Source organism: Mesorhizobium sp. 43Arga (genome assembly GCF_053714255.1).
Map to the genome: position 1 here is coordinate 1 of NZ_JBSKBO010000018.1, position 56,420 is coordinate 56,420.

Genomic DNA, 56,420 nt, shown 5'->3' on the forward strand with positions numbered 1-56,420 from the left:
CATGCCGGCATTGCGGCAGGCCTCCAGCATGTTGGTGAAAGCGACGATGTTGCTTTCGACATAGGCGCGCGGATTTTCCAGGCTGTAGCGCACCCCGGCCTGAGCGGCGAGGTGGATCACCCGGTCGAAGGCGTGGTCGGCAAAGCACGACCCGACGGCGGCGCGATCAGCCAGGTTGGCGCGGATGAAATGGAAGCCGCAATTGGTTGTCTTGTTGAATTCCTGGAGGAGGCTCAGGCGCCCTTCCTTGATCGCTGGATCGTAATAGGCGTTGACACTATCGAAACCAATGACCTCATCGCCGCGCGTTAGCAGTCGCTTCGCGACATGATAGCCGATGAAGCCGGCCGCGCCGGTGACCAGAACCTTCATCAGAAACGCCCATCCGTATGTTCCCTAGGGAAGATGCCCTTTATATCGTAAATGACTCCGGGATCCCTGCACAGCGCCTTCAGCCCGGCAACGCCAAGCGTCTTGAATTCTCTGTGCCCGACCGCGACGACGATACCGTCATAGCCGCCCTCAGGAAGGCTTCTAGTGCTGGAAAGGCCGAGTTCATGCGCGCATTCCGCAGGCGAAACCCAAGGGTCCCAGATATCTATGGCGGCATTGTATTCCCGGAGGCGGCTAACGATATCCGCGACTTTGGAATTTCGCAGATCCGGGCAGTTTTCCTTGAACGCCGCGCCCATAATCAAAATCCTGCTGCCGACGACCGAAATGCCCTTACGCATCATCAGGCGCGCTGCCTGGTCAGCCGCATGCTGACCCATGCCATCATTGATGCGGCGGCCAGCCAGTATGACCTCCGGATGGTAGCCAAGTTCTTGCGCCTTGTGAGTGAGATAGTAGGGGTCGACGCCTATGCAATGGCCCCCAACTAACCCGGGCGTGAAGCGCAGGAAATTCCATTTGGTGCCTGCAGCAGCCAACACCTCGGATGTGTCGATTCCCAGTCTGTCAAAGATCAGCGAAAGCTCATTCATTAGGGCGATGTTGAGATCGCGCTGCGTGTTTTCAATGACCTTGGCGGCTTCCGCAACCGCGATCCTGCCGACCAGATGCGTCCCGGCGGACACAATCGAAGCGTATAGCGCGTCTATTGCATTGGCTGCTTCCGGCGTCGAGCCACTGGTCACCTTCACGATTGTCTGCAGGCGGTGCTCGCGGTCACCTGGATTGACGCGTTCAGGACTGTATCCCAAAAAGAAATCTTTGTTGAAACATAAGCCTGAGGCTTTCTCGATTAGCGGAGCGCAGATCTCCTCTGTACAGCCCGGATAGACTGTCGATTCAAAGATAACGACAGCGCCCGGCGAAATGGCTTCGCCCACTGTCTTCGATGCCGCGACCAAGGGGCCCAGATCGGGGCGGTTGGCCTTGTCTATCGGTGTGGGCACGGTGACGATGAAGATGCCGCAGGATTTGAGTTCAGCCCTGTCGGAGGTGAAAAACAAGCCTGTGGCAGCGCACATCTCAGCATGGTCAGTCTCGAGCGTGGAATCTTCGCCGCGCCGCAAGGCGGCAACCCTCGCCTCGTTTATGTCGAAGCCTACAACATCTCGCCTTGCGCCGAAGGCGACGGCGAGTGGAAGCCCGACGTATCCGAGTCCGATAACCGCAATTTTTTTGTCATCCAGATTCAATTTTCCGCTCCGACTCTTCGACCATTCGTGGCCCATCTAACGTAGCCAAATCACGGCTACCGCACTTCCGGGTGGACCCTGGAAGTTAGTCCCGAACTCGCGGGCCTGGATTTGACAGGATAGCAGATAAAACAGATACAAAGACATGTATTATGCCTATCGTTCTGCTATGGATTCCTGACAAAGCTTGCAAAGGACTGCAGTTGCCCTGTGACAATTGTATAACGAGGCGGGTGAAACTTACATTTTACTTTATCAGCACCCCAGGGAGGTGGTGACGGCCTTATTGAAAGGGCTGGGGACCTATCGGAACCATCCCATGGACGGTACGGCAGATCCGCAATGGATCGTTCATACCCCCTTCCAGCACTCGCGCTGCCATTGGAGCGGAGCCACTCGGCAACGCGAAGAGATTTGCATCGTATCAGGGGCGACCCGGGCACACTTCGGCGCTCCACGCTACCGCACTCCGGGTGCGCTGAAACGGCCGGCCATTAGACCGAGCGGCCGCGCAGGAAGCGCAGCCTTCCTTCTGCTTTGCCTACGCCGGCAACAAGTTTAGTGTCGTCGTCCGCACAGGTACGCGCCCACCTAGAAATTCCAAAAGCACGGTCACCCGGCCTTTGTCGTCGAGGTCAGCGAGAGCGCCTATCTGCCTGGCAAACGGCCCGCCAACCAATTCAACGCGATCTCCGGGCTGAAGGCCGGCGTCGAGATCGATTACATCGCCAGCTCCAGCCCTAGCCTTGAGTGCATCGATGAAGCCTCGCTCCACCATCGCGGGTGCTTCGCCGTTCGTGAGGATTTTGACGGCGCCGTATGTTCCGTTAACAGACCGCCATCGAGCCCCTTCGGCGTGCCTCAGAAACAGGTAGCCTGGAAACAACGGGATCGTACGAACGGATGTTTTGCGAGCGTGACATACGGTCCGCCGCATCCTCGGAAGGAACACGCTGAACCCCTGATTATCCAGGTTGAGCGCCGCGACAGCTTCTTTCCGCGCTTTCGTGGCAACTACGAACCACGCTGACGGAGTCCCAAGATCACACAGATTTTTCATGGTAATAGATGGTCCCGACTGCCGCTTCAGATATCGCCTCGCCGCTTATTTCCGAACATTCTGAAGTGAGTAGTCATCGATCGCGCCTCCCGCATGTGGAACCCTGCCTGACAGGCAACGAGCCTCAAATGTCGCCCTCGTCGGCAACGCTTGGTCTCGTAGGCGAGGTTTACGGCTTCCGTCGTCATCCAAAAGGATGACACGACGTGATACTCGGCGATGCTTTTGAAAAACTGCGAACAACATGTGCGACCCGACGAAAGTTGCCCTTTATATTAGCTCTCCATAACATAAACTGGCGACCTGTCTGCCGGGCCACCGGCATTCCCCGGACTTCGCCATCTAGGCTGCCTTGGTCTCCTGTGCTGTTCTGCAAGCGCGGTTGGAGGTATGCTAACCGTGCGCTTGGCTCTCTCTTCATCGTGCGACACGCCTCCGTCAGAGGCTGTCCCCGGCGAATCCTACAGAGATCGTTATCGTCGGCGTCCGAAGGGATGACCTGGCCCATGCCGGACCCTGTCGTCCGGCTCTGATCGGTGCCTTTGGCTGGGAGGGACGAGGCGCTGTACCACGGCCATAAGTTCGGCGTGACGTGCGACTCCCATCTTCGCGAATATGCGCGAGCGATGGGTTTTTGCAGTGGTGATGCTGATGCCGAGGCTGTCTGCCGCGTTGGGCAGGCTTTCGCCGGCGGATAGATGTTCGAGCATGCGCGTTTCGGCAGGAGTCAACCTGAACATCCGCGCGACGGTTCCCATCTCGGCTCGCGATGGCGCATCGGTCGCAACGATGAAGACGGCGGCCGTGGCCTCGGCAACGAGCCGGGTGCGCGCGCCTCTCGCAAGCGGCAGTACATGCGCCGTCGCCACCGTACTGCCGTCATGGACAAGCGGCACGCCTATGCCCTTGCGGCCGATGCCTATCTCGTTGCCGTGAGATAGTTCGATCGCGCGGAGCAACTCGATGGTTGCGTCCGGATGTCGAGCGCCGATTTTACCTGCCTGCGAAATGATCGGCAACCGTGACGCCAGCATAGCCCGAGCCGGCTCGTTGGTGTGCAGAATGCGACCGGTGGGCCCGACGATGACGACCCCCGCGGCGACATTGTCCAAAGTTTCGCCGAACGCCGCGTTTTCCAGATTTTTCATGTCGATCAAGTCACTGATCGTTATGGCCCGGCGTAGATGCGGGGCAAGCACATGAAGGATATGACGGTCCCTATCCGCGATCACCCCCCCGCTCTCCTGCCGATAGAGATCAAAAACGGCGAACCGATCAGCTTGGCGGATCAACACCAGGTGCATTGAGTCGACATATCCGCGCGACGGCAATATTTCCTGAAACCAACGCGTGCTGCCAAAGACGTTCGCAGCGTCCTGCATGGGTGAAAGTGGCATGTCCAGGTCACGCACCCAGAAATCCGGCAGGCTGATCCAAGCGCCTACGGTATCGATGCCGTACTCGGAGAATCCGTTGAGAACCTCCGGCTCGAACTTCCACGACTCAAGGACGCGAACTGCCGGCGGATCGATACTGTTCGCGGTGATCATGCCCGCACAGCATCTCGTCGCCGCTCCGATCATGGCAATAGTCTGAAGCCAGTGGGAAGGCTCTATCGTACAGTCATAAATGGCCCCTACCAACTCCGAGAGCAACATCGGATCGATCGCCGAAACATCGGCTTCTTGCCCAGTGCGCGCCACCGCACACCCCCCCTACAAAAGAAATTGATTGCTTAGCTTCAGCGGGCAAGATCACCCGAACGCCGACCATTTGATCGCTTGGTTCAGGTCCGACTGCCCATTTGGCCCGGACCTGCGTCACCACACGCAAGGCTGCCTAGGGTTTGAACTACCTGTTTCCTGCAACAGACAGTTCAAAAACAGCCTACGTCACCTTTTTTTGCAGTATCCCGGTGAACTGTCATGGATTGGCCTGAGCGTTAACTCCAGTCCAGCCACCCCCTATGGACAAAAACACAGCTACCGCACTCCCAGGTGAAGCCTGGAAGGTCTTACATGCTTATAAGCACCTTGCTAAACGCCGCACGCGAAAACATCCGGCGGCAGTGCTTTGGGATTTATGTGGAAGCTAAAAGGATCTCAAGAAATAATTTTCTTTTGAATCGCTGTAAGCGGATAACATTTCTGGATGCTATCTGAAACTCAAGTACTTCAGCGATGAACGACACATTTGCACTCGGTCGTAGATCGCCATCTAATCTCTGAAGGGAGATATGCGCTTCTTGGCCAGTCGACGTCGGGTTAGGCAAGTGACTTCCGCGTCCTCCGACGGAATGCCGAGTTGAAAACCGACAACTCACTCGGAAGTTGTACACGCTATACAACCCGCAAAGCGAGCGAGCGGAGTCCGCCGCTGAGCATTCGGAGCGATACGATGCCGAAGTAGTGAAGGCAAGCACTGGTTGCGACTTGCCAGTCGCTACAATCGATTAAATGACGAGAGCGAAAGGTGGTGTCTAGAGAAAAACTTCGAGGCAGAGCGAGCGGCAGGGCACGGCAGCCTCCTAACGATGATCTGAGGGCTGTCTCTTCGTCAGTCCGTATTTCGTTCGTGCGAGATGATCCGAAACTCCCAAATTGCCCACGCCCCGCCGCCGGGCACCAGCAACTCTGGACATCAGTTTCTGATGCAGTTGAGCCTTCCGAACCCGATCTTGGATCCCATTGCCCGCTCAAAGGCCCCGCCGCACCAGTAGCGGGTAGAAGTCATGGAAACCCGAACCACGAAGCATCGCTGCGGTGCTGTCCGGATGAGCAGTTCCTCGCGCGCCTGAGGAGCGGCCACCGAGAGGTGGCCGACGGAGCACACGCCTCCGTCGGCCATCGACGCCTTACCTCGATCGTCGGATCAACTGCGGTCGCGCCGATCCTCTGTCCCTGTAAAGTCATCGCCTCCCCCGCGTGCCGCCCCATAAATCCTTACGGCACGGCACGCATCACCCATTTGGGTGGGGTTGGCATTTACCCCTGCGAAAAGGGGAAACGAGGTCGTATGCCGGCGAGCGAATGTCCCGGTATTCGCCATGACGCTCTTCAACTGGGGCGGACGGTCTCCGGTCTGCAGCCGCTATCCACGTCTCCGACCTCGTCGCCTCTCCGAGCACGATTGCGGAGGAGGCCATACTTTCGGAAAGACTTGATCAAAAAGGCGCATTGAGATGAAAAGGAAAATGCTTGTTCAAGGCATCGGCGATCCAGCTGGCATCAACATCGCGAAACGGAGGTTCTGACCGCGGCTTGCGAAGTGCGCGGTGCACCCTACCCGGCATCTTCGTCGTCGATGTCAGCTTTCATGCCGGGGTCGGCCGGAACGAACTCTTCGCACGCAGTTCTTGCAAAATGTGCTTTAGGGTTGCGCTCGGTAACTCGCACGACCCGCGTTAAGGGGCTGTGCGCGCCAAGCAAGCGATTTTCCGCTATTGTGTGCCCTTGCAGGGCAAGGAGCGGGCGTTTTTGCGGCATGCCTTGGCCAGCCGGTTTCACTTTTCCTTGCTCTAAATGAATCCTGTTGGGAAAACATTTCCCGAACTGATCCCGGTCGAGTATCCATGGATACGCCCTAGCCCTGCATCGTGCGAGGCTCTGAAAACCGGCTCTGCACTTGAGATGACCGCTTATCGGTCAGAGGCATCGCGAGATCACGCATGTCCGGTTCATTGGCATCCGCGCCTGCGGTTAGATCGGACGAGTTGTCGGGGGCGGCCTTGGCTAATTCTTCAGAGATTTTGCCTGACTCCACATCGCCGTCAGTTCACAAAGGCCCCAACGCGAGGTTCCCCAAAACCGTGCCCGCGAAGGCATATTTTTTTCCGCGCGGCCGCCGTTTCGCAACAACCGAGGCTATTCCGGATGTATTTCTACAAATAAAGTAGACATTAGTCACGTAGCCAGTCGGATGTTTCGAAACCCCCGACTGATTAAGGAAGGTGATCCAGTATGACGCTTCGCAAACTGGTTGGATTCACCGGCAGCTTCAACCGCCCGTCCCGCTCGCGCGCCCTTGTCGAGCTGGTGGCTACTTTTGCCGCCGAGCAATATGACGTGGCGGCGAGCATCTACGACATTACCGATCTCGGAGCCTCGCTTGGCAATGCGCGCCGGTTTGCGGACCTTGATCCGAGTGCGCAAGCCATCCTGCGCGTAACCATAGAAGCCGACGTTCTGGTCGTCGGCACGCCGACCTACAAGGGCAGCTACACCGGACTGTTCAAGCATGCGATCGACCTGATCGATCCCGGCGCCTTGTTGGGCACGCCGGTGATCCTCACCGCCACCGGCGGCGGTGATCGCCATGCGTTGATCGTCGAGCATCAGCTTCGGCCGCTGTTCAGTTTTTTTCAGGCGCACGCTTTGCCGACGGCAGTCTACGCGGCCGATCGAAACTTCGCTGACTACCGTCTCACGGCCGAACCGATCCGACAGCGTGCGCGACAGGCAGTCGCGGAGTTGGCTCCCTTTGTCGGCGCGGCAAGAGCGCCGGCCGCGATCGCAGCCGAGTAGCCGTCCACGAGTGCCTCGCAATGACGATAACGCCTTTGCGAGCAAGGCTGGACAGCGGCCCGACAGGTCCCTGCTGCCAAACCCCAAAAAGGAAACAACGATGAAATTCACGAACACTTTGAAGGCTGCGCTGTTCAGTCTGCTTGCGCTCGGCGCGGTCAGCGGCACGGCGATTGCCCAGGCAGACGCTCCTCTTCTTTCGAAAGTGCCGCCAGGAACCGTCCTGACGATCGGTGATCCAGAGACACAAAAAGCGCTAGAGTTGTCGGGGCTCGACAAGGAACTGACCTTCGAGGTCAATTGGGCCAATATCAGTGGCGGCCCTCAGACTTCGGAGGCATTCCGCGCGCCAAGGCACTTGATGTGGGAGCGGTCGCGGAAATCCCGTCGATCTTCGCAAACTGGAATAACCTGCCCGTTCGCAATATCGCATACAGCGAACGCCGAGATCCGATTGCCCACCCCATTTATCGATTTGGCATCGCCCCAGGTGTCAATGCCAAATCCCTAGCGGACTTCCGCGGCAAACGCATCGCCTTCAGCCCAGGCCAGGCTCAGGGAACACTGGTCTTGCGGGCGCTTCAAGCCGCCGAGCTCAAAACAAGCGATGTCACCCTGGTCGAGCTGCCGAGCACCGGCGACGTCTACCCGAAGGCGCTGGCAAGCAGGCAGGTCGATATCGCGCCGCTCGGCGGCGTCAATATTCGCCGTTACATCAATCAGTATGGATCGGACGGGGCAACCCTGGTCGAGCACGGCTTGCGTGACGACCCGGCCCATCTCTATGCGCCCCAATGGGTTCTTGACGATCCGGCGAAGGCTGCAGCACTTGCGGAGTATGTCGGCCTGTGGGCCCGAGCCATCGAATGGGTCAACCAGAACCCGGAAATCTGGATCAAGGAATATTACGTCGGCCAGCAGGGTCTCAGCCGCGAAGACGGAGAGTACCTCGTTAATCTGGCAGGCGAGGAAATCGTACCCGCCTATTGGAGCGAGGTGAAGAAGCGTCATCAGGAGACGATCGACCTCCTGGCGCAGCAGCTAGGACACCAGCCTTACAACGTAGAACAGATCTTCGACAACCGCTTCGAAAAGCTAGGCGCCGCGGCTCTGGCCAAGAAAGGATATTGACCATGGCAACGACCTGGGATTTGGATCTAGGGAAGTCGGCCCGAAACTCCAGGCGCAATATCGCTGCTTATGCGAGCGCGGGCAGGATAACCGCGAGCAGCCGGCCACGTATCCGCCGCAGATTGGGGCCAGGCCCCGCAATACCCTTCGCACTGCATCTCGGACCAGCAATACTTGTGCTGGTGTGGGTCATCGGCTCGGCGCTCGGATGGATCGATCCGCGCATCCTCTCCGCGCCTTGGACGGTCATCGAGGCGTTCGGAAGACTGATCGAGCAGGGTCGCCTGCAGGACAACTTCGCGACATCGGCGATGCGTGCTCTCGTCGGGCTCAGCATTGGCCTCGTCATCGGCACGGTCCTGGCCGTCATCGCGGGCCTTTCCCGCATCGGCGAAGCTTTGATCGACGGCCCGGTTCAGATCAAGCGCGCTATTCCGACCTTGGCCGTGATCCCGCTGCTGATCCTGTGGTTCGGCATCGGGGAAGGCATGAAGGTCACGACGATCGTGCTTGCAGTCATCGTTCCGGTTTACATCCACACCCACAATGCGCTTCGCGGCATCGACAGCCGCTATGTCGAACTGGCCGAAACCCTGCGCATGTCGCGGAAAGATTTCATCGTCGAGGTCATCCTGCCCGGCGCGCTGCCCGGTTTTCTCCTGGGCCTGCGGTTTGCTGTGACGCTGTGCTGGGTTTCGCTTGTCGTGGTCGAACAAATCAACGCCACAAGCGGGCTTGGTTACATGATCGACCTCGCCCGCACCTACGGGCAGACCGATGTCATCCTGGTCGGTCTGGTGGTCTATGTGCTGCTGGGCCTGGTTTCTGACGGTCTTGTGCGACTGCTCGAACGGAAGGTTCTGTCATGGCGCCGCACCCTGGCCAACTGAAGCCTGGAATCCAGGCGGTCCGTGTACGCGACCTGGCGCGCCGGTTTGGGACGAAGACGATCCTGGACGGCGTCGATCTCGATGTCGAAAAGGGCGAGTTCGTCGCTCTGCTTGGTAAGAGTGGCTCCGGCAAGAGCACTTTCCTCAGAGCTCTTGCCGGTCTCGACCGCGAAGTCGAGGGAACCGGAATCCTCGACATACCGGAGAACCTGTCGGTCGTTTTCCAGGACGCGCGCCTGTTGCCTTGGCGTACCGTCATTCAGAACGTCACGCTCGGCCTGCCGGGCACGCCCGCTCAGGACAGGGGAAAACAGGCCCTGGCGGAAGTCGGGCTCCAAGGGCGGGAGAATGCCTGGCCGAACGAGCTTTCGGGCGGGGAACAGCAGAGAGTGGCGCTCGCTCGTTCGCTGGTGCGCGAACCGGCCTTGCTTCTCGCCGACGAACCGTTCGGGGCGCTCGATGCGCTTACCCGCCTGAAGATGCACGACCTGTTGCGAGAACTCTGCGCAAGGCACCGCCCCGCGGTGCTGCTCGTCACCCACGATGTCGACGAAGCAATTTCGCTGGCGGACCGGATACTGGTTCTCGAAGACGGCCGCTTCATCGAGGATCTTCGGATCGATCTTTCGAAACGGCGCGAGCATGGCGACCCGCGCTTTGCACAATATCGGACCCGCCTGCTGAGCAGGCTCGGAGTTGACATACCGGGCCGCAAGCTCCTGAAGGCCATGGAGGCAAGCCAATGAGCAGACAGAAGCGGCAAATGCGGCTCGGAGCGTTCATCATGGCGACAGGCCATCATGCCGCCGCCTGGCGCCATCCGGACGCACAGGCCGATGCCGGCCTGAACATCGACCACTACCGGGAGCTTGCCCAGACCGCCGAACGCGGCAAATTCGATCTGGTTTTTGTGGCCGACAGTCCCGCCGTGTGGGAGCGCGCCAAGGATCCAGAAGCGTTCCGCCGCACGGCTCAACACGCGCATTTCGAGCCGATAACCCTGTGGGCGGCGCTGTCGCAGGTCACGAGCCGCATCGGCTTCGTCGCGACCGCCTCCACGACCTACGAGGATCCCTACCTTCTCGCCCGCAAGTTCGCCTCCCTTGACTATATTTCGAAGGGACGCGCGGCCTGGAACGTCGTCACCACCGGAGCAGATGTTTCGGCAAACTTCTCAATCCCCGGCCATCCCGCGCACGCGGACCGTTATGCGCGTGCCGAGGAATTCGTCGATCTAGTCAAGGGATTGTGGGATTCCTACGAGGACGATGCCTTCATTCGCGACAAGGAAAGCGGCGTCTATCTCGATCTCGAGAAGGTGCATCCCGTCAATCACAAGGGGCAGTTCTTTTCGGTAGCCGGCCCTCTCAACGTCGGCCGGCCCGTTCAGGGCTACCCTGTCATCGTGCAGGCCGGCGCGTCGGCGCCCGGGCGTGAGCTCGCGGCCCGAACGGCCGAGATGATCTTTACCGCCAGCCAGACGCTCGAGGACGCGCAGGAATTTTATTCGGACGTCAAGGGTCGGCTCGCGCGCTATGGCCGCAAGCCGGAAGAGCTGCTGATCAGTCCCGGCATATTCCCTGTTCTTGGGGGAACCGAAGCGGAGGCCAGGGCGAATTACGACTACATCCAGTCGCTCGTCCATCCTTCAATCGCCTGGAATATCCTCGCCCGCCACTACGAGGGCGTCGATCTCTCTGACTATTCCCTTGATGATCCGGCCCCGCCCCTGCCGCAGGATACCGAGCTCAACAAAAGCCGCCTGAAGCTCGTCTCCGATCTGGTGTCGCGCAACAATTTGACGCTGCGCGAGTTCTATCTCGCGATCGCCACCGCGCGCGGGGCACCGCACGGTGGTGGGCACGCCCGAACAGATCGCCGACGCGATGCAGGATTGGTTCGAGAACGGCGCGGCAGATGCCTTCAACATCATGCCGCCCATACTGCCGACGGGCTTGACCGACTTTGTCGATCAGGTCGTTCCGATTCTGCGCAAACGCGGTCTGTTCCAGCACGAATACGAAGGCAACACGCTCAGGGAGAATCTGGGCCTGCCGCGTCCGCCCAACAGCTTTGCGCTTCAGCCTCACCGTGTGCCTGAAGCGCAAGTAGTGGGATGACGGAGTCACCGCGGCCCGTCACCATTGCCGCATCCGGGAAATGCGCCTGACCGCCTTTAGATGCTCCTGAGCTGACGTCAAACCTTGCGAGATAGCCGTCCCCTTTTCCATCAGATTCCTGGTTCCAACGTTCAACAATCGAATTGCAGATCAAATCGCATGAGTAGCAAATCCGAGTTTCTTTGGTACATCCCCAACGAGGTCAGATCCGGCCATCGGGGCGATTGCGTCGTCGAAAATCACAATAGCCTGCAGACATTGGCGAGCCATGCGAAGGCGCTGGAGGATAATGGCTGGAAGGGTGCCTTGATCGGAACGGGCTGGGGCCGTCCCGACACGTTCACGCTTGCGGCTGCCCTTGCGGCGCAGACGACCTCGTTCGAACCGCTCATCGCCATCCGGCCGGGGTACTGGCGGCCGGCGAACCTCGCGTCTGCCGCCGCCACCCTTGACCATCTGACGGGCGGGCGCGTGCGGCTCAATATCGTATCAGGACTGGACAACCTTGCGGCATACGGGGACAGCGAGGGCGACCAGCCGCATCGTTACGCCCGAACCAAGGAATTCTTGCGGCTCGTCCGCAAACTTTGGACCGAAGAGAACGTCACCTATAACGGCGTGCATTTCAAGGTAAGCGAATCCACCGTGGTGCCACGCATCGAAGTCCGCGGTGAGCGTCGGCATCCCAAACTCTATTTCGGTGGGGCTTCGGACGCGGCCGAGCGGGTATCGGCCACCGAAGCGGATGTCCAGCTCTTCTGGGGTGAACCGCTCGCTGGCATTGCAGAGCGGATCGAGCGCCTCAAGCTGCTCAGCCAGACATTGGATCGCGACCTTCCTCCGCTGGAATTCGGGTTGCGCATCACCACGCTGGTTCGCGATACACTAAGCAGGCTTGGGCCGACGCCGAGGCAAAGGTTGCGGAAATGGCAAACGGCAAGGGCGCCTCGTGGAGCGATTTGCGGCGGGCTGCTGCGGTTGGCCAACAGCGGCTGCTCGATCTGCATGAGCGTGGCGATGTGCTCGACGACAATCTTTACACGGCTCCGGGCAAGTTCGGCGGCGGCGGCGCCGGCACCACCTGGTTGGTCGGTTCGGCAGCGGACGTTGCCAATTCGCTGCGCAAGTACCGGGATCTCGGCATAAGGCATTTCGTGCTCTCCGACACCCCGTATCTCCCGGAGATCAAGCGGCAGGGGACACAGCTCCTCCCCCTGCTCATATAAGGGGTGCGAATTCAGGTCATCGGATCATTCGCGGCGTCAGGCGCGTAGCTCATCGCGCTGGCTCGGGTGGCATGACAGCCTCGTCTCACGTAGGAGTCCTGCAATCTGAAGTCGGGCGTCAATCGCGTAGCTCAGCGGGGATGGCCTTCCGCAACTCTGCATCCGAACTGGAGGGATCCCAGAGACGTTGGTTCCGACGTAGGTTACTCTGACGTCGCGCGCTGTCGCCGATGCCTGCTTGACAGCCGCGCCAGTTCTCGAGACTTACTTGTCGAGTAAAGTTGCAAAACGTAGCGCTGACTCGTCAGCCGTCGAATAGTTCTTTGTAGCCCGTGGTGATGATCCAGTTCGCCCGATCGAGGTGGCTTCGGACCGTTTTTCGGGCACGTTCCGGCTCGCGTTGCGGATCGATGCCCAGGATCAGATGTGCCATCAACGCTTCGCTGGCATCATCGGCAGCTGCGTCCAGAAGCCTCATGTAGATCGTCAGATGCTCTTTGTCGTAAGCCGTGAGGCTGTCTGACCAGGGGACTTGTTCTTTGGTTTCCGAGTTCATGACCAACTCATGTCTTTGCGAGATAGCGATATAGCGTGTGGTGCGCGACAGCCTGATGCCGCGATTACCGAGGATACGGTTTTGATTGTGACTGGCAACGGGCTATTCAACCCGTGATGGTAGCCGCGACAATCTGCGGTGTGTTGTTGATAGTCTCGTTCGCCGGGCGCACAGCCATTGGTGATGCGACCTATGCAGGGATTTAGCATCAGTTCAGGGCCACGGGCGTGCTATAGTTCCTTGATGGCTATTGGTTCGATGTCGCGCAGGCGCTGGCTGCCGGAAAAGAGCTTTCCATGCTATGCGTATCTACCGGGCAGGCAACCCCATCCCGTGCGCGATCCAGCTGGGCATAGCCACCACAGCGAAGCCAGGCCGCTCGCCACCGAGGCGTCGCTTGGTTCAGACACATTCCTCTGGGGTCTCGACCTCTTCAATCACGGTTATTACTGGGAAGCCCATGAGGCTTGGGAAGGTCTTTGGCAGGTTGCAGACCGAGGCGGTCCACTGCGGATACTCTTTAAGGGACTTATCCTGCTATCGGCGACGGGCGTGAAGATTCGCGAGGGCAAGCAGGTGGCGGCGATGCGTCATGCTGGGCGCGCGGCTGGACTCCTTATCCGGCTGACGAACATGGTGGAGCATCCCGTCGAGCGTGCGCTCGGCATGCCGCTCACCACGCTCGCCAAACACGCAGAAGCCGCGGCAAGGAACCCCGTAGCCTTGCAGGCGACGGCGGCAGGTCAGCCCCAATCCGTCTTTGACTTCATTCTCGGGCCAACTCCGGCGGAAGGCTGATCAGGCGGCGGGGGCGTTTGCCACAATTTTGTGCGGTTGCGAAGAGCCAAATGGCTGCGGTGGGTACCCGCGGCCGAAGGACTGACCATAAGGTCACTGTCATCCGGCTACATTCTTCCGAAATTTCTCGATGACGAACCGCTTGCTCTCGAGCACGCTGTCTTCGAGCGACCTCCCATCCGCCAGATGCGCGGCGATCGCGCTGGCCAGCATGCAGCCCGTCCCGCGCATTGATCCAGCAAGACGGGGCGTGTCGAAGCGAATGGGTTCCCGATCGGGACGCAACAGAATATCCGTTGAGCGCGGTCCCGTTGCATGGCCCCCCTTGAGCAACAGTGCCTGCGGCCCGGTCGCAAGTAATTTTGTTCCCTGCCGGAGCGTGTCATCATCGTCCGTTGCCAGTTCCGAGCCGACGAGCGCCGCCAGTTCGATCAGGTTTGGCGTCACAAGACAACAGAGCGGCATGAGATCCCGTTTCATGGCGCCGATCGCGCCCGCCTCCATAAGCGGCCTGCCTGACGAGGAGGCCAGCACCGGGTCGAGTATTGCCGGTATCCCCGGATTTTCGCGCAGCACGGCGGCAACAGCGACGATGATCTCGGCCGTTGCGAGCATACCGATCTTGATGGCCGACACCTTGTTGGCCGACAGTGCCGCGCGCATCTGATCGGCGACCAGGCCAGGTTGCAGATGATGGATTGCGATGACAGCATCGTGCGTCTGTACCGTCACCGCGCTCAACGCAAGGCATGTGCGCACGCCAACGGAAGCAATCGTCTCGAGGTCACGTGCAATTCCGGCACCCCCACTGGAGTCCGATCCGCCGACGACAAGCACATGCGGTTCTTGCCTTAGCGCCATCCGTCTGTCTTTTCGATCCATTCTCGCGTCCGCGCTTCGGGATCGGCATTCAACATAATGTCAGTGACCACCGCGGCGCTGTCCGCACCAGCTTCGAAAACACCGTCGATGCGGGCTGGGTTGAGGCCGCCGATGGCGACGAGTGGAATCTGCGCGACCTGGCGCTTCCACTTGGCGATCCGTTCGAGCCCTTGCGGCGCCCATTTCATCTTCTTCAGGATAGTGAAATAGATGGGACCGAGCGCGATATAGTCGGGCTCGGCGGCCAAGGCCGTTTCCAGTTCGACATGATCATGCGTACTAAGCCCAAGCCTGACGCCGGCTGCTCGTATCGCCATGAGGTCGGCGGTTTGCAAATCCTCCTGGCCAAGGTGGACGAAGTCGCAGCCTTCCTCGATTGCCAGAAGCCAATGGTCGTTCACGATGAGCTGGCAGTGGTGCTGTCCGCACAAAGCCTTCGCCCTGCGGATGTCCGCGCGCAAGCGTGCCTCATCCATGTCCTTGATGCGAAGCTGCACCAGCCTGACGCCGAGCGGCACCAGCCGTTCGATCCATCCGGCGCTGTCGACGATCAGGTAGAAGGGATCGAGCTTCATGAAAACACCGCCCTGCCGAATGTCGGTGTCGACGGCACGGCGACGTCGCGCGGTTCGAGCATTCCCGAGCAGAAAGCCTCTCGGCCGGCATCGACCGCCTTGCCGAAGGCACGCGCCATGCCGACCGGATCGCCCGCCTTGGCGACGGCCGTATTCAGGAGCACGGCATCAAAGCCGAGTTCCATGACCGTCGTCGCATGTGACGGCCGCCCGAGCCCCGCATCCACAATCAGCGGAACGCCGGGGAAATGACCGCGCATCGAGCGCAGCGCCGTGATGTTGATCGGTCCAAGCGCCGAACCAATCGGCGCGCACCAAGGCATCAGGACCTTGCAGCCTGCCTCGAGCAGCCGCTCGGCAACGACGAGATCGTCGGTGGTGTAGGGAAAAACAGAAAAACCGTCTTCGCTGAGAATTCGGGCGGCTTCGACCAGGCCGAACACGTCCGGCTGCAACGTATCATGGTTGCCGATCACTTCGAGCTTGATCCAGTCCGTGCCGAAGACTTCGCGCGCCATCTTCGCGGTCGTGACCGCCTCCTTGACGGAGTGGCAGCCAGCGGTGTTGGGCAGAATTTTTGTGCCGAGCGAACTGATTAGAAACCAGAATTTTTCGCCGGCCCTGCCGCCTGCCATCTCACGCCGCAACGAGACGGTGACCACCGACGTTCCCGACGCCTGGACCGCGTCGGCAAGGATGGCCGGCGAAGGATACTGGGCGGTGCCGAGAAGCAGGCGCGAAGCAAGCTGCGTTCCAAGAAGATCGAACATAGATGCTAGCCTCCTTGCATGGGCGAGAGGATTTCGATGCGGTCGCCATCGCTTAACCGGAACTCCGCCCGGTTGGCCTTGTGCACGAGGTCGCTGTTAACGGCGGTTGCCAGCCAATCGCCCTCATAGTCGAGCGCGGCAAGCAGTTCGGCCAGCGTGATGGCGGCAACCTCATGCGCTTCGCCATTGACGGTCAGTTTCATGAGCAAGCTCCCTGGTTGTATCTTGACTGAAAACCATGTCGACAGCCTGGCGCGCCATGGCGGGCGCAAGAAGAAACCCATGGCGATAAAGCCCATTGATCGCGACGGTGCTTCCAGACGCTTCGACACGCGGCAGATTGTCGGAAAAGGCCGGGCGAACACCGACGCCGGTCTCGACGATGCCGGCCTCGCCGAAGGCCGGATGGAGCGCGCAGGCTGCGCTCAGAAGCTCCATCATCGAACGGACCGTGACCGGTCCGGCGTCATCGCTCTCGATCATCGTGGCGCCGGCCATGAATCGGTGATCGGCGCGCGGCACTAGATAGAGTGGAAATCGGGGATGCAGTAGCCGGACCGGTCGCGACAGCGAGACATCCGGTGCGCGCAGGATCAGCATCTCGCCGCGAACACCACGCAACTGATCGTCGCCCGCTGCGATTCCCATGCAGTCGATCTCGTGGTCGAATCCGGAAAGCTGCCGGGCGTCCGTGGCAAAGCGGAAGTCGACGCCCATGGCAACCAGCTTCTCATGAAGTGCTGCCATCGCGGTGCGCGGGTCGAGATGCGCCTCGCCGGCGAAGAATAGCCCGCGGCGAAAACGTCCGGCTAGGTCGGGCTCTAGCCGCGCGATTTCCTCGTCATCGATCCAGCGATGGCTCGAGGTGTGGCTGGCGAAGCGGTCAAGTTCGCCCGCGTCCCGCGGCGCCGCCAGAACCAGCGTTCCGGCCCGCGTAACCTGACCGGGCAGCACCGCATCCCACCAGTCGGCGGCGCCGCGTCCGAGGTCCAGGACCGGCTGTTCGGCGCTTTCGCGCTCGCACCATGGCGCCAGCATGCCGCCGGCGAACCACGACGCGTTGCCGCCGAGGCCATGCCTTTTCTCCGCAACAGTCACCGCCGCGCCGCGGGTGGCGAGCTCGAAGGCGGCGGTGAGGCCGGCGACGCCGGCCCCTTGCACCAGCACCCTCATGACGGCTCGGCCGCATCGGCGTCGCGCACAGGCATGTAGAGATCGCCACCGGCGCGATATTTCGCCGCCATCGCCGCCATGCCCTCCTTCTGCGCCTCGGCGCGGATGTCGTGGGAGATGCGCATCGAACAGAATTTCGGGCCGCACATGGAGCAGAAATGCGCCAGCTTGTGCGCTTCCTTCGGCAAGGTCTCGTCATGGAACGAGCGCGCCGTTTCGGGGTCGAGCGACAGGTAGAACTGATCTTCCCAGCGAAACTCGAACCGAGCCCGTGACAGCGCGTCATCGCGGATCTTTGCTGCGGGATGGCCCTTGGCAAGATCCGCTGCATGCGCGGCTATCTTGTAGGTGATCACGCCGGTCTTGACGTCGTCGCGGTCAGGCAGCCCGAGATGCTCCTTCGGCGTGACGTAGCAGAGCATTGCCGTCCCGAACCAGCCGATCATCGCCGCGCCGATCCCCGATGTAATATGGTCGTAGCCGGGCGCGATGTCCGTGGTGAGCGGCCCAAGCGTGTAGAACGGCGCCTCGCCACAGACCGCGAGCTGCTTGTCCATGTTCTGCTTGATCTTGTGCATGGGAACGTGGCCGGGGCCTTCGATCATCACCTGGCAGTCCTTGGCCCAGGCGATCTTGGTCAGCTCTCCAAGCGTTTCCAGCTCGGCGAATTGCGCGGCGTCGTTGGCGTCTGCGATCGAACCCGGACGAAGTCCGTCGCCCAGCGAGAACGAGACATCGTAGGCGCGGCAGATGTCGCAAATCTCCTCGAAATGCTCGTAGAGGAAGCTCTCCCTGTGATGGTGCAGGCACCATTTCGCCATGATCGAGCCTCCGCGGGAAACAATGCCGGTAACCCGCTCGACCGTGAGCGGGATGTAAGGCAGCCGGACGCCGGCATGGATGGTAAAATAGTCCACGCCCTGCTCGGCCTGCTCGATCAACGTGTCGCGATAGACCTCCCAGCTCAGATCCTCGGCGACGCCACCCACCTTCTCCAGCGCTTGATAGAGTGGGACTGTGCCGATCGGCACCGGCGAGTTGCGTACGATCCATTCCCTGATATTGTGGATGTTGCGACCGGTCGACAAATCCATCACCGTGTCGGCACCCCAGCGGATCGCCCAGACCATTTTTTCGACTTCCTCGGCCATGGAAGAGGTGACGGCGGAATTGCCGATATTGGCGTTGATCTTGACCAGGAAATTGCGGCCGATGATCATCGGCTCGCTTTCGGGATGGTTGATGTTGGCGGGGATAATGGCGCGCCCGCGCGCTACCTCGTCACGCACGAATTCCGGCGTGACGAAGTCTGGGATCGCGGCGCCGAAGGCCTCTCCGTCGCGTTGCAGCTTACCATGCAGGATCTCGCGGCCGAGGTTCTCACGAATGGCGACGAATTCCATTTCGGGCGTGATGATGCCGGCGCGGGCATAGGCGAGCTGGGTCACAGCCTTGCCCTGCTTGGCCTTGAGCGGCCGATTGCGAATGGGAAATTCCGGCGTCAGGCGCTCACCAGTCGCGAAGCCGTTGTCTTCCGGCCGGACATGGCGGCCGTCATAGGTCTCGACATCGCCGCGCGCCAAAATCCATTCGCGCCGAAGTCGTGCGAGTCCCTTCTCGATGCTCGTTTCGATCGCTTGGTCGGTGTAGGGCCCGGACGGATCGTAGACCGTCACGGGCGGTTCGCCCGCTGTCGGATGGACGGAGATTTCGCGCATCGGCACCCTGATTTGCGGATGGAGGATGCCGGATTTGTGGATCTTTCGTGAGGCGGGCAGCGGTCCCGTCGAAACCGCCGGGGTCGAGGCATTCATTTGAGGCTCCTTTGCTCATTTGCATTGGAGACCCAGTTCTGTGCCGGAAGGATGAAAAGACGCTTTTTGTCGACCTGCTCGAGACGGGTCTTCGGGCACGAACTCCCGCAAAGCGCTTGCACCGTCCCTACGCCAGTATGAACTGGATCAGGTTCAACGGGTCACTGCGCCGCGAAAGCCAGCAGTATCTCAGCCCCTTGCCGGGACTCCCCTGGTGAATGCCTCGAATTGAATGGTCCTCCGGCACTTTGTCAAGCGCATTCGACCTGGGCGGACCGGCGGTGGCTCCGGCAGGTCTCAGAGCGACATCATCATCTCGACCGACGAGAAGCCTGATCGAGTTCACTGCAGACGTGTGCCTCGTCCGCACCCTGCTGCCTCGGCGATGGATGCGCCTACGTTTGCGAAGTTTGATCGCTCAGGAGGGAGGTTTTTCAGCATCGCGCCAAGTTTCGAAATATTGTTCCTCTCTAATTCTATAAAATCAGTGGACTTTTGATCCTGGCCCGCCGAACAGCGCTGGCAATTGAGGCTGTGCCCTCCGTTCAAAAGGATCTGATCCCATGCGACATCTGATTTCTACAGCGCTCATCGGCCTTGCCCTGGCGGCCACCTCAATCGCAGCGCACGCCGACGACAAGAAGGTCGTGATCGCTTATCAGACCGGCGCAAACCCTTATAACCTCGGTATCGCCAACGGTGATATTGCCAAGAAGACCGGCTGGAACATCGAGTTCCGCCGCTTCAATTCCGGCGCCGATATTTTTGCGGCCATTGCATCCGGCGACGTTCAGATTGGCGATGTTAGATCGAGCCCCTTCGCTGCAGCCGTCAGCAAAGGCATCGATGTGAAGGCATTCTATATTTCCTCGGTCTCGCGCGACGGAGAGGCCCTTGTCGTGAGGCCGGAAATCAAATCACCGACCGACTTGCGGGGAAAGAAGCTTGCCGCCGCGCCGGTCTCGACGGACCACTATCAGCTGCTCGCCGTGCTCAAGCAGGAAGGCATTTCCGAGAAGGAGACCCAGGTCATCGCCATTCCGCAGCCGGAAATCGTCGCGGCGTGGAAGCGCGGTGACATTGATGGCGCTTTTGTCTGGGACCCGGCGCTTTCCGAACTGAAGAAGAATGGCAAAGTCTTGCTCACGGCCGGTCAGGTCGCGGACCGTGGTGCGCCGACATTCAGCGCGCTGGTGGTGACCGGGGAATTCGCCAAGGCAAATCCTGACTTCCTTGGGCAGTATGTCCGCCTGATTGACGGCTACACCACCGACTATCTCAGCAACTCGGCGTCTTGGGGACCAGGGTCGGAGAATGCCAAGCTGATCGCCGGCCTGCAGGGCGCCACTGCGGCTGAGAATTCCGAGCAGTTGAAGACCACAGTCGTGCCTCCGCTGGACGAGCAGGTTTCCGAGAAATGGCTGGGCGGTGGTGAAAAGAGCGCCGTGGCGAAGATTCTCAAGGACACCGCTGGCTTCCTGAAGGATCAGCGCAAAATCACCACGATCAAGGAAAGCTACGCTGCCTTCGCCGATCCGCAATACGCGGACGCCGCCAAGGCTTCGAACTGAACCAGTGTGAAGAAGTTCGGCCTTGCTGTCCGGGGAACCCAACAGCAAGGCCCCTGGAGGCTTTCATGCTTCGAATACACGATGCCAGCGTCACCTTCCCTGGCTCCGACGGCCAGGACGTACACGCGCTTGACCGGATCTCGCTCGACATTGCTCCGGCGTCCATCGTCGTCGCGGTCGGTGCATCAGGGTGCGGAAAGTCGACACTGCTCAATGCGATCGCCGGGTTCCTTCCCCTTAGCGAGGGCACGATCACGCTTGACGGACGCCAGATCGATAAACCGGGTGGTGACCGTGGCGTCGTATTTCAAAAAGATACCTTGCTGCCGTGGGCCAGCGTCCTGGACAACGTCGCCCTCGGGTTGAAATATCACGGCATGCAGCGCGGCGAGCGGCGCGAGCGATCAAGGCGGCTGCTGGAGCTTGTCGGTCTTGCCGATTTTGCTGAAAAGCCGCCCTACGAACTGTCCGGCGGTATGCGCCGGCGCGTCGGCATTGCACGGGCGCTGGCCACCGATCCCAAGATCCTCTTGATGGACGAGCCATTCGGTGCACTGGACAGCCTGACCCGTGAGACCATGCAGCAGCTTCTTGCGTCGCTTTGGGCCAAGACCGGCAAGCAGATCCTGTTCATCACCCACTCCATCGAGGAAGCTCTAACCGTCGGCACGACCATTGTGGTGATGTCGCCCCGGCCGGGCCGGATCGTCGGCCGGTTCGAGGCCGACTTCGTGCGCGAATTCGCCAGGACGGGCGACATCGGCCCGATCCAGTCCCACCCCCGTTTCATCGAATTGCGACAAGAAATCCGGTCGCTCATTCACAGGCCGGATGGAACCGCAAAAGGAACCTTGCAATGACGCTCGCCGCCAGTTCCCGAAATCCCTTCCCGGCCGCAAACTCTCCGGTTGAACCGGTCCGGGCGTCGCGTCGGATCGCATCGACAAGTACCGTCGGGATCAGCTCCGTTACGCTCGCTTCGCTGATCGCACTATGGTTTTTCGCCGCACGCTTCGGCTGGGCCTCACCGCTCTTCCTGCCGTCACCGGCTGACGTGCTGACCCAGTTCAGCGCTGTCGCGTCAGACGGCTATGCGAATGGGACGCTGCTTGAGCACACGCTGGCCAGTGTTGGCCGCATCGCGACGGCTCTGGGTGTCGGAATCGCGTTGGGAATTCCACTCGGCCTGTTGATGGGCCTCAACCGCTGGGTCAAAGGCATATTCAGCGTGCCGATCGATCTCTATTGGGGCCTTCCGCCGCTGGCCTACCTGCCGCTCCTGATCATCTGGCTCGGCATCGGCGAGACATCCAAGATCGTGTTGTTGTCGCTGTCGACGTTCGCCCCGATCTGTTTTGCCGCGCAGGCCGGTGTCCGCTCCGTGCCAGCCGAGCGCATCAATGCCGCACTGTCGCTTGGCGCCAATCGGCTGCAGCTGTTCACCACCATCATCCTGCCTTCCGCACTGCCTGAAATCATGACGGGGCTGCGGATCGCGATTGGCGCCGGTCTGTCCACGCTCGTTGCTGCCGAGCTGATCGCGGCTCAATCCGGTCTTGGCTACATGATCATGTCGGCCGCCAATTTCCTTGCAACCGACGTTGTGTTCGTCGGCCTCATTGTCATTGCCGTTCTTGCTTTCGCTATCACCAGCGCAATGCGCTGGCTCGAGCACCGGCTCGTCCCCTGGAAGGGCAAGCTCTGAGGTCAGCCGTCTTACGATCATTTCACAAAGCAGGAACGAATCCTATGTCCGACAACGATCGTCCACTCGACGTGTACTGGTACCTTCCGACCCATGGCGACGGTCCATATCTCGGCACCGAAAAGCGACATCGAACCGCCAGCTTCGGCTATCTGAAGGAGATTGCCCAGGCGGCCGACCGTCTTGGGTTCAAGGGCGTGCTGTTGCCCACGGGAACGCGCTGTGAGGACGCCTGGATCATCGCCGCCGGCTTGATCCCGCTCACCGAGCGACTGAAGTTCCTCGTTGCACTGCGACCGGGCAGCGGAACGCCTGCTCTGTTTGCGCGTCATGCGGCTACGCTGGAGCGCATCTCCGGCGGCCGTGTACTGCTCAACGTTGTCACCGGAGCGGATCCGGCCGATCTCGCCGGCGACGGCAACAAGCTGAACCATGACGAGCGCTATGCGCAGACCGACGAATTCTTGACCATCTGGCGGCGGATCTTGTCGGGTGAACCTGCCGATTTCGAGGGCAAGTATCTATCCGCGCACGGCACAGACATTTCCTTTCCGCCAGTCCAGCAGCCTCATCCGCCACTTTGGTTTGGAGGATCGTCCGACGCCGGCATCGCGATCGCCGCCAAGCACGTCGACACCTACCTGAGCTGGGGCGAGCCAGTCGACCAGCGTGCGGAAAAAATCGAGAGGGTGAAGAAGGCGACGGCCGAACAAGGCCGGCGCTCCATGCGCTTCGGTCTTCGCATTCACCTGATCGTGCGCGAAACGGAGGACGAGGCCTGGGCTGCAGCCGATCGGCTGATTAGCCACGTCACCGACGACCTCATCGCTGAGGCCCAGAACGGATTTACCAACATCTCGGAATCCGTCGGGCAAAGGCGCATGTCGGCGCTGCACCAGGGCCGACGCGACCGCCTGGTCGTAGGGCCAAATCTGTGGGCCGGGCCTGGACTGGTGCGCGGCGGCGCGGGCACGGCCCTCGTCGGCAATCCAGACAACGTCGCCGCGCGTATTCGCGAGTATCAGGAGATCGGGATCGAGACCGTGATCGCCTCAGCCTACCCGCACCTCGAGGAGGCATTCAACGTCGCCGAACTGCTTTTTCCCAAACTCGGACTGGGTCGCGAAGCAGCACCCGCCGAGCGCAGTTGGGACGTCGAATTCGGGGGCGGCATCCAGCCCAACCTGGCAGCGTCCGCCGGCTAACGCCCCGTCAAATCCATCACAAAGGAGGATCTGTTACAATCAGCCATCGCGGCGTTTGCCGCGCGGTTTCCGTTTATGGCTCCCGTCCCGGCAGCGGGTTTTTTCGGGATGACTGATGGGTTGCGAGGCTTGCTTTCGCATCCTCCTCAAGGGGAGCCACGCACCTGCCAGCCTGCGCCGCCGCCTCAAGTGCATCTCTCATTTGTGGGATACATAAGTCATCGGGAAATAAGACTTGCGCGCTGCGCCGGCAGGGCGCTCGACCAGGATGTTTGTTCGCGGCGGGTTTGTCATTGCACTGAGCTTCAGCAGTGCGTCGTCCAGTTCCCTGTCGGCCTCCGTAAGCCTGTGGTGGAGACGATGATAGTCTGTCCAGGTTGGAGTACGATATGTTTCGACCCATCGTGATGGCTGCTGAACGTCGCGCGTGAGTGTCCATTGCCGGGCGCCAACGCGGCTTTGGACGTACCGGCGCTTCTGCATGATTTCGAGGAATTGGTCGACGTCTTGCTCAAGGATTGCATATTCCGTTGTGACAAGGATGGGGCCGCTCCGGGGCTTCAGATCAAGGGCAATCGCCGGTGCGCAGAAGCCTCCAGACGGTTCGAGCTCCGATTCAGAACGATTGCTGATCGGCCATTTGTATCCGAGCGCCGCGACCGCCAGCGTCGCGACGCAGGACCAGGCCATGGCCGAGGGGAGCGAGTAAGTTTGGACGATGACGCCCCAAAACCAGCTGCCGGCGGCGATGCCGCCATAGGTGAATGCGCTGTAGATTGAGATCGTGCGTCCAACGATCCAGCGCGGGCTTGCCAGTTGCACGTTGACGCCAAGTCCGGACCATGCCGTTACCCAGCCTGCGCCGCCAAGGGCAAGGCAGACCGTCGTGATGGCAAGCGAAGACGTGAGCGCAAGGGAGATCTCACATAGAGCGCATGCAATGCAGGCGAGGACCACCAGCCGTTCCTGGGTGAGCGCCCGCCTGAGGGTCGGGTTCATGAGCCCGGCGGCAAGTGCGCCAGCGCCGAAGCCGCCCATCATGATACCGTAGCCGACTGGGCCGCCCTTCAGGATGTCGCGGGCAACCAGCGGCAGCAGCGCCAGTGTGGAGGTGCTTGCAACCCCAAACAGGGTCCCGCGGACGATCGTTGACTTGATTTCCGAGGATATGGCCGTGAAGCGCAGGCCATCATAGATGGCCGTCATCAGAGCTTCACGCGGCAGAGATGAGCTCTGGACCTTCCAGTTATTGCGCCACAAGGCGGTGAGAGGCGCAACGAAGCCAAGGGTGGTCAGCGCGATTGTGACGAGAGGCCCGAAGGCAGCAACGATGATGCCGCCAAGCGCGGGACCGACACTGCGCACAGTGTTGAATCCGACATTGAGCAGCGTGATGGCCGCCGGCAGATGGCGTCGCTCCAGTATGTCGCCGATCGAGGCTCGCCAGGCCGGATCGCTGAGCGCGATGCCGCAACCATCGAGAAAGCTGAAGGCAAGAATTATCCATGGATCGTGAATGCCAAAGGCCATGAGGATCGTCAGCATCGCGGAGGCCGCCATCATGAGGCTTCTACCGACGATCATCACCATGCGGCGACTATAGTTGTCGGCAATGGCTCCCACGAACACCGCGAGAAAGAACGCCGGCAAGGTCGATGAAGCCTGGACCAGCGCAACCAAAACGTCCGAGCTGGAAACCGTGGCCATGAGCCAGCCGAGCGCCACGGTCTGCATCAGCCAGCCGAGGCTTGAGAGCTGAGACGCCAGAAAAATTGAACGGAAGGTCGGATTGTTCAGCGGCGCCAGCAACCCCGTGGATGCGTTTCCCTCGGTCGAAAGCATGGCGATCAATCTCTTCTCGACAAGGAGCTCAAGCTCGTTGTCGCGGGTAGCATCCGATTCGGAGTAATGTGCTGGGGTGCTTCAGGCTTGCGTTTCATAACGTCACTTGCCTGCGGTCGAAAGGGTTTTGTATTGAACGGCGGAGTCATGTGTGAACGGCCGGCGGCGCCGGCTTCCTGATCGTCTCAATTTTGATGAGCCGCTTCCCCAGATGCGGATGCGTATAGCATAGCCGAAGAGCGGTAGGGTGGGTCAGGTCTCTTTCATGTTCGGGCCAGTTGACGAAATCGACACCGTCCGCACGGCTCGCAATCTTTTCTACGATTTAGGTAGCGTCATGAAAATGCGACTGCTGAAATCCTCCGCGTTCGATCGGTTTGTCCAACCTGCTTTACCCTCAAGTTGCGCGGGTGCCCATCGCGGAACGGTTTGGGCGGATGGAGCCCCCATCGAGGCGGCTGCTGCAATAGTTCCTACGGTGCCTATTGCAGCTGTTCACCGACCCGCGCCAATTGCGCAGGATTCGACAACTGCGAGAGCGCCCGTTCAGCGCGCTTTCGTCACCTATGGGCGCGATACGAAAGGCACAGGCTGAACTTCGCTGCCGGGGGCCGGGCTTGTGGACCGCTCGATAGACAGTGTGAGATGTGGAGGAGGAGACTCACCGCCCTGCAGCGCGGCGAGGCGCTCGGCTACCTCCCTGTCAGCCACGGTCAGCCGATGATTGAGACGAAGATAATCCGTCCAGGTCGGGGTGCGGAATGTCTCGGTCCAAATGGTTGGCTTCTGAAGATTTCGTTGCAGCGTCCAATTGCGCGCACCGGCACGGCTCTGGACGCGCCGCCTTTCGCGCATGCAGCGCAGAAAAGCTTCGACGTTGGCTTCGGGGATCGAATACTCCACCTTGATCACGATTGGACCGCTCCTTGGCCTCAGAGTGAGTGCCAGTGCTGGTGGGATGAAGTCGGCAGCCCCTTGATCGGATTCTTCCCATAGCTGGATCGGCAGTACCTTTCCCGCTGCCGCGACCAGCAACAGCGACACCGCGGCACCTTCAAAAGCCCACGTCAGAGAATAGTTCTGCGCGACAGCACCCCAGATCCAGCTACCGGCTGCCATGCCGCCATAGGTCAAAGCGTAGTAGATCGACAGAGTACGACCAACAACCCACCGTGGGCTTGCCAGCTGTACACACACGTCGGTCCCGGTCCAGGTGACAACCCAGCCCGCGCCGCCGATGGCAAGCGCGATCGCCGCCACAGCAACCGACGATGTGAGGGCTAGTAAAAGGCAGCACGTCGCGCAGGCAAGGGACGCCAGCGTGATCAATCGATTCTGGGACGTGATGCGTCTCAAGTAGCCATTACTTATGCCGGCTACGAAGGCACCAGCGCCGAAGCCGGCCAACAGGACGCCGTAAACAAGTGGCCCACCCGCCAGCTGATCACGAACCAGGAGCGGGAGCAGAGCGAGGATCGAGATGCTCGACAGCCCGAACAGGGTTGCACGCACGATCGCGATCCGGATCTCCGATGAGATCGCTGTGAAGCGCATGCCATCATGAATGGCCATCGTCATCCGCTCGCGCGGAAGCGGCGAAGAGCGAACGTGCCATTTGGAGCGCAGGACCGCGCTCAATGGGACCAGGTCGCTTAAAGCCGCCAATACAAATGCGGCTAATGGGCCAAGAAAGGCCAAAATTACACCGCCCAGCGCCGGTCCTATGCTTCGGACAATATTATATCCCACCGACATCAGCGTCACGGCAGCGGGTATCTCGCGCTTGTCCAGAATATCGCCGACCGAGGCGTGCCAGGCCGGATCATTCAAGGCAAAGCCGCAGCCGGCCAGGAAACTGAGGCCCAGGATCAACCAAGGACTGACAAAGCCCAACCCCACAGAAAGGGCCAGCGTCGTCGACGCCAGGGCGATCAGGCAATGTCCGGCAAGCATCACCCCGCGGCGGCTGAAGCTGTCTGCGATGGCCCCAGCAAGGATCGACAGAAAAAAAGCTGGCAGCGTCGATGCAGCCTGCACCAGCGCCACCATCAGATCGGAAGCTGAAATCGTGGCCATGAGCCAACTGATAGCCACGCTCTGGACCAGCCAGCCTAGGCTGGAAATCTGTGTGGCTGTCCAGATCGAGCGAAATACGGGGTTCTGAAGAGGGATTAGTGTGGCTGCCGCAAAGGGCGGGGAATTCTCAGGCCGCATGACTTCTCACCTTCCCTCACCTGACCGCGGTGCGCTTTACGCACAGCCTGCGCACAACCAAGTTTCGAACCTTCGCTCTCAACAAAGGAGATGCCCATCACCTTGCTGATTCACGATGAGCGCCGGTCGGATGTAAGCTGGTCGGGGTCGCGCAGCCCGACGGCTGCGTTGGTTTTGCCCTGCGACTCTAGCTTTGGATGGTGCTACCGCCCCGATGACCAGCTTGTCAAACTGTCGCGATGCTGGGGCTGCCCGTAGCATCGGCTGGATGATTACAAGCAAGGGCAATGATGACAGGAGCTCGGGATGCTTGTTGGGGAACCTACTCGGACGCAGGCTTCACCACTTGATAGAATCCTGCAGTTATTCCACACGGAGTTTGCGCACTCACTGACACGCCATCGTAGATCAGCTTGGGGAAGCTCTTCCGCTCCTCGTCAGAAACCAGCCGGAGCGATATGGTTGCGGGCGACGGTGAAGGGGAAGCGAAATGCTTATCCGCCTTATACTGCCCGTCTATAGGTCCACAGCTGCGCGGGCGGGATATTGCGGACGACGAAATCGTAATGAGACACAGCGTAACGGTCGGGCATTTTGATCACCGGGGACAAAGGCCCGTAGGTAATCTGAATTACAGGTCTCCCAGCAGGAATTCGGGCGAGCAAATCCTCGAGCAGAGCGACGCGCCGCTCCATCGGAAAGCTCAGCAACGGCACCGCGCTTATGACACAGTCGAATAGTTCCGCGCGTCGCCCCGCCAGGACTTCACTCAAGGCAAACGCATCGCCCAGGCGAAAATCCACGCCTGGAAAGCGTTGCGTCAAGCGATCATAGAAATCCTTCGAATATTCGACCGATACCAGTTGATGCGGCTCGATGCCTCTTTCAAGGATAGCCTTGGAGATGACTCCGGTGCCCGCGCCAAGCTCAAGAACTGCCATCCTGGACTCGGGATTTATCACACTCGCCATCCGGCGCGCCGCATGGACCGACGTTGGCATGAGGGCACCCACTCTTTTCCTGTCCTTTTGCCACCCCCTGAAGAATTGCACCTCTTCCTCAAACTTCCTGCCGAGGCGCTCCTTCAACCGAAAGACCATGTCCACTCCCTGCTTCTGCAATTTGTCCGGGTCATTTTAACGGCGCACGTTTGTACAAATCCTGCGGTATTTACAAGGCAGGTCATGACGCAGCGCCCGTCAGATCGGGATTTAGCACGATGATCGAACGAACGGTCGAGATTGGGCTGAGAGGTGGTCTTCATCCGTTAGACCGAGCGCTTGCATTGACTCCGTGGCACAGCGCGGACCCGGGGCGACAATCCCGCTGCCGGGCAGTTGCCTCCCGTGGTTAGCGCGCTATCGTAGCGCGCGATTCGTCGCCTGGAGGGTTCATGCGTCAAAAGACTAAGTCATATGTCATAGAGATCAGGTCGTCCCGAAAACCCAAGTCGAATGACCCAAGAAACTCGATCTGGGGAAAGCTGGACCTCACGCCCGATCAGGACAATCCGGCGGACAGAGAAGTAACCGAGCTGCATCCAGTCGGCGACAAAGACTAACTCCGAAATCTCCTGCCCCGCCACGTCAGGGACCCTGCGGGAAGCTACTAGGCGCTGCCAGCCAGATCCGTTATCAACGGGCAGGTGTGCGGACAGGTGTCGAGGTCGCCCGGAAGAACCTTTCGCTGATCAGTTTTATCGTCCATTTGCCCAACTAGACGATCTTCATGTCGGTTGGACTCAAGCTCGGCCACGGGGGTGCAGGGACAATCCGAGGCACCTCCCCGCCAGTCAGCCTATCCCCATCGGCAGCTGGTCTACGATGGAGCGCCTATCCCAAACTGCCTGAGAAATCTTACCTGAAGTGACGATCGCCACCCGGTCATCCTTTTGGATGGCGACCTTCGCGATTGCGCCGCTTATCAGACGGAACCCATTTCAATACCACATAAGGGAACTGTTGCATGTGCGGCATCATCGGAATTGTCGGCCAACAGCAGGTTGCACCGCTCATCGTCGACGCACTGAAGCGGCTCGAATATCGCGGCTACGACTCGGCAGGCGTCGCTACCATCGAGAAGGGCGAACTCGGCCGCCGCCGCGCCGAAGGCAAACTGGTCAACCTTGAACGTCGGCTCCAAGACGAGCCGCTCGACGGTACGATCGGTATCGGCCACACGCGCTGGGCAACCCATGGCGTGCCCAACGAGACCAATGCGCATCCGCATTTCTCCGACGGCGTCGCCATCGTCCACAACGGCATCATCGAGAATTTCGCCGAATTGCGCGACGAGCTGATCCGCGACGGTTATTCATTCTCGTCGCAGACCGACACCGAGGTCGTGGCACACCTCGTGGCGCGGGAAGTCACCAAAGGGCTAAAGCCGGTCGAGGCCGCGCACCAGGCGCTGAAGCGGCTAGAAGGCGCCTTTGCGCTGGCCATCATGTTCAAGGGCGACGAGGACCTGATTGTCGGCGCCCGCAACGGCCCGCCACTGGCCGTCGGCCATGGCGATGGCGAGATGTTTTTGGGCTCCGACGCGATCGCGCTCGCTCCGTTCACCAATTCGATCACCTATCTGGAAGACGGCGACTGGGCGGTGGTGCGCCGCGACAGCGTCGCCATCTTCGACATCGACGGCAAAAAGGTCGACCGCAAGCGCCAGCAGTCGCTGTCGACCTCCTTCATGGTCGACAAGGGCAACCGGCGGCATTTCATGGAAAAGGAAATCCATGAGCAACCCGAGGTGATCTCGCACACGCTGGCGCATTACGTCGATTTCGTCTCCGGCGTCTCGAAGCCGCTCGACCTGCCATTCGACTTCGCCAAGATCGGCCGCCTGGCTATCTCCGCCTGCGGCACTGCCTATCTCGCCGGCCTGATCGGCAAATACTGGTTCGAGCGTTATGCGCGGCTGCCAGTCGATATCGATGTCGCCTCGGAATTCCGCTACCGCGAGATGCCGTTGTCGGGCAACGATGCCGCCTTCTTCATTTCGCAATCGGGCGAGACCGCCGACACGCTGGCCTCGCTGCGCTACTGCCGCGAGGCCGGCATGAAGATCGGCGCCCTCGTCAATGTACGGGAATCGACCATGGCGCGCGAATCCGACGTCGTGCTGCCCACACTCGCCGGCCCTGAGATCGGCGTTGCCTCGACCAAGGCCTTTACCTGCCAGCTCTCGGTACTGGCTTCGCTCGCGGTGCGCGCCGGCGTGGCACGCGGCACGATTTCGCGCGACCAGGAAAAGCAGTTGGTGCACGATCTTTCCCAAGCGCCGCGTTTGGCTAGCCAGGTGCTGGAGTTGGCAGAGCAGGTCGAAAGCGTCGCGCGCTCGCTTTCCCACTACAAGAACGTCCTCTATCTCGGCCGCGACACCAATTTCCCGCTGGCCATGGAAGGCGCGCTGAAACTCAAGGAAATCTCCTATATCCACGCCGAGGGCTATGCGGCGGGCGAATTGAAGCATGGGCCGATCGCGCTGATCGACGAGAACATGCCCGTCATCGTCATCGCGCCGCATGATCGCATCTTCGAGAAGACCGTGTCCAACATGCAGGAAGTGGCGGCTCGCGGCGGCAAGATCATCCTGATCACCGATGCCAAGGGCGCGGCACAGGTGAGCGTGAAGACGATGGAGACGATCGTGCTTCCGGATGTGCCGGAAATCATCTTGCCCATCATCTACGCGCTGCCGATCCAGATGCTGGCCTATTTCGCTGCCGTGTTCATGGGCACCGACGTCGACCAGCCGCGCAATCTGGCAAAATCGGTGACAGTGGAATAGGCTGCAAGCTGGAGCGAAAGGTTCCTTGGGGCGCAAGTCAGGTCAACGTTATACGCCGCTAACGTTTTATGGTGCTGTCGCACGAATCCTCTACAAGGGGGCGCATCACTCGAACGAGGCATGATTCGGGAGCGCGAGATGCTGCGTGATGAGCAAGACGAGGCCGTCATCGACCGCCTGTATGAAGCTGCAGCGATACCTGAGAAATGTCGGCACAGGTGTCTTGGAGACCTTGGCTCATCTTTGTGACTGCACTGACTCGGCACTTTTGTCAGTTCGCGATCACAACCTCGCAAGATGGACTGCCAACGAGACTGCATTTCTGAAATTAGTTGTTTATCTGCGTGACAATTGGATTGCCCAGAATCCATATGTTGCGAACGCCTGCGTCGGGTTTCTCAACCTCGCTTCGTTCTCGACACAGAAGTGATGTCGGCAAGGTAACGGAGGAAGCTTCTACTACCAGAATTTCATGAGACCTTATGGCATGTACTGGCACGCTGGTACGAACATCATGTCGCCAAATGGCGATACGGGAAAAGTGTCAATCCACGGAAGCTTCGACGCAGAACTGCGGTGACAAGCTTGATTCCCCGATGCGGGGGCGAACAATGTTTCGCAAGCCGCTCACGGTCAACAATCTCGTCAAGCGTGATGCCTTTAGGGGGCCGCTCGATCCGACGACGAAGCCCATCCAGATCGAGCCTTCCAGCTTCCAACCTTAAGGTCGCGCCCTCCGCTCGCCGTTGATCGCCCGCACCCTCCGACGGGCCGCACTCGATGTTCGGATCCAAACCGCGCCGCCGCCTGTCGCGCTGACATTGCCACCGCCCGAAAGTATTCACGACCCCGAAGACCCTCAATCGCTGCCTGCAATCGGCAACCCTCGTCAAGGCGGACGGCCGACGCCTCCCCACCTCGCAATCTTGTCAAGTTCTTGGTCACGCGCTGCAACAGATCCTTCAACAAAATTAGCGGAACTTTGCCGACGCCAAACGTCGGGCAGTGATACGGTCACTGCAAACCTCGCACGAATCACCCTTACCGTTCCCCGGTCGCTATAGGGACTGCCGCCTGGATGCGGATGCCGTTCGCGCCCGGCACTTGAAAACATTTGATGATGAGAATGCCGATGTCGAGGAACGATCGCCCCACGCCCAAAAACGGTTATGCGGGACCGACTTACGAGCTCCAGCCGGCGCATGGGCGTGCCAATCGCCTTTGTCGGTGCCGAGAGCGCCTACCTCTATGGCGCAGATGACCATGGCGATACTGACTACACGTGTCCACGTGCTCGTCATCATTTCCATTGTTTTGACCGTGGGCTGCATTGCCCCCAGAAGCGGGCCGCTCAAACCGTGTGAATGCCAATACGTGGGTAAATCGGAATGATCATCATAACAGGAGCCACGCGCGGGATAGGGCGGGCCTGCGTGGAGAAACTTGCGTCTGCCGGTTCCAAGGTGGTGGCGACTGGCCGAGATGGAGAAGCGGGCGCGACGCTCGAACGCGCCAATCACGGCGTCACGTTCGTCGCCGGTGACGTCATCCGTGAAGACGATTGCCGCCGTGTCATCGACCGCGCGCTTGAACTTGGCGGCGGTCGGCTCGCGGGCCTCGTCAACAATGCAGGCATGTCGAAGCGCGTCGCCTTCGCCTCCGCCACGCAAAACGATTGGGATGAGGTGCTATCTGTCAATGCGCGCAGCGCCTTTTTCTTCATCCGTCATGCACTGGAAGGCTTGCGGCACGGGAGGGGTTCAGTCGTCAATATCGCCAGCATTGCGGGTAAGACGGGCGAAGAAGGGCTCGCCGCCTACTGCGCCTCGAAGGCCGCGGTGATCGGCCTAACGCAAGCGCTTGCACTGGAATTCGGCGAGGAGATCCGCTTCAACGCTGTCTGCCCCGGCCAGATCCAAACGCGCATGATGGGCGAGATCCTAAGTGATGCGCTCCGCAAGAAGCAGCTCGAACTACGGATCCCTGCCAATCGCTTCGGTGCCCCTGAAGAGGTCGCGGATGTCGTCGCTTGGTTGCTTTCGGATCAATCGACCTATGTCAACGGCACGGTGGTGACTGTAGACGGCGGGGAAACGGCCGGCCTGCGTACGCCGCGTGTCGCGCAGGTCGATAGTGCTTAGAGGGCGTCCAGCTCAGTCGGAACCGCGCTCCTCGAAATAGCGCAGAAGACTAAGTGAATCCCGCTTGATATCGTTCTCGATCGCCCCGCGTGCTTTCTTCTTGTTGCCAGTCCTCAAGGCCTCGATGAGATGGTCATGTTCTTCCCCGCCGGAATAGCCGCTATGAATTTCCCGGTAGTAGACGTTGAGGATTGGACCCATCGAGGCCCACATCGTTTCGATCTGTCCGATCAGCATCGGCATACGCGACAGGCGGTAGACGCCGAAGTGGAAAGAGCGATTGTAAAATCGCGCTTCCTCAAGATTGACAGCCTTTTCGCTTTTTACCAATGAGGCGCGGAAGCTCTCAAGCTGTTCGAGATCGGCGGGAGTAACATGGTCGGCAGCGCGTTCTGTCGCTAGCCCTTCAAGCGCCATGCGGATCAGCTTGATCTGGATGTAGCGGGTACGGCTAAGGTCTGGCACCGTGGCGAACCTGCCGGAGCGCAATTCGAGCGCCTGCTCGCTAACCAGTCGCAGACAAGCTTCGCGCACCGGCGTGATGCTGGTTCCGAGCTGCTCCGCGAGATGCTGCATGACGAGGCGATCGCCCGGGGTGTAATTACCGATGATTAGGGCTTCCCGCACCTTGTTGTAAACCCGAGCGGACAGGCTACCCATCTCACCGGGCTGCATCTCTATGACCCCCATCGGAATTCTCCTCGTCTCTGTTACAGCTCGCCCATGGCTCGCGCTTGCGGTCTAAATTGAACCCGTAAGAGAAATTATTAAATATATACCGTATCATCAAATGTGAAGATATGACTTGTTTCTGTAACGAGTACTTTACAAACGTAACATACTTTTCACTTGAGCTTTGGATAATGTTGTTTTAATTGGTTGCGGTAACCGGATCCGCGCAAGATCAAGCGGGCAAATCAAAGATCAAATTGGGTGATGCTTATTGGGGATGCGACGGGCGATGGCGGCGCGCACTCGCGCTGTGAAGCGGCTCTCAGCGGGCCGAAAACGGCTTCCTAACAGGAGATTGATATGGACTATGTCCAATATTTCGCTGAACGAATCGAGCGACTCAAAGGCTGCGGCGACTATCGTGAATTTGCCGATCTGGAGCGTCAGTCTGGTAACTTCCCTAAGGCCTGGCTTAATGGGCCTGATGGCCGAAAAGAGATAACCATTTGGTGCACTAACGATTATCTCGGCATGGGGCAGCACCCCAAAGTGCTGTCGGCAATGAAGCGCGCCATCGATGCCAACGGCGCAGGATCGGGTGGATCCCGCAACATTGCTGGCACTAACCATTATCATGTCTTGCTGGAGCGAGAGCTTGCGGAGTTTCACAATAAGGAAGCAAGCTTGATTTTTGTTTCCGGCTTCAGCTCAAACGAGTCATCATTGATTACATTAGCATCGCTGATGCCGAACACAGTTATATTTTCCGACGCGCACAACCATGCTTCGATTGTCAGTGGATGCCGCAACAGCCGGGCGGAAAAGCGCATCTTCCGGCATAACGACGTCGCGCATTTGCGAAAACTGTTGAGCAATGTAGATATCTCAGGACCCAAGATTGTTGTTTTTGAATCAGTATATTCAATGGATGGTGACATTTCGCCGATCAAAGAGATCTGTGACGTGGCGGACGAATTTGGTGCAATGACGTTTCTGGATGAAGTTCATTCGTCAGGAATGTACGGTCCGGAAGGAGCCGGCATGGCCGCGGAACGTGGCATCATGAATCGTCCAACCATCATCGAAGGGACGCTTGGTAAAGCGTTCGGCTCGATGGGCGGTTATGTGACCGGACCAGCTTCCATTGTTGACAGCATACGAAGCTTCTCCACCGGTTTTATTTTCACCACGGCGCTTGCGCCGGCGATGGCGGCGGGTGCGTTGGCTGCGCTCCGACATCTTCGCGGTTCGGATTCAGAACGAATTGCTTTGCGCCGGAAAACGAACCTTTTGATCGGATTGCTGAACGAGGCTGGCATTCCGGTCATGCCGACTGCGAGCCACATCATTCCTGTGCTGATCGGTGATCCATCCCGTTGCAAGGAAGCGTCCCGTCAGCTTTTGGATCAGTATGGGATATACGTTCAGCCAATATTGGCGCCGAGCGTTCCAGCGGGAACCGAGCGTTTCAGAGTGACCGTCACGCCCGCCCATAGCACCGCAGAAATTCGTACGTTCGTCGATGCACTCAGGCAGGTTCTGCTGCGCACTACCGAAAAATCAACGCCAATGCTCATTAACGCTCCCACGCATAGCACGCAACATAGGGGTAAACAGCCATGGCAAGAAGAGCGCTCATCCTGATTGAAATTAGTCCGTGGGATACTGGTCCGCTGTACGCCCAAGCGGCCCAGCGTCGTGGTCTTCATCCAGTTATCCTCTCAGCTGATCCAGCTCGATACAGCTCTCTAGCAGCGGAAGGCACTAAGGTAGTCCGTGTCGATACAGACAATCTCGATGCGCTAATCCAAGAATGTTCCCGGCTGCGCGCGATCTATCACATTGTCGGGATTACGGGTACCGGTGACTCCTTCTATGCGACAGTTGGGAAGCTCTGCCAACATTTCGATCTACCAGGGCCGGACCCCGCATCCGTTGAACGGTGCCGTGACAAATTCGCTCAACGTCAGCTCCTCGGAGGGTCCGGCGTTCCAATGCCTGCCTATCGCTTGGCAACGAATGAGACCGACGTCGAACGCTTTGCCGCAGAGATCGGACTGCCGGTGGTTCTCAAGCCAGCCGTCGGCAGCTCTAGCTGCGGTGTCCGATTGTGCCGCACAGTTGATGAGTTAACCGAACATACGACCTATTTGTTGGGCGGGAAGCACATTTGGCGATCTTCGCCAAGGATACTGGTCGAAGAATTCGCGCAAGGCCCCCATTATTGGGCCGACATGATGGGAAGTGAGGTCATCGGCATTGGCACCGCTGACGTAGGCGATCCTCCGTACTTCGTCTTCCGTGGGTGGACCTTGCCGGCACCGCTGACGCATGACGACCATAAACGCATCGCCGATGTTTCGCTTCGCTGTTTGCGAGCTCTCGGCCTCGGCTGGGGACCAACTGGCATTGAACTCCGGTGGACGAAGCGTGGCCCGGTCGTCATTGAAGTCAATCCACGTCTTCATTGCACACCCACTCCCCAACTGATCCAGTTGGCTTACGGAGTCGATGTCGTCAGCGAACATATCAAGCTTGCCATCGGCGACGAATGGGATTTGCACAAAACGCAATCGCGCTTTGCGGCCGCGCGGATCCTTATTCCAGACCGCGATGGTACCATTGATTCGATCGTAGGCGAGAGTCGGGCGGCCGCTATTCACGGTATCGCTGAAGTCAAATTCTATGTTGAACCCCAGGCGCAGATTATCAGGAAGGGCGATTCCCGAGACTGGATTGGCCATGTCATCGCCGCGTCGCTCAGCCATTCTCAGACCGAGGCGATACTTGACCGCGCCGTAGACCTAATCGATTGGTCGATCGCACCGTTTTCGACCCCTGGCGAAACGGAACGTACGGAGATTCTTCACGCAATACGGCAGCCAGGGCGTCTGGATGGCTCACCACCTTAATCTCACGGCAAATCCTGCCTGTGTGCATCTACGAGCAAACGGACGTCTGGAAAATGAGATTCGAGCCGAACTCCACCTGCCCCGCTTACTCCATAGCTGAAGTCGATCAGTCTGCCAGTATTTACGACAGAACCCCTTTGCCATCGGGGTACCGGAGTTGGCCGAGAACCCAGGCCATGCGAAATGCTGCTTGCTCCGCTAGTCCAGGCCCATGGAAAGGGCCGCTATGGCCGCCTACTGTCCGGGTACAAAAGACAAGCTTAGGGTCGCGATCTGCCGCAAAGGACCGACGCTGCGCCACGTAGCGCGCAGGTTGGTGGTAGAGCACCTGGCCATCGTCGAGCGCAGCGTCAACGTATGTCGGGGGAAGTGCGCGATCGGCGCAGAGGTTGTAGTACGGGTCGTAACTGCGCAAGTAATGATACTCGTGCGCAATATGGGGGTCACCGTACTCCGCCGTTTCCTGTAGCGCGTATGGTCGTGTGAAGTTCAACTCGGTATCCAGGATGTCGGCGACTGGCACCTGGGCGAGCACGGCGCGGAATAGGTCGGGCCGTAATGCCGCAGTGGCGAGCACGGTACCACCGCCGGCGCTCTGCCCCTCAATGACAAGGCCTTCGCGGGTGGCAAATCCCTGTTTAACGAGTCCTTCCGAAGCAGCGATCAGATCTGTATAGGTTATGCGCTTTCGATCGCGAACCGCTGCCTCGTGCCATGGGCGTCCGAGTTCGCCGCCCCCTCGTACGTGCACGATGCCGAAAGCAAATCCGCGATCGAGCAGGCTCAACCGTGCGGTCATGAACGATGGCCACGCGAAGAACGAGGGCCATCTCGTTGTTCCATAACAGCCGTACACGTTCAATAATACCGGCCCGGGGCTCTTTCGGTCGCGCCGCGCCACCAACGAAATTGGGACTTGTACCCCGTCTTCCGCTTCAGCCAGGACGACTGTCGCCATATAACCACCGGCGTCATACCCTGGAATACAGGCTTGATACCGGATTGCCGATTGGTCATCGGCGAGATCATGCTCGCAGACGGTGTCGGGCGTCACAAATGAGCTGACAGAGTAAGTTAACTTCGAACTCCGGAATTGATGCCGTGTGGCCGAGCAGTGCCCACCGGCTGACACGCCCACCGTTAGGGTGCAGCTCGATTCATCGGGAACGATTGTTGTCCCGATCCGCCCGCTTCGATCATACGAGACTAGGCGAGGAAGAAGGCCCTCTCTTTGCAGCAAAACCAGGTGATGCTCGAGTACATGCACCTCCTCGAGCATTAAACCGTCCCGGTGCGGTATGACTTCTTCCCAGTGCGAATGCGACGGATCGTCAATTGGCGCACGTACGAGGCGCCAATACGGTCCAGCGTCATCGAGGTGGAACAGGAAATCGTCCTGCCAGTGCTCGGCTATGACCTGGTGACCAAATTGGCGCGTCACCAAACGGCGCCACGCAACGCGCGGCTGGTCGGCGGGAAGGCACCAAACCTCAACCGCCCCTCGATGAACGCCCTTTATATCCAGAAACAGCCAGGCACCACTGTCCGAACGCCTGATCGACAAATTCAATCGCTCGTCTGCCTCCTCGAACATCACCTCAGATGTCCCAGCTGCTACGTCCACACGGACAAGCTCATGAGTTTGTCGCCTAAGGTCAGGCCGCTCCCGCGTGAAAAACAGGGTATGACCATCCGCGGCCCAAGCTACCGTCACAACCTGCATCGAGCCCTGCCAGACGTCCCGGCCAGTCTCCATGTCCCGAACCCTTAGTTCGTAGTTCTCATCACCGACGACATCAAAGCTGAAGGCCACGTAACGCCCATCGTCACTCGGCTCGAATACACCGAGCCGATAGAAGGCATCGGCTCCTTCAAGCGTGTTCGGATCGATTACAAGCTCTGCCGGATATCCTGCTACCGGCCGTCGCCACCATCTCTGATGGAGAAAACCCAGCTCGTTTTTTTGGAAATACTCGAAAGGTCCAATCTGGAGCGCTGGTGGGGCGTTCTCACGAGGCTGACGCCCTTCGATTTCGGCGATGAGCTTCGCCTTGAGTTTGGTCAGGTGAGCTGTCGCTTGCTCCGCGTAGGAATTCTCGGCTTCCAGATAGGCGAGGACTTCAGGGTTCTCCCGGTCGCGAAGCCAGCCAAACCAGTCCATCGTGACGTCCTCATGAAGCACCCTGATCCGGGGCTCAGGAAGGGGAAGCGGCGGAATGCCCTCGTCTCCCATCATACTGCCCTCAGGTCGTTGGCCACAAATGCGGTGACATTTGTGATGGGCGACGGGGCGCGACCGGAACCGCACATAGCATCACCCTGGTAATGCCCCGCACGCGATAGCCGGCAGCAAGAGGTAGTACTCAACGGATGATAAAGTTGGTGCGTCAAATGCTCCTCCCAGAGATATCAAGCGACGGCGAATGAAATTTCAAAATGCTCGGCAGCACCCGCGTTCGGTTCGTGGCATCGTGCCATCGACTGTCACTTCGCGAGCCAGCAGGCTGACCTGTGGTGCGGTCCTACTTCGAAGGCTGGAGGCTCCTCAGCTTTGCAGCGGTCGAAGGCCAGGGGGCAACGCGGATGGAAACGACAGCCCTTCGGCACGCGCGCGGCGCTTGGCACCTCGCCCTGCAGGGCCGGCGAACCGGCGCGACCTGTATTGCCGCCTATCTGCGGGGTGGCATTCCGCAACGCGACTGTATACGGATGACGGGGGTTGAACGTGATCTCGTCGGCACTGCCGACCTCGACCAACCGTCCGAGATACAAGACCGCGATCCTGTCGGCGATCAACCAGGCGACCGGCAAGTCGTGCGTGATGAACAGGAGCGCCACATTGCGCTTGTCGCGCAGGTCGATCAGGACTTGGAGGATCTGTGCGCGTATTGAGACATCGAGCATCGACACAGGCTCGTCCGCAACGATGAGCTCTGGCCTAACGGCAAGCGCTCCGGCGATCACCACACGCTGGCGCTGACCGCCAGACAGCTCGTGGGGAAGCGGGAGAAAAAAATCACTGGGAGGATTGAGCCCGGCGGACGCCAGTGCTTCGCTGACTCGGCCAGTGAGTTCGGCGTGGTTCTTGACCAGTCTTAGTGATCGCAATGGCTCCGCCACGATATCGAACACAGTGTGCCGCGGATTAAGCGCCTGATAGGCGTCCTGGAAAATCATCTGGACGCGATGACGATAAGGACGCAAAGCCGACAAGCCTTGGACCGATGTGATGTCGCGACCTTCGAACAGCAATCTGCCGCTTGTTGGCTGAGCAAGTTTGGTGATGACGCGGCCCACCGTGGTCTTGCCACTTCCCGATTCCCCGACCAAGGCGACGATCTCACCCCGTCGGATGTTAAGGTCGATCCCGTCCACCGCGCGCACTGCGCTGGCAGGGCGGCCCAGGGCACGGTCGATCAGCCCGCCCTGTATAGGAAAATGGACCTGCAGGCTCTCGAGACGCAGGATATCGGCGGTGTCAGGCATGAGCTGCGACCTTGTCTTCTTGCGAGGACCGGACAAGGTGACACGCCACACGTCCCAGTCCGAACCTATCGAGGCTGGGAACTTCGGTCGCGCATACCCCCATGGCCGACGGGCACCGCGGATGAAAGGCGCATCCTGAAGGTCGGTTCACCAAGTTGGGGGGATCACCCGGTATTGGCCGGATCATCTTGTTGCCGTTCGCCGGGTTCGGTATCGAGTCTATCAACAGTTTGGTGTACGGATGCCTAGGCCTAGCGAAGATCTCAGCGACTGTGCCATCTTCGACGATCCGGCCGGAGTACATGATCATCATGCGATCACAACACTCAGCCACCACGGACAGGTCGTGTGTGATCAAAATGAGGGCAAGGTTAAGCTGGGATCGCAGATCTCCAAGCAGCTTCAGGATCTGAGCCTGGGTGATGACGTCGAGCGCCGTGGTCGGCTCGTCACCGATGATAATCGAGGGGCGACATGCGAGCGCCATGGCAATCATTACTCTTTGACGCATGCCGCCCGACATCTCGTGCGGGTAAGCAGTGCCGCGATCCTCCGGAATGCCAACCAGTTCGAGCAACTCCCTCGCCCGTGCGTTTGCTTCGACACGCGACATGCCGAGCTTCAGCATGCATGGCTCGGCAATCTGCTTGATGATGCGGTGAACAGGATTAAGCGCATTCATCGCGCCCTGGAAGATAACGGACATTTCGCTCCAGCGATGCGGCCTCATGGCGGCATCGTCATCGATCGGCAGTCGCTCTCCGCGATACCGTACCTCGCCCTCGCTGACCCGCGCGTTGGGCGATAGCAGACCGGCGATCGCCATGGCGGTCGTGGTCTTCCCGCTGCCCGATTCTCCGACGAGGGCAACTGCCTCGCCAGTTCCGAGCGCGAAGCTTACGTCCTCGATCGCTCGCAATGAACCACCCTTGAGTCCATAGTCGACAGAGAGCCCGTTGACTGCAAGAAGGGGAGCCGTCTCCTGGGAGGAGTTTGTCATGGAATGACCCTTCGCCGTGGATTGAACGTGTCGTCGAGGGCATTGCCAATCAGGACGAAGCTTAGGGAAACCGTGAGGACGCACACACCAGGGGCACCGAGATACCACCAGGCTCCAGCACTGGCCGCGCCGGCGCGCTGAGCTTGTGAAAGCAAAGTCCCCCATGAGGGCTGTAAAGGGTCGCCAAGCCCCAGGAACGAGAGCGACGTCTCCACATAAATTGCGCCGGCGACAACCAGAGCCCCATTGGCCGCGATTTGCGGCACCAGATTGGGCAGGATGTGCCGCACCATGATGCTGAAATTACTGCTACCCACAACGCGTGCACGATCAATGAACGTTCGCTCCTTTAGCGATAGTGTCTGGCTGCGGACGATGCGCGCGACGAAGGCCCAGCTGGTCATGCCGATAACGACAATGATGACGAACAGAGAAGGACGGAAGCCGAGGATTTCTCCGCCCCGCCCCAACACCTCGAGCACCACGGGCGTGATGACCAGCGCCAGCACGAAGGACGGCATGACGAAAAAGAAATCCGTCAAGCGCATCAGCCATACGTCAACCCTGCCACCATAGTAGCCAGCTGTCATGCCGATCGTAGTCCCGACGACCAGGCTAATCACAGTCGCGAGCAGAGCAATCGTAAGCGAGATCCGGGCGCCATGGACGACCAGATTGAGCACGTCCCGCCCGACCTCGTCAGTGCCGAGCAGATGCTCGCCCGAGGGGGGTACGAGGAAATCACCGGTTGCATTGATTGCAGTCTGTAGCGGCCCTACCAGAATATTGGGTGCCGCGGCCACAATAAGAAAGAACACCAAGCATACGAGGCCCACCTGAGCACCGCCGCGGCCAAGGAATTTACGCAAGAAGCTTTTTATCGCTCGCGCCCGACCGGACAAGGAATATTGAACAATACTTTTGCTCATTGCCGAACTCTTGGGTCGACGAGGCCGTAGGCAAGATCTGCTACCAGGTTCGCGACAACGATCGACGCACCAAGCAACAGGAATATGCCTTGGAGCACAGGATAGTCCCGTGCGTTGAGGGCTTCCACGGTCAACCCGCCGATGCCCGGCCAGGCGAACACGGCTTCGACGGTGATGGCACCGGCGACCACGTAGCCAAGATTAAGGGTAATCAGAGTTATGACCGGTAGCATTGCATTGCGAAACGCATGACGCATCAGCATTTGACCGTTGGTAAGTCCTTTCGCCCGCGCGGTTACCATGTAGTCCTCGGTAACTACGTCACTCATTGCGGCGCGTGCGACTACAACGTATTGGCCAATCAGCCCAAGTGCCACCGCAGTGACCGGAAGCGTCAGATGCCGCAGGTAGTCGAGGACCGAGCCAAGAGAGCCCGTGATCGCTCCCGGCGAATATGCACCGTAGCCCGGAAGCCAACCCAATGCCGTGCTGAAGATTACCACTAAGAGCATTCCGAGCCAGAACGAGGGCGTAGAATAGAGCGCCAAAGAGATACCCGTGGCGATATGGTCGACGGCCCCTCCTCTTCGCCAACCCGCGTATAGGCCAAGCATGACCCCGCACAGGATGGCGATGAATTGCGCTAGACCGACAAGGGCGATAGTGGCCGGCAACCGCTCCAATATCAGGTCAGCGACATGCCTGCCCCTGAACTTGAAGCTGTAGCCGAAGTCGCCATGGACAGTTGCCGACAAATAGTCGACCACCTGGTCCGGGAACAGGGGCCGATCAAGGCCCCAGTTCTGGCGCTGCGCCTCCATCTGCTCGGCCGTCACGCTACTGCGCGCACCTGCCAGCAGAAGCCTGGCAGGGTCGCCCGGAACGATCCTGAACAAGATGAAGTTCAGGACTCCCACCATCAGCAGCGTCACGAGCGCCCTGAGGAGGATGCTAGCAACGCGCCGGCTCGCCCCTCGCTGCCCACCGGCCCCCATCTTAAACCGGCCTCAAGCGATCGAACGGAAAGTAGCTCCACATAGACGCGATGTCCTGCGTTCCCCAACCTTGGAAGCAATCCTTCCGACGGGCTTCCAGTGCGAGCGGGTAACAGAGAAGGATATAAGGCGCTTCGGTGTAAATGAGGCGCGACGCCTGATCGACCAGTTCCTGGGTCTTTTTGAGATCAGCGGTGACGTCGACCTCCGATAGGAGGGCATCGAACTTCTCATTTTTCCAATAGGAAATGTCGCCTGAGCCAACGAGCTTGAAGTCACCCAGCCTGAGCAGATCATGGGGCGAGGGCGATGCCCAATCCGCAACAACGGCCAGATCCCAGCGACCGCCGCTGTTGGCTGGGGCTGCCGTGCGGGCGCCGAGCGCGCCGGAGTCGAGCTGGGTCACCGATACCGGAACGCCGATTTGTCCCAACCAGCCTGCGACCAGCTGCACGGCGGCGATCGGTATTTCAAGAGTACCGGAAACGGTTCCGGTAATCAGCTCGAGCTGGAAGCTGTTTCCTTCCTTGTCCTTTCGGACCCCGTCACCGTTCGCGTCCCGGTAACCTGCGGCATCAAGCCGGCGGCCAGCTTCGGCCAGATCGAAATGGCGCCTGATGTCGTTCAGCTCTGAATAGTAGTCAGTCGCCACTGGCATGGCCAGTCCCACGCCAGGGTCGGCATGCCCACGGAAAGCGCGATCGACGATGGCCTTCTGATCGATCGCATAGCCGATCGCATCGCGAAACGCCGGATCCTGTAGGGCCTTGGTGCTGCCCGCGCCCTCTCCGGAGAGAGTGTTGAAGGCCAAATAATTTCGCTGCTCAATGCGCGCTTCACCGACCACGATGTCAGGATCCTTCGAGAGGTCTGCCCACTGGGCGGCCGTCAAGCTGACGCCATAATCGAGACTTCCGCTCTTTAGACCTTGAGCGATGGGATCTGCCGTATCGAAGAAGTGGAAGATCAAGCCAGCCAGCCCCGGTTGCCCGCTGCGAAAGTACGGGTTCGATGTCAAGCGGGCAAACTGGCCCTGCTGGAATTCCGCAACGATCATCGGACCTGTGCCCACCAAGGGCGGCTTGTTTTGAAAGGTGCCGCGCGCATCGGCGTAGGAGACATCCTTCCAGATGTGCTCGGGGACCATCATTATGTAATTGTCGATTGGCCAGCGGGTTGGAGCCTTAGTCACGATTTGCAATGTATCGTCATCAAGCGCCTTGATCGACACGACGTTCTCCAAACCGCTCGTATTATTCCAGCCAACATTTAGTTCGTCGGGCTTGCCGATGGAACCGCGCAAATAGTTATAGGTGAACGCCGCGTCCCTGGCGGTAGCAGGTTGGCCGTCCGACCACTTCATGCCGGGCCAGATCTTGAAGGTCCAAGTGAGATTGTCGTCAGCAACAGACCACTCCTTGGCAAATCCTTTCCGATCGGGATGGCGCTGGGCGTCCACACCCACCAAGTAATCATAAGAGTAAACGGTTGGCCAGAACGCGCCCCAAGTGGCAAATGGGTTCATAGTGTCGGGTGCAACTATTGCCGCAATGCGCACGATGTGATCGCCGCATGACGAGGCGGCAAACGCCTTTGAACGAACAATCCAGGACGCGGCTGATCCAGCCAGAATTGCCTTCATGACGGCTCGGCGATCAAGAGTCCATCTATCCATTTTTTCCTCCCATTGCAGATTTGATGAAAACGCCAAAAATTGCATACCCGCGGCGGTGATGGCTTCCCGATGTCTGGGGTCACCCACGCTCTGACGGCACGCGGCTTGCCATGCCGGTGCTTCGCCTTAATATCGAACCTTATATCTTATAAGGTATAAGAAGCAAAGTAATTTTTGTGGTGCCTACCTGCGGGTCGTCGGCGAGTATGCGTCCAGCCAAACCCGCTAGAGGTCGAAGCCGCCGACAGACACATTTGGTATCGAGATACCTGTGACATCCCCTACCCGAGGCCGGATCCGTTACGCCGCCGAACAGCGCCTCTCGCGATGTCGCCGGCATTGGCCGGACGCCGTTCGCCGGGTCCGGTCTCTCTGCAGTCTGGTGCAATTGCCTGGGTCTGGCGAGGGCTAGGCTAAGGCTAAGCCGGATCGCAACTCTCCAAGCAGTTTTAGGATCTGAGGCCAGTCTGTGCGTTGCAGGCCCTAAAGCCTCGAACGATCCGGGCACTAAAGCCCAACTATACGAACCAAGCCTGGGGTGCCAACGGCACGGATGTCTCGAAGTCGAGTTCGTGCGTGGCGACGAGTCTTGCGCCTTCCGTCTGCTCGATAGTCTCCACGGCGTCCCACGTTGACATGAATGCATCCGGGCTCCAAGCCACTGCCGGCACAGACCGAGTTCTCATCTTAGAAACCAGATAGGTGGCGTCGCCCAAAAGAAACACAGGTTGCGAGCGAAGCCGTACTAACAGCGACTGATGCCCTCTGGTGTGCCCCGGGGTTGGGATAATCCGCAGCAACCCATCCCCGAAGAGATCGCACTCGCCGTCGAGTTCTATCCAATGGATACGATGATCGAAGTCCTTCTCGACAAAGATCTCCTTCTGATAGGGTGGCGGGTGTTTGGCGAAGGCGAGTTCCTCGCACTGAACGTAGACCTTGGCGCGCGTCAGCCATTCCAGACCGCCGGCGTGGTCGAAGTGCAGGTGTGACTGGACGACATGCGTGATGTCGGTGGGCGTCATACCAAGGGTTGCCAGCCTGGGCACCAGCCAATCGTGTTCGTTCATCACGACCTTAAAAGAGTCCGCCGCGGCGCCCAGTCGGGAATGTGGGTCGGTGCGTAAATCGGGATGCGGACCACTATCGAACAGAATGTTGCCCTGTGGATGGGTGACCACGTAAATGAAATACGGGTTGAAGACCTTGGTGCCAACGCGCGCGTCGAAGGGGTCGAAGATGGCCCAGTCGGTTATATCACCGCCGCAATACAGCGGATAAACCCTCATCTCGCCAACGTCCTTGTAAGCGAAACCACTCATGATCCGCTCCCTTGCTTGCTCACCGTTCGACAGCGTCCCAGGCAGCTGGGTGGTCCGTTTCCGCTGCCGCGGTAAAGTTCGAAGTTCTGTTCCCATTGGCGCGCGTCCGAGCATTCAGAGCCGCAATTCTCGCTGTGCTCCTGGTGAGGTTCTCCCGCACCGTCGGTCGCGGGAACACGAAGCGGTCCTCGGGTGTAAGCATCGCCTGAAGCCGGTCTTGGTGCCAGCACCCTACTCATGCCACCCGACCGACCTGGGATATCGCATCAGCGGCGCCGTCGAGTGCAGAACGAATGCCCTCGACCAAAGCGTCGATTTCGCTTTGGGTGATTATATATGGCGGGCATATTGCAAGCACGTCTCCCATATTGCGGATCATGACGCCGTGCTCACGGCACCGTCGCTCGACGTCGGCGCCAATTCGCAGCTCCGGTGCGAAGATGCGACGGGCGGCACGATCCTCAACGATCTGAACTGCAGCAATGAAGCCGCAGCCGCGGACCTCGCCGACCAGCGAATGGTCGCCGAGCGCGTCGGCGAGTGCACGCTGCAGGTACTCGCCCAAACGGCGCGCCTGGCTCACGAGATCCATCTCGCGGTAGATCCGGATCGCCTCGGCGGCGACGGCGGCAGTCACCGGGTGACCGGAATAGGTGAAACCGTGGCCGAACACGCCGACCTTGTGGGCCTCATCCGCGACGCATTGATAAACCTTATCGGAAATGAGGACGCCGCCGATGGGAAGATGACCCGATGACAGCCCCTTAGCGATTGAAAGCATGTCCGGTTCCATGGCGAACGTCTGGCTGCCGAACCAGTTTCCGGTGCGCCCAAATCCACAGACCACCTCGTCGGACAACATGAGGATGTCGTATTTGCGCAGCACCGCCTGGATCTTTGGAAAATAGTCTTCCGGCGGCACCAGCACACCACCGGCGCCCATGACAGGCTCGGCGATCATTGCGGCGATTGTCTCCGGTCCTTCCGCCAGGATCAAGGCCTCGAGCTCCCGAGCGAGGCGCGTGGCGTAGTCACTCTCTGCCTCTGCCGGCAGGCTATCGAGATAATGGAACGGCCGCGCTGCGAATAGGACTGGAAGCGGTGGCAGATTGAAGGACTTATGCATGTGCGGCAGCCCACTCAGCGCCGCGCCCATGATCGTGCTGCCGTGGAAGGCGCCAAACCTGCTGATGATCTTCCGTTTCTCGGGACGCCCCCGCGCGGCGTGGTAATACCATGCGAGCTTGACCATCGTATCATTGGCTTCTGAACCGGAGCCGACCAGAAATACGTGGGCGGCGTCGAATGGCGCCAACGCGGCGAGCTGTTCGACGAGTTCGACGGCAGGCTCGTTCGAACGGTGGTTGAAGGTGTGGTAGACGGCCAGGTGGCGCATCTGGCGATCAGCCGCGTCAGCCAGCCGCCTGTCGCTGAAGCCAAGCGAGGCACACCAGAGCCCTCCCATCCCCTCGATATAGCGGTTGCCGGCGTCATCGATGACGGTCGCGCCCTCGCCGGCCACGATCGTCAACGGACCATGATGCTCATGCAGGCGCGGATCCGTTTGGGAATGAAAGTGCCTGGCCATGTCCAGCACGCGCGATTCGTTCTTCATCAAAATTCTCCTCCGCGACGGGATGGGCAGTTGCATGAGCAGCAAATATCTTATAACTTATAAGTTGTCGATAGAAAAGATCCCGAGAGTTACGCTCAATGCCTATCCCACAAACCCAATCAGACATCGCCTTACAGCCCGACGCGCAGCGGATCACCCTCTTGCGGGATAGAGCCGAGTTCGTACGGCTCGAGACTCTGCGCCTCATCCAGATCGCCAAGGTTGGCCATTATTCGTCGGTGTTTTCTTGCGCCGAGATATTCGCCACGCTTTACTACGATGCGATGCGGCTCAAGCGCGGCGATCCGCGATGGCCAGATCGCGACCGCTTCCTTATGGGCAAAGGACATGCGGCGGTCGGCCTCTACCCGCTGCTGGTCGACTGGGATTTCTTTTCCAAGGACGTTCTCGATGGCTATACCCGGCTGGGTAACCCCCTTGGTGACCATCCCGACATGCGCAAGGTGCCCGGCGTCGATTTCAGCTCCGGCTCGATCGGTCATGCCCTGTCCGGCGGTCTCGGCATGGCACTCGGCGGTCGCGCGGCCAGCCGACGCTTCGATGTCTATGTCCTGCTCGGCGACGGCGAGATGCAGGAAGGCCAGGTCTGGGAAGCGGCGCTGTCGGCGGCCCATCACAAGGCCGGCAACCTGATCGCCATCGTCGATCGCAACGGATACCAGCTCGACGGACAGGTTGACGACATCATCGGCATCGAGCCGTTGGCCGACAAATGGGCGGCGTTCGGCTGGCAGGTGCACGAGGTAGACGGGCACGACGTCGTCGCGCTCGCGACGCTGCTGCGACGGCTGAAGGCCGAGACATCACGCGCCCAGCCCGTCTGCGTCATCGCCAAAACCTCCAAAGGTAAGGGCGTTGGTTACATGGAAACCGAACCCGGCTGGCATCTGGGCTATCTGGCGCCACCGGACGAAGCCTTGGCCGCCGAAGAAATCAAGCGTGGAGGCAAAACACAATGAACGGCCCGATCGATCCCGACTCTTGGCAATACCGCCAGATCAACGCGCGTGCGCCGGGCCTGAGCTACCTGGCCAACGCGCTGATCGAACTGGTCGAAGATGGTCATCCGGTCCTGGTGGGCACGGCCGACCTGCAATATTCCAACGGGCTGGCGCGGTTCGCGCGGCACTTTCCCGGACGCTTTACGCAGTTTGGCATTTCCGAACAGAACATGGTTTCGGCCGCCGCCGGCATGGCCAGCACAGGCGCCATGCCATTCGTCGCCACCTTCGCCTCCTTCCTCGCACTGCTGTGCTGCGAGCAGATCAGAACTGACGTCGCCTATTCTGCGCTGCCGGTGCGGCTGATTGGCCATCACGCTGGCATTTCTCTTGGCTTCTACGGCACCTCTCACCATGCGACGGAAGATCTTGCCATCATGCGAAGCATCGCCGACCTAACGGTCGTCGCGCCGGCCGACGGCCCGCAACTGGCGGCCGCCGTCAAGGCGTCCGTCAACCATGCTCAGCCGATCTACTTCCGCATTGGCCGCGGCCAGGAACCGTTGGTCTATGAAGACGTCGTGGACTTCCAATTCGGCAAGGCGACCGTTCACGGCGAAGGGTCGGACCTTACCATCGTCGCTTGTGGCTCGATGGTCCATCCCTCAAGGGAGGCTTACCGTGCGCTGCGCGCGGCAGGCAAATCCGTCGGGCTCATCGACATGCACACGATCAAGCCGCTCGACACCAAAGCTGTGCTCGCGGCCGCCGCCCACTCCCGCTTCATTCTGACGGTCGAGGAACACAACATCCTAGGCGGTCTGGGCGGCGCAGTGGCGGAGGTCCTGGCCGAGGCGGGCAGCCCGGCACGGTTGATACGTCATGGCATCCGCGACGAATACAGCCTGATCGCGCCGCCGACGCATCTTTACAAGCACTACCGGCTGGACGCGCCGGGAATCGAGGCCACCATCCTCGACGCGCTCGGCTGACCCGGCAGGCCGCCCATTCTCAGGCTTCGCAACAGGACTTATAGGATATAAGAGCTTTGCGTAATCAAATCCGTAGCCGATTTGGTGCGGCTCATACATTGCGGCGGTGACCCATGAATACGATGCAGCCAATCGAGCAAGGCAGCCTGTCAGCAAGAACCTATATCTCGCTACGCGAAGCTTTAATCGCGGGTAACTTCCGCCCAGGCCAACGGCTGCTGATGCAGGATTTGGCCCAACGGCTGGGAACCAGCGTAACGCCTGTGCGGGAGGCCTGTTTCAGGCTAATTAGTGAACAGGCCCTCGAGCTACGTTCGGGACGCTTCATAACTGTTCCGGAACTGACCCGGTCGCGTTACTGGCAGGTCCGGCTCATTCGGATCGCCCTGGAAGGACTGGCGGCGGAGCTTGCCGTCGAACATGTTTCCGATGCAGATATCGAAAGGCTCGTGGAAGTCCACCGTGATTTTGTCACTGGTGAAACGTCTGGCGATGCCGACCGGGCACGCCGCGCAAACCGCGAGTTCCATTTCAGCGTCTACCGGCTGTCAAAGATGGATATGCTCATCGCTCAGATAGAAAGCCTCTGGGTATCGATGGGCCCTATCCTCAACATTTACTACCAGCAGGCCGAGAACGACTATATCGGAGCGGAAGAGCATGAAACGCTGATCGAAGCGTTCGGAGCCCGCAATAAGAAGGGGGCTCGGAAGGCGATCGAACGTGACATCGTGCGTGGCGGCATGAATCTGTTGCGATATTTCGACGAGCAGGACGCGGCCGCGAAGTAGTCGTGATAGAAAGCTGCTGTCCTCTTCCCCGATTTTGTTGCTGTGCTGGCTCGGGCCGCTCGTAACCGGCTAGTGCGCATCAACGCCGGAATCGCTGCAGATTCATATGAGGCAACAGGCCCGCCGACGATGCGTGTAATAGGCAGACCGTGATGCGCCACCGGATGCTTGCGCTCTAAATTTGGCTCGGTTTCGCCGCCCCTGAAAAATCAGCTTAATTTAGGCTCGCGGCGCTCGACAGGGACGTTTCGCCGTGAGCCATGAAGAGCGCCGCTGACACAATCAGCGTCTGCCGTCCACCACACACATTTGAGCTTCCCTTGGCGGCATCAAATCGTCTCTGACTCCAGACGATAAGCGCCGGTCTCGTCATGCACCTCTCTGCCGACCAAGGGAGGGACAAAGACGCAAGCCAATACCAATTCGCTCTCAGCACACAGGAGGTGAGCGTCGTGCTTATCGAGTGCGTACATGATGCCCGGTTGCACGACATGGACCTCCTCGGCTTGTGAATCCTCGATAGAGCCTATTCCCGAGATGCAGTAGACCGCCTCAAAGTGATTCCGATAGTGCATCTTGAGCTGGGCGCCCTGACGGATCGTGGTGATGTGGAAGGAAAAGCCGATCCCATCGTCCTTCAGGAGTAGCCGCACGCTTTCCCAGCCCTCGGTCTGGACCCGCCGGGCTGTCGATTTCTCCTTGTTAAAATCCCTGATAATCATGATTACTCCTCTGCTGGCGTATTCACTGCGCTGCCGATAACGCTGCCGATAGCGTCCTCGAGAATGTCGAGGCCTTGGTTAAGCTGATCCTCCCCAATGACGATGGGCGGCAGGCATTTCACGACCTCGTCTTTCGGACCAGCGGTTTCGATAATGAGTCCATTCTGGAATGCGGCTTTAACAATCTGACCGGCAATCTCGCCGGACTTCAGATCTATTCCGCGCATCATACCGCGACCTTTAACTGACATTCGACTTGGGTCGTACTTCTGCGCGATCTGATCAAGGCGACTCTTCACCAGATTGCCTTTGTCCTTGAGGGATGCTGCCAGGCTGTCCGTTCGCCAAAAGTGCTCTAGGGCCGCTCGGGCGGTGACGAAAGCATGGCAGTTGCCGCGGAACGTTCCGTTGTGCTCTCCTGGCTCCCACCTGTCGAGTTTTCGATCAATGAGTACGAGCGCCATAGGCAGGCCATAGCCAGATATTGATTTGGCCATTGTGACGATGTCCGGACGAAGTCCCGCTGCTTCGAAGCTGAAGAATGCATCCGTCCGGCCAATTCCCGCCTGAATGTCGTCAACAATGAGCAGGGCTCCGTGTTTGTGCGCAATGCCTGCTATTTTGCGCAACCATGTCGTACCCGCGACATTGAGACCACCTTCGCCTTGAACTGTCTCGACAATCACCGCCGCTGGGGCGTCCACTCCGCTGGAGGGATCCGAGAGCAGGTGATCTAGGTAATCGGCGGTGTCTACGTTGGATCCAAGATAGCCGTCATAGGGTAGCCTGCTTACAGCGCCAAGAAGTTGGCCGGCGGCTGCGCGATGGTGCCGATTGCCGGTGCAGGATAGAGCGCCGAGGCTCACGCCATGAAAGCCGTTGGTGAAAGCTATGATATTGGAGCGCCCAGTGATCTTGCGTGCTAGCTTGAGGGCAGCCTCGACCGCATTGGTGCCGGTCGGACCCGGGAACTGTACGACGTAGTCGAGTTGTCGCGGCCTAAGGATTGTCTCGTGGAACTCTCGCAGAAAAGCCTCCTTGGCTTCTGTAAACAAATCGAGACCATGGGTAATGCCGTCACTGCCAATGTAGTCCACAAGCGCGGACTTCAGCTGAGGCGGATTGTGTCCATAGTTTAGGGTTGAGCAACCCATGAGAAAATCGAGATAGGCTGTCCCATCTCGCGTAAACAGCTGAGCCCCTCTTGCGTTCGCGAACATTGCGGGAAAACTACGGGAGTAACTGCGCACTTCGGATTCAAGATGGTTGAAAATAGCGAATTCGTCCCTGCCATCTGATGCACTTCGGTCAGTCATTCTTGTCTCCTCATGCGGCTTGATTGACCCTGCGGGAATGCTTGTAGGGCTGGGGGAGTGATGGAAAGGACCGATCGCAATCATGTACTCGCTATCGTGCCTTCCCTTGAAATGGGTCTCTCGGTCGAACTGCAGGGCTTGCCGGATTGGCGCGCCCAGATCCCGACCCACGGTTGTGAAGAAAAACTTGGACGCCTTGTTGCTCAGCGTCACCGTGGCTTTGATGTGCGACACACCCTGGCAAGATGGCCTGCTGAGGGCTGAGACAATCAGTCCCTTGCCCAGCCCCGTGTTGCGCACCGCGGGATGCACGGCAATCTGCCAGACGAATAGCGTGGATGGGTCGCTCGGTTGCCGATAGGCCGCCAGCCAGCCAACCACCTCGCCGGCCCGCTCCGCGAGCACACAAGTGTCGGCGAAATGAGTGCAGAGCAGGAGCCCGCAATAAAGCGAGTTGCGGTCTAGTTCCGGGCAGAGCGCGATGAGATCCTGCACATCGGCTGCATGATTGCCCGAGGGTTTTCGGAATGTCACTCGCGGTAACTGGACGTCGTGCACCAAAGAGAAGCTCTGGCTATCACTGACCATTCGAGTCCTCCATGCGAACACCAGTACCGCCTGGCGTCAGGTTTCACGAAGAGGACTTCAAAAGTCATGCCAATTGCGCGGAAGGAGCCGTAGAATATTTTAGGAGTTTGTTCAATGACTTGACTCGGACTTCAGCAGGCACCCAAGCGAAAACGGTGTATCGCGGGTTCGACAGACACGACAATAGGTGTCCGATGCCCGGCGTTTTACGTGGTGTACCAACGGGACTGGTAGCGGATTATCTTGCAACCGGCGCTGACGACGGTGCATGCGGCAGGCCGGAAATTGGACTGCTGGCGCGTTCCGCATCGATCCGACCGTGACGCGTGACTGCTGCCCGACTGGATGAGTTTGTAACCGGTATGATTATGACGGTACCATCGGTGAAGGCGAAAGCGGCAGGTGCATATCGACGAGAGGGCCGCTAGCGCCGCCACATCCGCGAGGCCTATCGCCTGGCCGAGGATCTGGCCGAACTCGACGCTGATGGTCGACCTGACGGCGGGCCTGATGGGTCGCCGTATCATGGACCGCCCAACCCGCAGCCAGGCAACCGGTCTCTATGAAGAACTCGACCTGCTCGCCCATTCGGATGGGCCACGCAATCTGTTGGCATGCTGCTGAGGGCGGCTATGCAGCCGGCGGCTTAAGAAAACTCGCCAAAAGCGGCTGATGGTCAAAATCTGCTAGGCCTCCGCCAGCATAACGCGCCGCCCGACTAGGTTGATACCTTGTCAGTCTCGTGGTGTTCGGAACGGGGGCGGGCTCAAAGAGCTCGGCCAATAGAGCACGCGTAGGCTCTCTGCTCGCAGTTTGCGGTGGTTCGGGACCGCAGAATGGATATGTCACGGTATACACAACTGTTAGTGTGAGCGCGGCGATAGTCAGGAAAGTGAAAATCAAACCATGACCGCATCGAAACTCGACCCGATCGATCTCAAAATCCTCGATGCCATCCAGCGAGACGGGCGCATCACCAAGCTGGCGCTGGCCGAAAAAGTGGGGCTGTCACCGACGCCTTGCTGGATGCGGCTGCGCAAACTGGAAAAGGCCGGCATCGTGTCGGGCTACCATGCCCGCGTCGCCATGCGTGTCCTGGCACCGGTCGCCACCGTGCTGATGGAGGTGACGCTAGCCAGCCATCGCCAGGCCGATTTCGACCGCTTCGAGCGCGTCATCCGCGACATCCCCGAGATCATCGCCTGCTGGTCGGTTGGCGGCGGCGTCGACTATGTGCTGAAGGTGATGGCGCGCGACATCGACGCCTACCAGCGCCTTGTCGACGGCTTGCTCGACCGCGAGATCGGCATAGATTGTTACTTCACCTACATCGTCACCAAGACCGTGAAGGACGAAATCACACTGCCCGTGGCCGAGTTGTTGCCGGCATCGGCCTAGGGTCGGAGAGATCGTCTGCGTCGACGGCACAATAGAGAGAGTCTCTCTACGGACGGACGCCCAAACAGCCTCGCTGTCTGCCCGTGGCGGATAGTCTTCCCGCATCAGTCCGAACCGGGAGGCTTCGATCATGTCCGCGCATTTCGCCCGCCAGAACCGCCATGAAGCGCTCGACCGCCTCGCCGACCGCCGGCTGCTGCGCGAACTCGCCTATGTCGACGGCCAATGGACGGCGAGTGAGGCCGCGGAGAGCTTCGAGGTCACCGATCCGGCCACCGGCACGACTGTTGGTTTCGTCGCCGCGCTCGATGCGCGCCAGACCACGAAGGCGATCGATGCAGCCGCCCGGGGCTTTCCGGCCTGGCGATCGCTGCTGCCGCAGGAGCGGTCAAGAATTCTGCGAAAATGGTTCGAGCTTATCATCGCCGCGAAAGACGACCTCGCTCTGCTGATGACCCTGGAACAGGGCAAGCCCTTGCAGGAATCGCTCGGCGAAATCGACTATGCCGCCTCGTTCGTCGAATGGTATGCCGAGGAAGCCAAGCGCCTCAACGCCAAGAGCGTCACCAGCCATCTGGCGAATGCGGAAATGATGGTGCGACGCGAGGCGCTCGGCGTCGTCGGCATCGTCACGCCGTGGAATTTCCCCTCGGCCATGCTGACCCGCAAGGCGGCCGCGGCCCTTGCCGCCGGCTGCACCGTCGTCGCGCATCCGTCCTCGGAAACGCCGCTGTCGGCGTTGGCGCTAGCCGAGCTTGGCGAGCGCGCCGGGCTGCCGGCGGGTGTCTTCAACATCGTCACCGGCAAGGCCGCGACGATCGTTGGGCGCATGTGCGAGGACGCACGCGTCCGCGCCATGAGTTTTACCGGCTCGACCGAGATCGGCAGGCTAATCACCGCGCAGAGCGCCCCGACCATGAAGCGGCTGGTGATGGAGCTTGGCGGCCACGCACCGCTGATCGTCTTTGCCGATGCCGATCTCGACAAAGCGGTGAACATCGCCATCGACGCCAAATTCGCCACGTCGGGCCAGGATTGCCTCGCCGCCAACCGCATCTACGTCCAGCGGCCGATCTACGATCGCTTCTGCGCTGCCTTCGCGAGGCGGATCGAGGTGCTGCGGACCGGCAATGGCCTTGACGACATGACTGACATCGGACCGCTGATGCATGAGCGCGCCGTCCAGAAAGTCGAGGAGCAGGTCGCCGACGCCATAGCCCGTGGCTCGCGCTGCCTTGCCGGCGGCAAGCGGCATCAGGCCGGACCGCTGTTCTACCAGCCGACGCTGCTGACCGATGTTCCAGACGCGGCGCTGATCATGCGCGAGGAGACTTTTGGGCCGGTCGCCGCGGTGACGCCGTTCGACGACGAGGACGAGGTGATCGAGCGTGCCAATGCCACCGAATATGGCCTG

42 protein-coding genes, 4 pseudogenes and 1 riboswitch are annotated in these 56,420 nt (G+C 59.7%); of the genes and pseudogenes, 21 read left to right on the forward strand and 25 right to left on the reverse strand.

The genetic code is table 11. The annotated features are described in order from the left end of the window. The 4 genes from ACWGS8_RS32795 to ACWGS8_RS32810 all read right to left on the reverse strand — a co-directional run. Positions 1-372 (reverse strand): GDP-mannose 4,6-dehydratase (locus tag ACWGS8_RS32795; RefSeq protein WP_454584824.1); only part of this gene is annotated, 372 nt, incomplete at its 3' end. Then, on the reverse strand, positions 372-1,646 hold the full coding sequence (locus ACWGS8_RS32800; RefSeq protein ID WP_454584825.1) for a nucleotide sugar dehydrogenase: 1,275 nt from the start codon (positions 1,644-1,646) through the stop codon (positions 372-374). The genes ACWGS8_RS32800 and ACWGS8_RS32795, both read right to left, overlap by 1 nt. A gap of 541 nt (positions 1,647-2,187) precedes the next feature. Then, positions 2,188-2,706 carry a transcription termination/antitermination protein NusG gene (gene nusG / locus ACWGS8_RS32805; RefSeq protein WP_454584826.1) on the reverse strand — a complete coding sequence of 173 codons (519 nt, stop codon included), beginning with the start codon at positions 2,704-2,706 and terminating at the stop codon, positions 2,188-2,190. Between the two features lie 473 nt (positions 2,707-3,179). Beyond that, on the reverse strand, positions 3,180-4,256 hold the full coding sequence (locus tag ACWGS8_RS32810) for a helix-turn-helix transcriptional regulator (RefSeq protein WP_454584827.1): 1,077 nt from the start codon (positions 4,254-4,256) through the stop codon (positions 3,180-3,182). A 2,409-nt stretch (positions 4,257-6,665) separates the two neighbouring features. Here ACWGS8_RS32810 and msuE point away from each other — a divergent pair. The 6 genes and pseudogenes from msuE to ACWGS8_RS32840 all read left to right on the forward strand — a co-directional run bounded on the left by msuE (position 6,666) and on the right by ACWGS8_RS32840 (position 12,596). Beyond that, on the forward strand, positions 6,666-7,229 hold the full coding sequence (gene msuE / locus ACWGS8_RS32815) for an FMN reductase (RefSeq protein ID WP_454584828.1): 564 nt from the start codon (positions 6,666-6,668) through the stop codon (positions 7,227-7,229). A gap of 100 nt (positions 7,230-7,329) precedes the next feature. Next, a pseudogene (locus tag ACWGS8_RS32820) lies at positions 7,330-8,360 on the forward strand (ABC transporter substrate-binding protein). Positions 8,361-8,362: 2 nt separating this feature from the next. After that, a complete protein-coding gene (locus ACWGS8_RS32825) occupies positions 8,363-9,250 on the forward strand; it encodes an ABC transporter permease (RefSeq protein ID WP_454584829.1) in 888 nt (295 codons plus the stop codon). Next, positions 9,226-9,996, forward strand: a complete 771-nt coding sequence (locus ACWGS8_RS32830) for an ABC transporter ATP-binding protein (RefSeq protein ID WP_454584830.1) — start codon at positions 9,226-9,228, stop codon at positions 9,994-9,996. The genes ACWGS8_RS32825 and ACWGS8_RS32830 overlap by 25 nt, the downstream gene beginning before the upstream one ends. Further along, positions 9,993-11,370: pseudogene (locus ACWGS8_RS32835) on the forward strand (LLM class flavin-dependent oxidoreductase). The gene ACWGS8_RS32830 and the pseudogene ACWGS8_RS32835 overlap by 4 nt, the downstream one beginning before the upstream one ends. A gap of 159 nt (positions 11,371-11,529) precedes the next feature. Then, a pseudogene (locus ACWGS8_RS32840) lies at positions 11,530-12,596 on the forward strand (LLM class flavin-dependent oxidoreductase). Between the two features lie 304 nt (positions 12,597-12,900). Here ACWGS8_RS32840 and ACWGS8_RS32845 read toward each other — a convergent pair. Next, on the reverse strand, positions 12,901-13,182 hold the full coding sequence (locus tag ACWGS8_RS32845; protein WP_454584861.1) for a hypothetical protein: 282 nt from the start codon (positions 13,180-13,182) through the stop codon (positions 12,901-12,903). Positions 13,183-13,395: 213 nt separating this feature from the next. Between ACWGS8_RS32845 and ACWGS8_RS32850 the strand changes: the two genes are divergently transcribed. Then, entirely contained in the window at positions 13,396-13,950 is a 555-nt protein-coding gene (locus ACWGS8_RS32850) for a DUF309 domain-containing protein (RefSeq protein WP_454584831.1), read from the forward strand. A 99-nt stretch (positions 13,951-14,049) separates the two neighbouring features. On the opposite strand, the gene ACWGS8_RS32855 is transcribed toward ACWGS8_RS32850, so the two are convergent. The 6 genes from ACWGS8_RS32855 to thiC are packed head-to-tail and all read right to left on the reverse strand — an operon-like array spanning position 14,050 to position 19,164. Next, positions 14,050-14,811 carry a hydroxymethylpyrimidine/phosphomethylpyrimidine kinase gene (locus ACWGS8_RS32855; protein ID WP_454584862.1) on the reverse strand — a complete coding sequence of 254 codons (762 nt, stop codon included), beginning with the start codon at positions 14,809-14,811 and terminating at the stop codon, positions 14,050-14,052. Next, entirely contained in the window at positions 14,802-15,407 is a 606-nt protein-coding gene (locus tag ACWGS8_RS32860) for a thiamine phosphate synthase (RefSeq protein WP_454584832.1), read from the reverse strand. Before ACWGS8_RS32860 ends, ACWGS8_RS32855 begins: the two co-directional genes overlap by 10 nt. Further along, complete coding sequence (locus tag ACWGS8_RS32865) at positions 15,404-16,177, reverse strand: thiazole synthase (RefSeq protein ID WP_454584833.1); 774 nt, start codon at positions 16,175-16,177, stop codon at positions 15,404-15,406. Before ACWGS8_RS32865 ends, ACWGS8_RS32860 begins: the two co-directional genes overlap by 4 nt. 5 nt (positions 16,178-16,182) lie before the next feature. Further along, positions 16,183-16,380 carry a sulfur carrier protein ThiS gene (thiS, locus tag ACWGS8_RS32870; RefSeq protein ID WP_454584834.1) on the reverse strand — a complete coding sequence of 66 codons (198 nt, stop codon included), beginning with the start codon at positions 16,378-16,380 and terminating at the stop codon, positions 16,183-16,185. Further along, positions 16,349-17,350 carry a glycine oxidase ThiO gene (thiO, locus tag ACWGS8_RS32875; RefSeq protein WP_454584835.1) on the reverse strand — a complete coding sequence of 334 codons (1,002 nt, stop codon included), beginning with the start codon at positions 17,348-17,350 and terminating at the stop codon, positions 16,349-16,351. The genes thiS and thiO overlap by 32 nt, the downstream gene beginning before the upstream one ends. Continuing rightward, positions 17,347-19,164 (reverse strand): phosphomethylpyrimidine synthase ThiC, encoded by a 1,818-nt coding sequence (gene thiC / locus ACWGS8_RS32880; RefSeq protein ID WP_454584836.1) that lies wholly within the window; start codon positions 19,162-19,164, stop codon positions 17,347-17,349. The genes thiO and thiC overlap by 4 nt, the downstream gene beginning before the upstream one ends. A 106-nt stretch (positions 19,165-19,270) precedes the next feature. Beyond that, positions 19,271-19,387: riboswitch (TPP riboswitch) on the reverse strand. A 340-nt stretch (positions 19,388-19,727) separates the two neighbouring features. Between thiC and ACWGS8_RS32885 the strand changes: the two genes are divergently transcribed. From ACWGS8_RS32885 to ssuD, 4 genes are all read left to right on the forward strand, one after another. Further along, complete coding sequence (locus ACWGS8_RS32885; protein WP_454584837.1) at positions 19,728-20,735, forward strand: taurine ABC transporter substrate-binding protein; 1,008 nt, start codon at positions 19,728-19,730, stop codon at positions 20,733-20,735. A 65-nt stretch (positions 20,736-20,800) separates the two neighbouring features. Next, positions 20,801-21,595 carry a taurine ABC transporter ATP-binding protein gene (locus ACWGS8_RS32890; RefSeq protein WP_454584838.1) on the forward strand — a complete coding sequence of 265 codons (795 nt, stop codon included), beginning with the start codon at positions 20,801-20,803 and terminating at the stop codon, positions 21,593-21,595. Further along, positions 21,592-22,440: an ABC transporter permease subunit gene (locus ACWGS8_RS32895; RefSeq protein WP_454584839.1), complete on the forward strand. Its 849-nt coding sequence runs from the start codon at positions 21,592-21,594 to the stop codon at positions 22,438-22,440. Before ACWGS8_RS32890 ends, ACWGS8_RS32895 begins: the two co-directional genes overlap by 4 nt. A gap of 44 nt (positions 22,441-22,484) precedes the next feature. Then, positions 22,485-23,645, forward strand: coding sequence for an FMNH2-dependent alkanesulfonate monooxygenase (ssuD, locus tag ACWGS8_RS32900; RefSeq protein WP_454584840.1), 1,161 nt, complete (start codon positions 22,485-22,487; stop codon positions 23,643-23,645). Positions 23,646-23,843: 198 nt separating this feature from the next. On the opposite strand, the gene ACWGS8_RS32905 is transcribed toward ssuD, so the two are convergent. From ACWGS8_RS32905 to pmtA, 3 genes are all read right to left on the reverse strand, one after another. Next, the gene (locus ACWGS8_RS32905) at positions 23,844-25,487 is read right to left on the reverse strand and encodes an MFS transporter (RefSeq protein WP_454584863.1); all 1,644 of its coding nucleotides are present in this window, start codon (positions 25,485-25,487) and stop codon (positions 23,844-23,846) included. 564 nt (positions 25,488-26,051) lie between these two features. Beyond that, complete coding sequence (locus tag ACWGS8_RS32910; RefSeq protein WP_454584841.1) at positions 26,052-27,701, reverse strand: MFS transporter; 1,650 nt, start codon at positions 27,699-27,701, stop codon at positions 26,052-26,054. A 503-nt stretch (positions 27,702-28,204) separates the two neighbouring features. Then, positions 28,205-28,801, reverse strand: coding sequence for a phospholipid N-methyltransferase PmtA (pmtA, locus tag ACWGS8_RS32915; RefSeq protein ID WP_454584864.1), 597 nt, complete (start codon positions 28,799-28,801; stop codon positions 28,205-28,207). Positions 28,802-29,666: 865 nt separating this feature from the next. Between pmtA and glmS the strand changes: the two genes are divergently transcribed. Together glmS and ACWGS8_RS32925 are read left to right on the forward strand one after the other, a co-directional pair. After that, positions 29,667-31,490, forward strand: coding sequence for a glutamine--fructose-6-phosphate transaminase (isomerizing) (gene glmS, locus ACWGS8_RS32920; RefSeq protein ID WP_454584842.1), 1,824 nt, complete (start codon positions 29,667-29,669; stop codon positions 31,488-31,490). Positions 31,491-32,878: 1,388 nt separating this feature from the next. Further along, on the forward strand, positions 32,879-33,631 hold the full coding sequence (locus ACWGS8_RS32925) for an SDR family NAD(P)-dependent oxidoreductase (RefSeq protein WP_454584843.1): 753 nt from the start codon (positions 32,879-32,881) through the stop codon (positions 33,629-33,631). 12 nt (positions 33,632-33,643) lie between these two features. On the opposite strand, the gene ACWGS8_RS32930 is transcribed toward ACWGS8_RS32925, so the two are convergent. Beyond that, positions 33,644-34,321, reverse strand: a complete 678-nt coding sequence (locus tag ACWGS8_RS32930) for a GntR family transcriptional regulator (RefSeq protein ID WP_454584844.1) — start codon at positions 34,319-34,321, stop codon at positions 33,644-33,646. A 342-nt stretch (positions 34,322-34,663) separates the two neighbouring features. Between ACWGS8_RS32930 and hemA the strand changes: the two are divergent. Together hemA and ACWGS8_RS32940 are read left to right on the forward strand one after the other, a co-directional pair. Then, positions 34,664-35,851 (forward strand): annotated as a pseudogene (hemA, locus tag ACWGS8_RS32935) (5-aminolevulinate synthase); the annotation flags it as partial. 71 nt (positions 35,852-35,922) lie between these two features. After that, complete coding sequence (locus ACWGS8_RS32940) at positions 35,923-37,215, forward strand: ATP-grasp domain-containing protein (RefSeq protein ID WP_454584845.1); 1,293 nt, start codon at positions 35,923-35,925, stop codon at positions 37,213-37,215. Positions 37,216-37,336: 121 nt separating this feature from the next. Here ACWGS8_RS32940 and ACWGS8_RS32945 read toward each other — a convergent pair whose 3' ends face one another. The 8 genes from ACWGS8_RS32945 to ACWGS8_RS32980 form a co-directional block, all read right to left on the reverse strand. Next, entirely contained in the window at positions 37,337-39,451 is a 2,115-nt protein-coding gene (locus ACWGS8_RS32945; protein ID WP_454584846.1) for a prolyl oligopeptidase family serine peptidase, read from the reverse strand. 248 nt (positions 39,452-39,699) lie between these two features. Further along, positions 39,700-40,701 (reverse strand): ABC transporter ATP-binding protein, encoded by a 1,002-nt coding sequence (locus ACWGS8_RS32950; RefSeq protein WP_454584847.1) that lies wholly within the window; start codon positions 40,699-40,701, stop codon positions 39,700-39,702. After that, complete coding sequence (locus tag ACWGS8_RS32955) at positions 40,694-41,701, reverse strand: ABC transporter ATP-binding protein (RefSeq protein ID WP_454584848.1); 1,008 nt, start codon at positions 41,699-41,701, stop codon at positions 40,694-40,696. Before ACWGS8_RS32955 ends, ACWGS8_RS32950 begins: the two co-directional genes overlap by 8 nt. Further along, entirely contained in the window at positions 41,698-42,630 is a 933-nt protein-coding gene (locus ACWGS8_RS32960; protein WP_454584849.1) for an ABC transporter permease, read from the reverse strand. The genes ACWGS8_RS32955 and ACWGS8_RS32960 overlap by 4 nt, the downstream gene beginning before the upstream one ends. Continuing rightward, positions 42,627-43,625, reverse strand: a complete 999-nt coding sequence (locus ACWGS8_RS32965; RefSeq protein WP_454584850.1) for an ABC transporter permease — start codon at positions 43,623-43,625, stop codon at positions 42,627-42,629. Before ACWGS8_RS32965 ends, ACWGS8_RS32960 begins: the two co-directional genes overlap by 4 nt. Before the next feature lies 1 nt (position 43,626). Further along, the gene (locus ACWGS8_RS32970) at positions 43,627-45,267 is read right to left on the reverse strand and encodes an ABC transporter substrate-binding protein (RefSeq protein WP_454584851.1); all 1,641 of its coding nucleotides are present in this window, start codon (positions 45,265-45,267) and stop codon (positions 43,627-43,629) included. A 551-nt stretch (positions 45,268-45,818) separates the two neighbouring features. Continuing rightward, positions 45,819-46,622, reverse strand: a complete 804-nt coding sequence (locus tag ACWGS8_RS32975; protein ID WP_454584852.1) for an N-acyl homoserine lactonase family protein — start codon at positions 46,620-46,622, stop codon at positions 45,819-45,821. 235 nt (positions 46,623-46,857) lie between these two features. Further along, positions 46,858-48,237: an aminotransferase gene (locus ACWGS8_RS32980; RefSeq protein ID WP_454584853.1), complete on the reverse strand. Its 1,380-nt coding sequence runs from the start codon at positions 48,235-48,237 to the stop codon at positions 46,858-46,860. Positions 48,238-48,335: 98 nt separating this feature from the next. On the opposite strand from ACWGS8_RS32980, the gene ACWGS8_RS32985 reads away from it, so the two are divergent. The 3 genes from ACWGS8_RS32985 to ACWGS8_RS32995 all read left to right on the forward strand — a co-directional run bounded on the left by ACWGS8_RS32985 (position 48,336) and on the right by ACWGS8_RS32995 (position 50,982). Beyond that, the gene (locus tag ACWGS8_RS32985; protein WP_454584854.1) at positions 48,336-49,217 is read left to right on the forward strand and encodes a transketolase; all 882 of its coding nucleotides are present in this window, start codon (positions 48,336-48,338) and stop codon (positions 49,215-49,217) included. Continuing rightward, positions 49,214-50,191, forward strand: a complete 978-nt coding sequence (locus ACWGS8_RS32990) for a transketolase family protein (protein ID WP_454584855.1) — start codon at positions 49,214-49,216, stop codon at positions 50,189-50,191. The genes ACWGS8_RS32985 and ACWGS8_RS32990 overlap by 4 nt, the downstream gene beginning before the upstream one ends. A gap of 113 nt (positions 50,192-50,304) precedes the next feature. Further along, positions 50,305-50,982 carry a GntR family transcriptional regulator gene (locus ACWGS8_RS32995; RefSeq protein WP_454584856.1) on the forward strand — a complete coding sequence of 226 codons (678 nt, stop codon included), beginning with the start codon at positions 50,305-50,307 and terminating at the stop codon, positions 50,980-50,982. Between the two features lie 329 nt (positions 50,983-51,311). On the opposite strand, the gene ACWGS8_RS33000 is transcribed toward ACWGS8_RS32995, so the two are convergent. After that, positions 51,312-51,704, reverse strand: coding sequence for an ectoine synthase (locus tag ACWGS8_RS33000; RefSeq protein WP_454584857.1), 393 nt, complete (start codon positions 51,702-51,704; stop codon positions 51,312-51,314). A 2-nt stretch (positions 51,705-51,706) separates the two neighbouring features. Beyond that, positions 51,707-53,608: a diaminobutyrate--2-oxoglutarate transaminase gene (gene ectB / locus ACWGS8_RS33005; protein ID WP_454584858.1), complete on the reverse strand. Its 1,902-nt coding sequence runs from the start codon at positions 53,606-53,608 to the stop codon at positions 51,707-51,709. Positions 53,609-54,094: 486 nt separating this feature from the next. On the opposite strand from ectB, the gene ACWGS8_RS33010 reads away from it, so the two are divergent. The 3 genes from ACWGS8_RS33010 to ACWGS8_RS33020 all read left to right on the forward strand — a co-directional run. Continuing rightward, on the forward strand, positions 54,095-54,232 hold the full coding sequence (locus tag ACWGS8_RS33010; protein ID WP_454584865.1) for a hypothetical protein: 138 nt from the start codon (positions 54,095-54,097) through the stop codon (positions 54,230-54,232). Positions 54,233-54,514: 282 nt separating this feature from the next. Then, positions 54,515-55,006 (forward strand): Lrp/AsnC family transcriptional regulator, encoded by a 492-nt coding sequence (locus ACWGS8_RS33015; RefSeq protein WP_454584859.1) that lies wholly within the window; start codon positions 54,515-54,517, stop codon positions 55,004-55,006. A 130-nt stretch (positions 55,007-55,136) separates the two neighbouring features. Then, positions 55,137-56,420, forward strand: a 1,284-nt coding sequence (locus ACWGS8_RS33020) for an NAD-dependent succinate-semialdehyde dehydrogenase (protein ID WP_454584860.1), incomplete at its 3' end; no start/stop codon positions are given.

Bases quoted from the DNA above. Each gene is read 5' to 3' on its own strand.
- nusG (WP_454584826.1), bottom strand. From the start codon at position 2,706: ATGAAAAATCTGTGTGATCTTGGGACTCCGTCAGCGTGGTTCGTAGTT.
- ACWGS8_RS32810 (WP_454584827.1), bottom strand. From the start codon at position 4,256: ATGATCACCGCGAACAGTATCGATCCGCCGGCAGTTCGCGTCCTTGAG.
- msuE (WP_454584828.1), top strand. From the start codon at position 6,666: ATGACGCTTCGCAAACTGGTTGGATTCACCGGCAGCTTCAACCGCCCG.
- ACWGS8_RS32825 (WP_454584829.1), top strand. From the start codon at position 8,363: ATGGCAACGACCTGGGATTTGGATCTAGGGAAGTCGGCCCGAAACTCC.
- ACWGS8_RS32830 (WP_454584830.1), top strand. From the start codon at position 9,226: ATGGCGCCGCACCCTGGCCAACTGAAGCCTGGAATCCAGGCGGTCCGT.
- ACWGS8_RS32850 (WP_454584831.1), top strand. From the start codon at position 13,396: ATGGCTATTGGTTCGATGTCGCGCAGGCGCTGGCTGCCGGAAAAGAGC.
- ACWGS8_RS32855 (WP_454584862.1), bottom strand. From the start codon at position 14,811: ATGGCGCTAAGGCAAGAACCGCATGTGCTTGTCGTCGGCGGATCGGAC.
- ACWGS8_RS32860 (WP_454584832.1), bottom strand. From the start codon at position 15,407: ATGAAGCTCGATCCCTTCTACCTGATCGTCGACAGCGCCGGATGGATC.
- ACWGS8_RS32865 (WP_454584833.1), bottom strand. From the start codon at position 16,177: ATGTTCGATCTTCTTGGAACGCAGCTTGCTTCGCGCCTGCTTCTCGGC.
- thiS (WP_454584834.1), bottom strand. From the start codon at position 16,380: ATGAAACTGACCGTCAATGGCGAAGCGCATGAGGTTGCCGCCATCACG.
- thiO (WP_454584835.1), bottom strand. From the start codon at position 17,350: ATGAGGGTGCTGGTGCAAGGGGCCGGCGTCGCCGGCCTCACCGCCGCC.
- thiC (WP_454584836.1), bottom strand. From the start codon at position 19,164: ATGAATGCCTCGACCCCGGCGGTTTCGACGGGACCGCTGCCCGCCTCA.
- ACWGS8_RS32885 (WP_454584837.1), top strand. From the start codon at position 19,728: ATGCGACATCTGATTTCTACAGCGCTCATCGGCCTTGCCCTGGCGGCC.
- ACWGS8_RS32890 (WP_454584838.1), top strand. From the start codon at position 20,801: ATGCTTCGAATACACGATGCCAGCGTCACCTTCCCTGGCTCCGACGGC.
- ACWGS8_RS32895 (WP_454584839.1), top strand. From the start codon at position 21,592: ATGACGCTCGCCGCCAGTTCCCGAAATCCCTTCCCGGCCGCAAACTCT.
- ssuD (WP_454584840.1), top strand. From the start codon at position 22,485: ATGTCCGACAACGATCGTCCACTCGACGTGTACTGGTACCTTCCGACC.
- ACWGS8_RS32905 (WP_454584863.1), bottom strand. From the start codon at position 25,487: ATGCTTTCGACCGAGGGAAACGCATCCACGGGGTTGCTGGCGCCGCTG.
- ACWGS8_RS32910 (WP_454584841.1), bottom strand. From the start codon at position 27,701: ATGCGGCCTGAGAATTCCCCGCCCTTTGCGGCAGCCACACTAATCCCT.
- pmtA (WP_454584864.1), bottom strand. From the start codon at position 28,801: ATGGTCTTTCGGTTGAAGGAGCGCCTCGGCAGGAAGTTTGAGGAAGAG.
- glmS (WP_454584842.1), top strand. From the start codon at position 29,667: ATGTGCGGCATCATCGGAATTGTCGGCCAACAGCAGGTTGCACCGCTC.
- ACWGS8_RS32925 (WP_454584843.1), top strand. From the start codon at position 32,879: ATGATCATCATAACAGGAGCCACGCGCGGGATAGGGCGGGCCTGCGTG.
- ACWGS8_RS32930 (WP_454584844.1), bottom strand. From the start codon at position 34,321: ATGGGGGTCATAGAGATGCAGCCCGGTGAGATGGGTAGCCTGTCCGCT.
- ACWGS8_RS32940 (WP_454584845.1), top strand. From the start codon at position 35,923: ATGGCAAGAAGAGCGCTCATCCTGATTGAAATTAGTCCGTGGGATACT.
- ACWGS8_RS32945 (WP_454584846.1), bottom strand. From the start codon at position 39,451: ATGATGGGAGACGAGGGCATTCCGCCGCTTCCCCTTCCTGAGCCCCGG.
- ACWGS8_RS32950 (WP_454584847.1), bottom strand. From the start codon at position 40,701: ATGCCTGACACCGCCGATATCCTGCGTCTCGAGAGCCTGCAGGTCCAT.
- ACWGS8_RS32955 (WP_454584848.1), bottom strand. From the start codon at position 41,701: ATGACAAACTCCTCCCAGGAGACGGCTCCCCTTCTTGCAGTCAACGGG.
- ACWGS8_RS32960 (WP_454584849.1), bottom strand. From the start codon at position 42,630: ATGAGCAAAAGTATTGTTCAATATTCCTTGTCCGGTCGGGCGCGAGCG.
- ACWGS8_RS32965 (WP_454584850.1), bottom strand. From the start codon at position 43,625: ATGGGGGCCGGTGGGCAGCGAGGGGCGAGCCGGCGCGTTGCTAGCATC.
- ACWGS8_RS32970 (WP_454584851.1), bottom strand. From the start codon at position 45,267: ATGAAGGCAATTCTGGCTGGATCAGCCGCGTCCTGGATTGTTCGTTCA.
- ACWGS8_RS32975 (WP_454584852.1), bottom strand. From the start codon at position 46,622: ATGAGTGGTTTCGCTTACAAGGACGTTGGCGAGATGAGGGTTTATCCG.
- ACWGS8_RS32980 (WP_454584853.1), bottom strand. From the start codon at position 48,237: ATGAAGAACGAATCGCGCGTGCTGGACATGGCCAGGCACTTTCATTCC.
- ACWGS8_RS32985 (WP_454584854.1), top strand. From the start codon at position 48,336: ATGCCTATCCCACAAACCCAATCAGACATCGCCTTACAGCCCGACGCG.
- ACWGS8_RS32990 (WP_454584855.1), top strand. From the start codon at position 49,214: ATGAACGGCCCGATCGATCCCGACTCTTGGCAATACCGCCAGATCAAC.
- ACWGS8_RS32995 (WP_454584856.1), top strand. From the start codon at position 50,305: ATGAATACGATGCAGCCAATCGAGCAAGGCAGCCTGTCAGCAAGAACC.
- ACWGS8_RS33000 (WP_454584857.1), bottom strand. From the start codon at position 51,704: ATGATTATCAGGGATTTTAACAAGGAGAAATCGACAGCCCGGCGGGTC.
- ectB (WP_454584858.1), bottom strand. From the start codon at position 53,608: ATGGTCAGTGATAGCCAGAGCTTCTCTTTGGTGCACGACGTCCAGTTA.
- ACWGS8_RS33010 (WP_454584865.1), top strand. From the start codon at position 54,095: ATGGTCGACCTGACGGCGGGCCTGATGGGTCGCCGTATCATGGACCGC.
- ACWGS8_RS33015 (WP_454584859.1), top strand. From the start codon at position 54,515: ATGACCGCATCGAAACTCGACCCGATCGATCTCAAAATCCTCGATGCC.